Raw genomic sequence first — 56,349 nt, forward strand, 5'->3', positions numbered from 1 at the left:
TCGCCGACTGGATCGCCACCCGCGGCTACAGCACCTCCTGACGATCCACGGCAACAAACCCGCACAACCACGAAGGGCCCGACCCCCACAAGGGGGCCGGGCCCTTCGACGTCTCCGCGCCGGTCAGCGGTCGGCGGTGACCGGCTCGGCCGCCTCGGTCGGTTCCGTCGCCGCCAGTCGGCGGGCGCGTCGGCGCAGCCACCAGGTGCTGGCCAGGCCGGCGAGCACGGCGAGCACCAGGCCGGCCCAGGAGACGTCCTTGAGCCAGTGCTCGGCCGCCCGCCCCACTGTGAAGAGCAGGTACGTCGTGCCGAACGCCCAGACCAGGCCGCCGGCCGCGTTGGCCAGCAGGAACCGGCGGTAGGGCACGTGCAGCGCGCCGGCGAGCGGCCCGGCGAGGATCCGCAGCAGGGCCACGAACCGGCCGAAGAAGACCGCCCAGACACCGTGCCGGGCGAAGCTCTGTTCGGCGCGGGCGAGGTGCGCGGGGCCGAGGTGTCGGGGGAAGCGCCGGCCGAGCCGTTCCAGCAGGGGGCGCCCACCGCGCCGGCCCACCGCGTACCCGACGGAGTCGCCGATGATGGCGCCGGCCGCGGCGGCGGTGGCCACCCACTGGGGCTCGACCACGCCGGTGGCGGCGAGCAGGGCGGAGCTGACCAGCACGATCTCGCCGGGCAGCGGGACGCCCATGCTCTCCACGCCGATCACCCCGGCGACGATCAGGTAGACCACCCCCGGGGGAAGCGCGGAGAGCCAGTGCTGTACGTCGACCACGCCCACCCCTTCCGATCCGACCTCGAACCCTACCCGCGACCGTGCCAACGGGGAGTGGCCGTCAGCCGGCCGGGGCGAGGAACTCCAGCCGGTTGCCGTGCGGGTCGTGGGTGTGGAACCGGCGCATGCCGGGGATCTCCTCATCACCCCAGGTGACCGGGTGCCCGGCGGCGGTCAGCCGCGCGGCGAGCGCGTCCAGGTCGGGGCGGAGCAGCGCCGGGTGCGCCTTGCGGGCCGGCCTGAAGTCGTCCTCGACGCCCAGGTGCAGCTCGGCGTCGTACCCGGTGAACCAGCAACCGCCGCGGGCGGCGAGCGCCGGGGGCTTGGCCTTCTCGGTCATGCCGAGCAGGCCGACGTAGAAGGCCCGGGAGCGATTCTCGGAGCCGCGCGGGCAGGCGAGCAGGACGTGATGGATCATGGTGAGCACCTCCTCGTCCCGAACCCTGGCATGAGGTTGCGCGAATAGCAAGACGGACGTACGGTTTTGTTAGCCGCCGAGCCCAGGTAAGTGTTGCCTAACCACGGCAACACCCCGGCCGGTGCGACAGACTGCTCAGGACTACTCACGGTCGCTGGTGTGAAGGAGTACGACGTGGCGAGCCTCGACACCTTCGGTGCGAAGACCCAGCTACGCGTCGGAGACGCGAGCTACGAGATTTTCAAGATCGGCAAGGTGGAGGGCCACGACCGGCTGCCCTACAGCTTGAAGATCCTGCTGGAGAACCTGCTGCGGACCGAGGACGGCGCGAACATCACCGCCGACCACATCCAGCAGCTCGGCGCGTGGGACCCCACCGCCGACCCGAGCGTGGAGATCCAGTTCACCCCCGCCCGGGTGCTGATGCAGGACTTCACCGGCGTGCCCTGCGTCGTGGACCTGGCCACCATGCGGGAGGCCGTCCGCGACCTCGGTGGCGACGCCACCAAGGTGAACCCGCTCGCCCCCGCCGAGCTGGTCATCGACCACTCCGTCATCGCCGACCTGTTCGGTCGTGAGGACGCCTTCCAGCGCAACGTCGAGCTGGAGTACGAGCGCAACAAGGAGCGCTACCAGTTCCTGCGCTGGGGCCAGACCGCGTTCAACGAGTTCAAGGTCGTCCCGCCGGGCACCGGCATCGTGCACCAGGTCAACATCGAGTACCTGGCCCGCACGATCATGGAGCGCAACGGCCAGGCCTACCCGGACACCGTGGTCGGCACCGACTCGCACACCACGATGGTCAACGGCCTGGGCGTGCTGGGCTGGGGCGTCGGCGGCATCGAGGCCGAGGCCGCGATGCTCGGCCAGCCGGTCAGCATGCTGATCCCGCGGGTCGTCGGCTTCAAGCTCTCCGGCGAGATGCCGGCCGGCACCACCGCCACCGACCTCGTGCTCACCATCACCGAGATGCTGCGCAGGCACGGCGTGGTCGGCAAGTTCGTCGAGTTCTACGGCCCCGGCGTGAGCGCGGTGCCGCTGGCCAACCGGGCCACCATCGGCAACATGTCCCCGGAGTACGGCTCCACCGTCGCGATCTTCCCGATCGACGCCGAGACCGTCCGCTACCTGGAGCTCACCGGCCGCGACCCGCAGCAGGTCGCGCTCGTCGAGGCGTACGCCAAGGAGCAGGGCCTCTGGCACGACCCGGACCGCGAGCCGCAGTACTCCGAGCGGCTGGAGCTGGACCTCAGCACCATCGAGCCGTCCCTGGCCGGCCCGAAGCGCCCGCAGGACCGGGTGCCGCTGGGCAGCGCCAAGACCCTGTTCCGCTCCGCGCTCACCGACTACGTCGCCGCCGGCGACCTGGGCGGCGACAAGGAGATCAAGCCGGGCGTGGCGCGCGAGGAACTGCCCCGCGGCGCGAACGGCCCGGCCGACGAGGCCAGCGCCGAGTCCTTCCCGGCCAGCGACCCGCCGGCCAACGAGTTCAGCGACCCGGCCGACGAGCCGCGCGACCTGGAGACCGCGGCGGCAGGCGCCGGCGGGCGCGCCACCAACCCGGTCCGGGTGACCAGCGAGGACGGCGTCGAGTACGAGCTGGACCACGGCGCCGTGGTGATCGCCGCGATCACCTCCTGCACCAACACCTCGAACCCACAGGTCATGATCGGCGCCGCGCTGCTGGCCCGGAACGCGGTGGAGAAGGGCCTGTCCCGCAAGCCGTGGGTGAAGACCACCCTGGCCCCGGGCTCCAAGGTCGTGATGGACTACTACGACCGCGCCGGCCTGACGCCGTACCTGGAGAAGCTCGGCTTCAACCTGGTCGGCTACGGCTGCACCACCTGCATCGGCAACTCCGGCCCGCTGCCGGAGGAGGTCTCCGCCGCGGTCAACGAGGGCGACCTGGCCGTCGTCTCGGTGCTCTCCGGCAACCGGAACTTCGAGGGCCGGATCAACCCGGACGTCAAGATGAACTACCTGGCGTCGCCGCCGCTGGTGGTCGCGTACGCGCTCACCGGCACCATGGACATCGACCTGGCCAACGAGCCGATCGGCGAGGACAGCCAGGGCAACCCGGTGTTCCTGCGGGACATCTGGCCGAACACCGCCGAGATCCAGGACGTCATCGCCTCGGCGATCGGCGCCACCGGCTTCAGCTCCGCGTACGCCGACGTCTTCGCCGGTGACGAGCGCTGGCAGTCGCTGCCGACCCCGACCGGCGACACCTTCGCCTGGGCCGGCGAGTCCACCTACGTCCGCAAGCCCCCGTACTTCGAGGGCATGGAGCGGGCCCCGAAGCCGGTGCAGGACATCGCCGGTGCCCGAGTGCTGGCCAAGCTGGGCGACTCGGTGACCACCGACCACATCTCGCCGGCCGGCTCGATCAAGGCGGACTCCCCCGCCGGCAAGTACCTCGCCGAGCACGGTGTGGCGCGGCACGAGTTCAACTCGTACGGCTCGCGCCGGGGCAACCACGAGGTCATGATCCGGGGCACCTTCGCCAACATCCGGCTGCGCAACCAGCTGGTCCCGGGCGTGGAGGGTGGCTTCACGGTCAACCACTTGACCGGCGACCAGACCTCGATCTACGACGCCTCGATGGCGTACCAGGAGGCGCGCGTCCCGCTGGTCATCCTGGCCGGCAAGGAGTACGGCTCCGGCTCGTCCCGCGACTGGGCGGCCAAGGGCACCATGCTGCTCGGCGTCAAGGCGGTCGTCGCCGAGTCGTACGAGCGGATCCACCGCTCGAACCTGATCGGCATGGGCGTCCTGCCGCTGCAGTTCCCGGTCGACACCACCGCCGAGTCGCTGGGCCTGACCGGCACGGAGACCTTCTCCATCAGCGGCGTCACCGCGCTCAACGACGGTGAGACCCCGCGTACGGTGAAGGTCACCACCGACACCGGCGTGGAGTTCGACGCCGTGGTCCGGATCGACACCCCCGGTGAGGCGGACTACTACCGGCACGGCGGCATCCTGCAGTACGTGCTGCGTCGCATGATCGCCAGCTGACCTCGTACATCGGAAAGGGCCCCTTCCCGCGATCGCGCGGGGAGGGGCCCTTCAGCGTTGTGGGGGTCAGTCGTCGGCGGCCCGGCGGCGCTCCTCCCGCAGCTTCATGGCGTGCTCCAGCATCGTGATCAGCACCTCCTTGGCCGACTCCCGCTCCCGCGCGTCGCAGAGCACCACCGGTACGCCCGGGTCGAGGTTGAGCGCCGTCTGCACCTCGTCCAGCCGGTACCGCTTGGCGCCCTCGAAACAGTTCACCGCCACCACGAATGGGGTGCCCCGTCCCTCAAAGTAGTCGATCGACGGGAAGCAGTCGGACAGCCGCCGGGTGTCGGCGAGCACCACCGCGCCGAGCGCGCCGAGCGCCAGCTCGTCCCAGACGAACCAGAAGCGGTCCTGGCCAGGGGTGCCGAACAGGTAGAGCACCAGGTCGTCGCTGATGGTGATCCGGCCGAAGTCCATCGCCACCGTGGTGGTGGTCTTCTCCTCCACCCCGGAAAGGTCGTCGATGCCGACGCCGGTCTCGGTCAGCACCTCCTCGGTCCGCAGCGGGCGGGTCTCGCTGACCGCGCCGACCAGGGTGGTCTTGCCGACGCCGAAGCCGCCGGCGACCAGGATCTTGATCGCGGTGGGCAGCGGCGCCGCACCCGCCGGCCGCTCAGAGCGCCCGTAGTCCATTGATTACCGCCTCGAAAACACTGTCATCGGGAAGGCCGGCGGGGGTGGCGCGCGGCTCACGGACCTGCACCAGGCTGCGGGCCACCAGGTCACCCAGGAGGACGCGGACGGTGCCCACCGGCAGATCGAGAAGGGCAGCGATCTCGGCCACGGACTGCAGCCGTTGGCAGAGACCGACGATCGCCACGTGTTCCGGGCCGAGCCCGGACTCCGACCCCACCTCTGCCCGGGTCGCCGTGACCAGGGAGATCAGGTCGAACGTGCCGGTCACCGGGCGGGCCCGGCCACCGGTCACCGCGTACGGGCGGACCACCGGACCCGCGTGGTCGTCCACCCACTCGTGCTCCGCGGGCTCCCCCCGGCCGGTCATCGCGCCGGATTCTCGCCGGCGGACGCGTCACGGGTAGGCGAGGCGACGAACCGCCCGACCCGGGTTACCAGCATCGCCATCTCGTAGGCGATCAGACCGACGTCGGCGTCCTCGGAGGCCAGCACGGCCAGGCAGGCGTTGCGCCCGGCCGCGGTGACGAAGAGGAACGACGACTGCATCTCGATGATGGTCTGCTGCACCTGGCCGCCGCCGAAGCGCTTGCCCGCGCCCCGGGCCAGGCTCTGGATGCCGGCCGCCATCGCCGCCAGGTGCTCGCCGTCGTCCTGGCTCAGGCCCCGTGACGAAGCCATCAGCAGGCCGTCGGTGGAGAGCGCCACAGCGTGTTCCGCCGCCTTGACCCGGCTGACCAGGTCATCCAGCAGCCACGTCAGGTCCGCGCTCGAAGCCGTCTTCTGCGCCACTCGTCGTCCTCTTCTCCCCGGCTGGTGTCGCCGTCGCTCATCTGGGATCCGCCGCTCGGCGTCCCCCTCAGTTCGCCTGCCCGTCTCCGGTGTCCGGCTCGCCGCCGGCCTCGTGCGCCCCGCCGAGCAGCCGCGCGGCGTCGGTCCGGCCGCGTCGGGTGCCACTCTGGTAGGAGCTCATCATCCGGCGCACCTGCTCGGGCGGGCGTACCGGGTCGTCGTCCTCGTCGATGTCCTCAGTGGAGGACTCACTGCGCAGCTCGGGTACGAGGCTCGCCTGGCGCACCCGGACCGGCAGGCCGGAGCCGGTTTGCGCCGCTGCGCCGTCGTCCGCCGCCGCGTCGGCGGAGGCCACCGCGGGCGGAGCGGCCGCCGTCGCGCCGGCCGGGTCCGCCGCGGGCTGGCGCTTGCGGGTACGCGCCGGCAACCCGGACGGGGTGAGGTTCGGCGCCTCGGTCGTGGTGTCCGCCGGGTCGAGCGAAGTGTCGGACTCCTCGGGGGCCTCCGCCGTGGCCACCGTCGCGGTCGCGACCGGCTCGGCCGCCGCCGCGCCGGATCCGGCGTCCTCCGATGCGGCCGGCGCCACCGGCACCTCCAGCGGGGACGGGCTGCCGGTGCCCGCCCGGAAGCCGCCCGACGCGTTGGGGTCCGCCCCGTCCTCGGTGACCAGCTCGACCGGGATCAGCACCACGGCCGTGGTGCCGCCGTACGCAGACTCCTTGAGCTGCACCTTCACGCCGTGCCGCTCGGTCAGCCGGCTGACCACGTACAGGCCGAGCCGGGTGGCGTTGGCCAGGTTCAGCTCGGACCGGTCCACGATACGGTCGTTGGCCGCGACCAGCTCCTCCCCGCTCATGCCGAGACCTCGGTCCTCGATCTCGATGGCGAAGCCGTTCGCAACGAGCTGGCCGCGCACCTCGACGGTGGTGTGCGGGGGTGAGAAGGACAGGCCGTTCTCGATCAGCTCGGCCAGCAGGTGGATGACGTCGCCGACGGCGCGGCCGGTCAGCGACACCGGACCGAGCGGCAGCACGTTCACCCGGGTGTAGTCCTCGACCTCGGCCACCGCGCCGCGGACCACGTCCACCATCGGCACGTTCCGCCGCCAGGCCCGGCCAGGCGTGGAGCCGGAGAGGACGATCAGGTTCTCCGCGTTTCGCCGCATCCGCGTCGCCAGGTGGTCGACGCGGAACAGGTCCTCCAACTCCTCCGCGTCGTGTTCCCGGCGCTCCATCGCGTCGAGCAGGGTGAGCTGACGGTGGACCAGCGCCTGGGTCCGCCGGGCCAGGCTGAGGAAGACCTCGCGGACGCTGCGGCGCAGCTCGGCCTGCTCGACGGCGGTCCGGATGGCGGTCTCCTGCACGGCGTTGAACGCCTTGCCGACCTGCCCGATCTCGTCGTCACCGAACTCCAGCGGGGGCGCCTCCCGGGCGACGTCGACCTCCTCGCCGTGGCCCAGCCGCTCCACCACGCCCGGCAGCCGCTCGTTGGCCAGCCGGAACGCGGCCTCGCGCAGCCGCTCGAGCTGCCGGACCAACGCCCGCGCGGTGGTGATCGAGACCACGATGGACGCGATGACAGCGATGAGGCCGAGGCCCGCGGCGAGCACCATGCGGACGATCACCCAGACGGCCACCGGGGTGGCCCGGCCGACGAGCGCGTCGCCGGCGGCCAGCACCGTGGCCTCCTGCTGGTCCAGCGCCGGCGTGATGGCCGCCTGCCACTCGCCGGCCTCCACCGGCAGCGGACGGTCCGGCCGCCCGTCCTTCACGAGCCGGTCCTCGATCGCTCGGAGGCGGGTGAAGGACGGGTCCTCCGTCATCCGCACGTACCGGTCCCGGTCGGCGGCCGGCAGCTCGGCGATCGCCTCGGAGGCGAGGAACCGTTGCGCCCCGACCAGCCGGGCGAACAGCGCATATTCCTGGTCGGTGATCCGGCCGGCCGCCGCCACGCCGGCGTAGAGGGCGTCCTCCTGGGACATCAGCTCGCGCACCCGCACCAGCTGGGTGAGGGTCGAGGTGTCCTTGGCGATCTCCTCGTCGTCGAGCTTGCCCAGTGAGGCGTACATCCGGAAGAGCGAATCCAGGACGCGGCTGTAGGCGGCCGCGGCAGCTCCCCGATCGATGGAGCGGCCGGCCACCTCGTCGCGAACCGGGCCCAGGGAATCGAGCTGGTTGGCCACCTCGTCGATCCGCTGCATCAGCTCGTCGCTGGCGGCTGCCCGGGCCCGCCAGGAGCGGGCGGACTCCACGAAGGTGGCCGCCAGCTGCTCACTGCGCTGGCGCTGCTCGCGCAACTGCACGGCCTGCTTCGGCGAGGGCTGACCGAGATACGCCACCGACATCCGACGTTCCTGCTGCAGCGCCGTACGCAGCGGCTCGCTCGGCTCGGCGATCTGGGCGTCGAACGTCTGCACGCCGAGGACGTTCAGTCCGTCCTGAAGGGTCACCCAGGCCGCGAACGCCCAGAGCGCAACGAGCGAGACCAGCAGGGCCACAACCTTGGTGCGCAAGCGTGTACTGCGGGAACCCATCACACCGTCCCTGGCTGATCCTGACTGACGTCTCGGGGTTGGCCGAAACGCTCGAAGCCGGCCCTGGCGCACGCTAGCAGTGTCCCGAACCTCACTCAAGAAGTGTCGATCAAGAGATGGCGGGAACTGACGAACCGACCCCGGCCACGCGGTGAAGACGCTCACCCGCCAGCTTCCGCGCGGCGACGACGGCAGCCCGTACGATCAGCGGCGGATGGTAGAGATCCTTGTCGTGCCACAGTGGTGGATGCTGGGTGGCGGCTGCCACCTGCAGGTGACCGACCGCTCGGGCGAGCGCGACATCCGTCTCCGGCCGGGGGCGCCCTGCCATCAGCACCTGCACGGCGTAGGCGGTCTCCTCGGCCGTGCCGCCCCAGCGTCCCCAGGATCCATCGGCGTGCTGGCTCTCGAGCACCCCGTCGACCGCCCGCTCGACCGCCGGCGCCACCTGCCGTTCAGCGTGAGTGCTGAGGGCGGACACCGCCGAGGCGGTGGCGTAGTAGGGGGAGGCGTGCCAGCGGTCCGACCAGGAACCGTCCGGGCGCTGCTGGTCGAGGAGCCAGCGGGCCACCCGGCGGGCCGCCGACACCGCCCGGACGTCGGTCCCACCCGCCGGCCGGCCGAGCGCTTCCAGCACGTGGGCGTTGGTGCTGACCGACGCCCCGTCCTCCCCCTGCCAGGTGCAGAAGTGCGTGCCGAGGTCGTACCGGAACAGGCAGGACGGGTCGACCGGGCAGCCGACCGCCGCCAGGGCGTACAGGCTCGCCGCGGTGGTGTCGGCGTCGGCGGGCAGGCCGGGGCCGGTCGCGGCGCCCTCCGGGCCCAGTGCCTCCCGCAGTCCGGCGGCGAATGGTGTCACCATCGGCACCGGCACGCCGGCGCGGACCAGCGTGCTGAGCACCCAGGACCGTTCAAAGACCGTGATCGGCGTGGCGCAGGGGACCGGGCCTTGACAGTCGGCCACCACCCGATCGAGGAAGTGGACGGCGGGGTGTCGGCGCCCGTCCGGTGCGCCGAGCCACGCGGCGGTCGCGGCCGGAGAGGCGCCGACGGCACCTGGCGGGGTGGGCACCACGGACGGGAGACGCTCGGCGGCGGGGCCGAGGACCTCCAGGGCGTGGAGCAGCTTCTGCGGGACCGGGGAACCGGAGTGGACGAGCCGCCGGACCGCGTCCAGCCGGCGACGTCCCATGCCGGCGGGCATCGGCGGGTGGACCCCCCGCCAGGCGGCCAGTTCCTCGGGTGGGTCGGCCAGACGCTCGCCGATCCGCTCCACCAGCGCCGGGACGATCAGATCGCACGCCGGCAGGTCGGGCGTCGGGAAGGCCGCCGGACCGGCCAGCGGGTCCAGCAGCAGGCGTAGGGACCGGTCGACCGCGTGCAGCACGCCTTCGCGGGACCAGCCGGCCGGCGCGTCCCGGTCCAGCGTCGCCAGCAACCCGTCCACGGCGCTCAGCGTGGGCACCAGGGCGTAGCCCTCGGGCCCGCCCCAGCCGCCGTCGACGCGCTGCCCCGCCAGCAGGAAGCGGATCCGCTCGGCGTGGTAGCTCAGCCAGGGCGCCAACGCGACCAGTCGGGCCGTCTCGTAAGGCGACGCGGACGAACGACCCGAGGGCGCCGCGACCACGTCCGCGATCAGGCGGGAGACCGCACCCGCGGGTTCGGAGGGATCCGGCACGCCCTCGGCCCGGGCGTCGTCCCCCGCCGACAACGTCGGGCTCATACGATGCCCCAGAAGTCGGTGAACCGGTAGAACCCGCTGGCGTACCCGAGTTGGCGGGTGAGGTAGGCCGCCTCCCGCGGGACGTCCGGACGCAGCTCGTCGATGAGCCCGGTGGCTTGCCGCACCTGGTCGGCGAGTTCCTGGTCGACGACCGACCGGTCCTCGACCAGCATCAGGGCGTTCAGGTCCCCCCAGCGCAGGTCCCGCTCGTAGCTGGCCAGGTCGTTGACCAGTCGCAGTGCCCGTTGCACCGCGTCGCTGGCGGCCACCAGCCGATCGAGGAGGGCGTGCGCCTGCGGCCCGCCGACGCCGGCCCAGTGGGTCACGTTGACCATGGTGGAGGCCAGGTTGTCGGCGTTGGCCAGGTACTCGTCCAGCCCGGGGCGGTGGGCATCCGCACGCCAGTGCCACTCCCGGCGCATCGCGACCAGCGTCCGGTCGACCGCGTCCCGCCACACCCCGTGCATCGTGGCGAACGCGGGCCCGGCGGCCAGTTCCACGCGCAACTCGGCGAGGAACCGGCCGAGTGGGTCGTCCGGCTCGGCCGACCCGCCGTCGGCAACCGCCCGCTGACGTCGCACCAGCAGGTCGAGGTCGACAGCGGAGCCCATCTCGTGATCCACCTGCCAGTCCAGCGCGAAGCACCACAACACGGAGCGGTTGGCGAGCCGCAGTTCCGCGGCGTCGCACCAGGGTGCGCTGAAGGCCATCGTCAGGGCGATGCTGCTGGCCAGGGCGGCGTCGAAGGGTTCGGCGCCGAAGAGATCCGCTTGCTCCGTCATGCAGCGCTGCAGGTCACGCTGTCCCTGCGCGGCGAGGGCGCAGACGCGCCCGTGCTCGAACGCCTCCCGCAGCTCCCCGGTTCCGGCGCTGACGGATGCCAGTGGGCTCACGCCGGTACCCGTTCGCGGTGCGGCGTGATCACCATCGACACCCGCTCCCGCGGTCGCAGCGACGCGGCGAGCTGCGGATTCGGCATGCCGGGAGTGCGTAACCGGTACCGGAACCGGCTGAACAGCGTCGCCACGATCAGCGGGGCCTCCAACTGGAACAGGTACTGTCCGATGCACTGGTGGGCGCCACCACCGAACGGGTAGTAGGCGTACCGGTGGGATCGCCGTGGCCGGTCGGGCGCGAACCGCTCCGGGTCGAAGACGTTCGCCCGCTCCCAGAACCGGGCCAGCCGCTGGGTGACGTACGGGCTGAGGATCACGGTGCCGCCGGCGCGGATCCGGGTGTCGCCGATGACGTCGTCGGCGATGGCCGTCCGGGGCACGAGCCAGCCCGACGGGAACGTCCGCAGCAGCTCGTCGAGCACCATCCGGGTGTAGTGGAGCTGCCCGAGCTGCTCGCGGCTGATCACGTCGCCCGGGCCCACCACCCGGTCGATCTCCTCATAGAGCCTGGCGGCGATGTCGGGAAGCTGTTCCAGCAGCGGGAAGAGCCAGGTGAGCACCACGTACGTGGTTTCCGTGGTGGTGGCGAACATGGACACGAGATCGTCGCGGACCCGCTGCTCGGACAGTTCCCGCCCGTCGGCGTCCCGGGCCCGCGCCAGCGCGGCCAGGATGTCGTCCCCGCCGTCCGGGTGTGCCCGCTCGGCGCGCACCAGCGGCAGCAGGATGTCGTCGATGTTGCGTACCGCCTGGCGGAAGGCCCGGTCCCCGGGCATCGGCACGGCCTCCGGCAGGAACGGGGCGAGCAGCCGGAACCGGAGCGCGGTCGCCACGGTGTCCTGCTCGCGGACCACCCGGACGCCGTCGGCGACCCCGATCTTGTCACCGAAGAAGACCCGGATGACCGCCTGGCAGATGATCCGGGAGAGTTCCGTCGCGGCGTCCACCGGGCTGCCCTCGCGGGCCGGCCCGGCCAGCTCGTCGACGGCCTCGCTGATCGCCCGGCTCAGGTCCTCGACCACGACGTCGATCCGTTTGGCGGTGAAATGCGGCTGGAGCCGCCGGCGGCTGTCCTCCCACGCCGGGCCCTCGGAGAGGATGCCGTCTCCGGCCAGCTTGCGGACGGACTTCCACATCATGCTGTTGCCGGCGCGGGTGTAGTTGGCGGCGTTGTCCCGCAGCACGTGCTGGACGTGGGCGGGCTCGGCGACCAGGTAGGGGCGGATCGTGCCGAGGTTGAGCTGGACGACCTGGCCCGGTGCCCCGTCGGCGAGCGCGACCAGGGTGCCCAGCGGGTCCCGCAGCAGCCCGCGGACCGTACGACGTAGGGGTGCGATGCGCGGTCGGCCGGCCGCGCCCCGAGGATTGGCTGCCTCAGCCATGGGTCACCTGCACGGAATCCTCCTTCGGACACTCACTCACGAACCGCAACGGCCCGCTCACTCGTGGTGTGCGGACCTTCGGGAGAGCATGCCATCGAGTGGGCTGATCTTTCCAGAGCGGAAACGAAATCGTTTCGGGATGCCACGCCCTCCACGATGGATGGATGGATGGGCCGGGGCGGAACGATCCGGTGGGCTCGGTCGCCGGGTGCGGTTGGTCCACGTGAGCCCTCCGGGGCAACTCAGTGTTGCGACGCGCCGATGACCCGTGACGTCGCCGCCGAGCATGCCAGGCGGGAGGCATGAGTAGAAGACGGGACGGGAAAATATTTCACTAGTGAACATTCCCACAGTCGATAATGGACCGGCCAGAAATGCTCAGCCGGAAAGGTCCCGCAGGTAACGCCATTCGGCACCGACCGTGCGGTAGCCCAGGCGGCGGTTGATGGCGAGCATCGCGTCGTTGCCGGCGTCGTTGGTCGTGACCGCGTACCGGTGACCGGTCCGTCGCGCCCGGTGCAGCGAGGCGAGTTTGACCAACCCGGCCAGGCCGGCCCGGCGGTGGCTGGGCCGGGTGCCGGTCATCCCGGACTGGTAGCCGTCGCCGCCGTCGGTCAGGGCGACACTGAACGCCACCACCACACCGTCCACCATGGCCATCGACGTCAGCTCCCGGTCCAGATCCGGGCGGTGCCAGTAGGCGGCCAGCCAGTCGGGATAGCTGATGTCGTCCATCGGCGCGTCGCCCGGCTCGTCGGCGGCGGCAGCCAGGTCCGCCTCGTACACCGGGCGCGGGTCGGCCAGGTCGGCCGCCGTGACCAGCTCCACGCCGGGCGCCGCCGGCAGGTCGGGCAGCGTCGCCGTGGCCAGCTCCAGGCGCAGCTGCAGGGCCTGCCGGCTGCGCCGGTAACCCCGCCGCTCGGCGAAGGCCACCGCCACCGGGTCGTCGGCCACCTTCGCGTACGCCGTGACCACACCCAACCCGGCGAGGCGGCGCTCGGCGGCGGCCAGTAGCGCGGCGCCCGCGCCCCGGCCGCGCCGCCCCGGGTGCACGCTGACGTTGGCGAAGCCCAGCCCCGGCTCCGCGCTCTCGTGCAGCAGCCCGGTACGGGCGACACCCAGCGGCTCGCCGGCCGACTCCGACCGGGAGTCGTCCTCGGCGACCAGCAGCGCGTACCGCTCGGCGGCCGGGGCGGAGGCCGCCTGCCACGCGATCAGCTCCGGGGTGACCAGCTGGTACGGCGCGGCGGCGCGGAGCACCCCGGCGACGGCGGGGGCGTCGGCGGGCCGGAAGGGACGGACCGTGAGCGACATGGCGGGGAAGCTATCCGGGGCCGCGGTGCCGGGGCGACCGCATTTCACCCGCCACGACGCGGACGGCGGGCGCGGAGAACCCGGGCACGGCACCGCCCCCTGTGCCAAGCTTCGGGCATGGACGACAAGACCATCCTGAACCGGATCACCGAACTCGTCGACGAGGAGCACCGGCTGCGCGCGGCCGCGCAGGAGAACGAGGCCGGCACCGACGACGAGGCGCGGGAGCGCCTGCGGGCGCTGGAGGAGTCCCTCGACCAGTGCTGGGACCTGCTGCGCCGCCGGCGGGCGGCCCGCCAGGCGCACGGCGACCCGGACGCCCAGGGTGAGCGACCGCTCTCGGAGGTCGAGCGCTACCTCCAGTGACCGACCGCGCCCGCGTCCGGGCGCGGACACCGGACCCACGCGGTCGCGTCCCGGGCGGGAGGACCCCGCCCGGGACGCGCCGCGCTCAGCGGATCCCCGCCTCCCGCAGCAGCAGCCCGGTCAGCTCGGCCGGGTCGGCCGCCGCGTCGGGCAGCCCCCGGGCGGCGAACCAGGTGCCGACCACCCGGACGTCCCGGGTGAGGAACTCCGGCCCCTGCGGGTTGGCCACCACGTCGACCACCTGCGGCAGATCGATCATGACCAGCCGCCCCCCGTGCACCAGCAGGTTGTACGGGGACAGGTCGCCGTGCGCGTACCCGGCCCGGGCCAGCACGACCAGCGCGTCGACCAGTTGCTCCCACAGGTCGCGCAGCTCGGCAGCGTCGGGGCGGAGTTGGGCCAGCCGCGGCGCGGCCTGCCCCTCCTCAGCGTCCCCGACGAACTCCAGCATCAGCTCGGTGCCGAGCAGCTGCACCGGGTACGGCACGGCGATCCGCCCGGAGGCAGCGCCGATCTCCCAGAGCCGGGCCAGGGCACCGAACTCGGCCGCCGCCCACTGCCCGGCGATCATCTGCCGGCCGAACGCGGTCCGCCCGGCCATCGCCCGCATCTCCCGGGACCGGCGGACCCGACGCCCCTCCAGGTAGCCGGCGTCCCGGTGGAAGAGCCGGTGCTGGGCGTCCCGGTAGCGCTTGGCCGCCAGCAGGCAGGAGCGGTCGGTGCCCGGCACGGCTCGACGGACCAGGTGGACGTCTGCCTCCTTGCCGGTCTTCAGCACGCCGAGCTCGGTGTCCTTCGCGGCCAGCTCGGTGACCAGCCACTCGGGATGGGGTTCGGGCCCGTGCACGGCCTCGTCCCAGGAGGACCAGCCGTCCTCGGGAGCCGGCTCGTCGTCGGGTTCGGCGAGGACCGGCTCGGCGTGCCGGCCCCGCTTCAGGAAGTACGGTTCGTCGTCGTCGAAGCGGCTCTTGCCGCGGCCACGGCGCTGCGGCGCCGGGAAGTCGTGTTCACGCACGGGTGGGTTGATCCTTCGATCGAGGCTGGTGGAGGCAGGCGGAAAGACCCTGCAAAGACGGCCATGACCGACCTCCTCTCCTCGACCGGGCGCCGCCCGGCTGCGCCATCGCGCGGCCCCATGCTCACCGGCCGGCCCGGACGGGTCAACCGAATTAACCGGGGCGCGGCGCCTGCGGTCAGCCGGCCAGCACGGTGGCCACCGCCGCGATCAGCCCGTCCACGGTGCGGGTGGGCGCGAACCGGTTGTCCGACCAGCGCCGTCCGCGGTGCAGCCAGACGCTGGGCAGGCCGACCGCACTGGCCCCGCCGATGTCCGCCTCCGGGCTGTCCCCGATCACCCAGGCGCCGCGCAGCGGCATCCGGACCCGCTGGGCGGCGAGCGCGAAGATCCGGGGGTTGGGCTTGCTGACGCCGGCCTCCTCGGAGATCACCCAGTCAGCCACGTACCGGTCCAGGCCGGTGCGCCGGATCTTCGCCTCCTGCTGGCGGACCACGCCGTTGGTGACCACCACCGGCACCCAGCCGGCGTCCTCGGCGATCCGCAGCGCGCAGGCGACCAGTGGGTCCAGCCGGGTGTACGCCACCACCCCGTCGTGCAGCTCCTCGACCAGGTCGATGGACGGGATGGTCAGCCCGTACCGGTCCCGGATGGCGTCCGCGACGTCCCACCGGTCGGTCAGCCCGTCCGCGTCGATGGAGAGCAGCCAGTCGATGTCGGCGGGGGGCGCGCCGATGCTGTCCAGAAAGCGCTCTCCCCAGGCACGGAACGGCCTGGCGCGGTCGAGCAGGGTGTTGTCCAGGTCGAGCAGGAGCAACGGCACGCGGGAACCTTACGGGACCGAGGTGCACGACCGACAGGGGCCGAGAGCCCCCGCGCCGTCCGTCAGCCGAGCAGCGTCGTTCGGGGGAGCCCCTGGTCGGGCAGGCGGTCGCCGAGCATGGTGTGCGCGGCGCGGGTGGCCGCCAGGGCGGCCGGGTCGAGCGTCGCCACCAGCACGTCCGCTCCGGTGTCGGCGCCGCGCGCCAGCGGCCGCCCCTCCGGGTCGTACACGGCGGCGCCGCCGTTGAACCGCCACGGGTCGGCGCCGTCCACCGCGTTGGCGAAGACGACGTACATGGTGTTGTCCAGGGCGCGGGCGGCGTAGTACAGGTCGCGCCGGTGCGCCGAGCCGGCCAGGTAGCCGCTCGGGCAGAGGTAGCCGTGGGCGCCGTCGTCGGCGGCCGCGCGGCCGTGCTCCGGGAAGCAGCCGTCGTAGCAGATGCCGAGGCCGAACCGCCAGTCGTCGACCAGCAGGGTGGCGCCGCGCCGGCCCGCGTCGAACAGCTCGCGCTCCCCGCTCCAGAGCTGCTGCTTGTCGTACGCCGCGTGCACCGCGCCGGTCGGGTCGACCACCAGAGCGGAGATCGTGCGCCGCCGGTCGGGGTGCCGCACGGCCGCCCCGACCACCACGGTCGTCCCGCCGTCCCGTGCGGCCGCCCGCAGCGGGTCCAGCCGGGGGTCGTCGACCCGGCCGTGCGGATCGGCGGCCACGTCGGTGCCGGCGGGGTCGGCGGCCAGGGTCGGCGGGTGGTACGCCGGCAGGTACAGCTCCGGCAGCACCACGACGCGGGCGTCGCCGGCCCGGCCGACGAGCCGCGCGGCCTCGACGGCGTTGCCGGCGACGTCGCCGGGGACCGGCGTGGCCTGCACGGCGGCCACGGTCAGCGGACGGGCGGGAAGGGGTGCGGCCTGGGTCACCGGGCGATCCTAACCGCATCACCCGGCCCGGATGATCATGCGAACCGCATCTCAAGCCGTACGTACGGTTTGCGTCAGCCGGGGGTACCTGGGACGATCGGTGCGTGCCCAGAGTAAGTCAGGACCAGCTCGACGCGCGCCGGCAGGAGATCCTGGCCGCGGCCCGGGCGTGTTTCGCCCGGCACGGCTACGAGGGCGCCACCGTCCGCCGCCTGGAGGAGGCCACCGGGCTGTCCCGCGGCGCCATCTTCCACCATTTCCGGGACAAGGACTCCCTCTTCCTCGCCGTGGCCGAGGACGACGCCGCCGTGATGGTGGAGACCGTCGCCCGCAACGGCCTGGTCCAGGTGATGCGGGACCTGCTCGCCCGGGCGGTCTCCCCGGACACCACCGGCTGGCTGGGCAGCCAGCTGGAGGTCTCCCGGCGGCTGCGCACCGACCCGGCGTTCGCCAAGCGCTGGGCGGAACGCTCGGCAGCGATCGCCGAGGCCACCCGCGAGCGCCTGCTCCGCCAGCGGGAGGCCGGGGTGCTCCGCGACGACGTACCGATCGACGTGCTGGCCCAGTTCCTGGAGCTGGCGTACGACGGGCTGGTGCTGCACCTGGCGATGGGCCGCCCGGCCGGCGACCTGGGCCGGGTGCTCGACCTGGTCGAGGAGGCCGTCCGCCGGCACTGACCGACCGCTCGGCCTACCCGCCACCCCGGCCCACGGGCGGCATCTCAGTCTGGTAACTCGGCCGGCGGGCCGGATCCACCCTGGCGGGGCTGCTCCACACTGAAGCCGCGATTCCCCTCGCGGTACAGGAGCAGGCCATGACGGTGCTGGCGTCGTCGGGTGACACCTGGGGCATCCCAGGCCCCGTCTTCCTCACGATCTATGTCGCGGCGGCGGCCGCGATCCTCCTAACCTGTGCAGTCCACCGGCACCTGGTGCGCCGTGGGCGGACCCCGAAGGATCCGGTCGACGCCGAGTCGGCGGCCTACCTCAGCGGCGGTGAGCAGCTGGCACTCTGGACCGCGCTCGCCGGGCTGCACCGGGCGGGTGTGGTCGGCGTGCGGGCCAGAGGGCGGCTGGAGTCGACGGGCTACGCGAGCACCGGGATGACGCCGCTGGAGCAGGCCCTCCACCGGGCCGCCGCCCGAGGGGCGCGAACCCGCGACCTGCGCATCGACCCGCAGGTCGCGAGAGCACTGACCGGACTACGTCAGAGCCTCGAACAGCGGGGGCTGCTCGTCAGCCAGCGACAGCGCCGGTTCGCCCGGGCCGGGGTGCTGGCCCTGGCGGTGCTGCTGGTGGTCGGTCTGGTTCGGGTCGTGGCGGGGCTGTCGGCCGGTCACCCGACGGGATATCTGATCCTCAGCGTGCTGGCGCTCGGCCTGCTGCTGATCGTGCTGTGGCCACTCCCGAACGGCACCCGGGCCGGGCACCTCGCCCTGACCGGGCTGCGACAGAAGCACACGTACCTCTCCCCCGCCGCCCGTCCCGCGTACACCACCTACGGCAGCGCGGAGGCCGCGATGGGGGTGGCGCTCTTCGGCACCGCGTCACTCTGGGTCCTTGACGCGGAGTTCGCCGAGCAGGCCCAGGTCAAGTACCAGGCTCTGGCGGGCAGCGGCTACTCCTCCGGATACGGCGGCTCGTCCGGTGGAGGGGGCAGCTCCTGCGGCACCGGGGGCAGCTCCTGCGGCGGCGGCGGGGGCGGGGGCTGCGGCGGAGGTGGGTGCGGCGGATGAGTGGGCCGAGCGGGGTCGGCATCGGGTGGCGGCCGGAGATCGCCGGCTTCGTCGCCGACCTGCCCGGGCTGCGCTTCGTCGAGGTGGTCGCGGAGACGGTCGCCTCGGCCGGGCCCCTCCCGGACGGGCTCGCCGAGCTGCGCGGGCGCGGCGTCACGGTCGTACCGCACGGGGTGAAGCTCTCCCTCGGCGGCGCGGAACCGGTCGACCCGGCCCGGGTGGCGCACCTGGCCCGGGTGGCCGCAGCGGTGGACGCGCCGCTGGTCAGCGAGCACATCGCGTTCGTCCGGGCCGGCGGCGTGGAAGCCGGCCACCTGCTGCCGCTGCCACGCAGCCGGGAGGCGGTCGCCGCAGTGGTGGCGAACGTCCGGCGAGCCCAGGCGGAACTGCCGGTGCCGCTCGCGCTGGAACCGATCGCGGCGCTGTTCGACTGGCCGGACGACGAGCTGGACGAGGCCGACTTCCTCACCGAGATCCTCGACGCCACCGGGGCGCTGCTGCTGCTCGACATCGCCAACGTGCACGCCAACGCCCGCAACCGCGGCGGCGACCCCCGCACCCTGCTGGACCGGATCCCGCTGGACCGGATCGCCTACGTCCACGTGGCCGGCGGCGCGGAACAGGGCGGCTTCTACCACGACACGCACACTGATCCGGTCCCCGCCGAGGTGCTCGACCTGGTCCGCGAGCTGTGCACCCGGCACCGGCCCCCGGCGCTGCTGCTGGAACGCGACGGCCACTACCCGCCCGCCGCCGAGCTGCGCGGGGAACTCGACGCGCTGGCGGCCGCGTCCGGCTTCCCGGTGGTCACGTGACCGGCCGCCCCGACCGGCCGACCTCGGCCGGGCCGGGCGGCACCCTCGCCGCCCGGCAGGCGGAGCTGGTCGCCGCGCTGGTCGCCGGTGGTCCGCTGCCACCCGGGTTCGCCCCGGCGCCGGTGGCGGCGGCACGCCGCGCGCTGCTGCGCAAGCGGGCCGGCGACGTGGCGCGGCACTGGCCGTTGCTCGCCGCCGGCCTCGGCGCCGGCTGGCCGAACACCTTCGCCAGCTGGGCCGCGGGACGCCCCACCAACGGGTCGCTGCGCGACGGCTGGGACCTGGCCCGGGAGCTGCGGGACCACGGCACGCTGCCGCCGCTGGGCGCCGAGGAGTTGGCCACCCGCGACGCCACCGCCCGCTACGACGGCCGCACCCCGCCCCGGCCCCGCCGGCTGCCGGCCGTCGCCCGGGCCGGCGGCGCCGTCGCGGTGCAGGTCGCCGGCCGGGTACGCCTGCTCCGCCCGGGCCACCGCTGAGCTTCGCTGGCACGGCGTCCCGGCGTACGGCAGGATCGGCCTCATGGATCTCGGACTCGCCGACCGGGTGTACGTGCTGACCGGCGCCTCCCGTGGCCTCGGCTTCGCCGCCGCCCAACAGCTCGTCGCCGACGGTGCCCGGGTGGTGCTCTCGGCCCGCGTGCCCGAGCAGGTGGCCGCGGCGGTCGAGGCGCTCGGCGGGGCGGAGCGGGCGATCGGGCTGACCGCCGACCTGACCGACCCGGGTACCCCGGAGCGACTGGTGCTCGCGGCCCGCGAACAGTTCGGGCGGCTGGACGGGGCGCTCGTCTCGGTGGGCGGGCCACCCAGGGGCACCGCCGCCCAGATCAGCGACGAGCAGTGGCGGGAGTCCTTCGAGACGGTCTTCCTGGGCAGCGTCCGCATCGTCCGTACGGTGGCCGCCGCGCTCACCGACGGCGGCGCGATCGGGCTGGTCCTGTCCACGTCGGCGCGGGAGCCGCTGCCCGGGCTCGGCATCTCCAACGCCCTGCGCCCCGGTCTGACGGGGGTGGCCAAGGACGTCGCCGACGAGTACGGCCCGCGCGGCGTCCGAGTGTTCGGTCTGCTGCCCGGGCGGATCATGACCGACCGGAACCGGGAGTTGTTCGCCGCCGCCGGTGATCCGGAGCGGGCCCGGGCCGAGGCGGAGGCGTCGATCCCGCTGCGCCGGATCGGCGAGCCGGCCGAGTTCGGCCGGGTGGCCGCCTTCCTGCTCTCCCCCGCCGCCGGCTACGTCACCGGGGTGACCGTGCCGGTCGACGGCGGCGCGCTGCGCGGCCTGTGACCGCGGCCGAGCCGGGCCGGGCGGGCCTGCCGCCGGCCGCGCGGCGGTATCCCCGGCCGACGAAGGAGCAGCTGGCAGCGGCGGCCGACAAGCTCCTGCCGGACGTGATCGCGCCCGGGCTGGACGTGCTCTTCGTCGGGATCAACCCGGGGCTGTGGTCGGCGGCGACCGGCTGGAACTTCGCCCGGCCGGGCAACCGGTTCTGGCCGGCCCTGCACCGGGGCGGCTTCACCCCGCGCCAGCTGCACCCCAGCGAGCAGGACGAACTGCCCGGCCTCGGCCTCGGCATCACCAACCTGGTGGCCCGGGCCACCGCCCGGGCCGACGAGCTGACCGCCGAGGAACTCGTCGAGGGCGCCGAACTGCTGACCGGCAAGGTCGAGCGGTACCGGCCCCGCTGGGTGGCGGTGGTCGGGGTGACCGCCTACCGGATCGGCTTCGCCCGACCCAAGGCCGGCTTCGGCGCGCAGCCGGAGCGGCTCGGACCCGCGCGGCTCTGGGTGCTGCCCAACCCGAGCGGGTTGAACGCCCACTTCACCCCGGAGACGCTCGGTGCCGCCTTCGGCGAGCTGCGCGCCGCCGCGAGCGCCTAGTTGGCAGCCGCGGGCGGCAGCGCCTCCTGCGCCACGTACGTGCCGAGCGGCACGGTGGTGACGACCTGCTCCGGCTGGTCGGCCTCGGCGTACGGGGTGGGCGAGTCGGTGACCGCGAACTGGGTGCGGTAGAGCTCGGCGTAGAGGCCGCCGACGGCGACCAACTCCTCGTGCCGGCCACGCTCGACGATCCGTCCCTCGTCGAGGACGAGGATCTGGTCGGCGTCGCGGACGGTGGAGAGCCGGTGCGCGATCACCAGCGCGGTACGCCCGGTCAGCGCCACGGACAGCGCCCGCTGTACCGCCGCCTCGCTCTCCGAGTCCAGGTGCGCGGTGGCCTCGTCGAGGATGACGATCGACGGGGCCTTGAGCAGCAGCCGGGCGATGGCGATGCGCTGCTTCTCGCCGCCGGAGAAGCGGTAGCCGCGCTCGCCGACCGTGGTGTCCAGGCCGTCGGGCAGGGAGCGGACCAGGTCGGCGACCTGCGCCCCGGCCAGCGCGGCCCAGATCTCGTCGTCGGTGGCGTCCGGCTTGGCGTAGCGCAGGTTCTCCCGGATGGTCTCGTGGAACAGGTGGGAATCCTGGGTGACCACGCCGATCTCGTCGCGCAGTGACGCGAGGGTGGCGTCCCGGACGTCCACGCCGCCGACGAGCACCTGCCCGTCGGAGACGTCGTAGATCCGGGAGATCAGCATGGACAGCGTCGACTTGCCGGCGCCGGAGGGACCGACCAGGGCGACCATCTGCCCCGGCTCGACGCCGAACGAGACGCCCTTGAGCACCGGCTCGTTGACCGTACGGTCCAGCGTGGCGACCTCCTCCAGGGAGGCCAGCGACACCTCGGCGGCGCTCGGGTAGCGGAACCGCACGTCGCGGAACTCGACCCGGCCGCTGCCCCGGGGCACCGGCACGGCGTCGGGCTTCTCCTCGATGCCGGGGCGCAGGTCGAGCACCTCGAAGACCCGGTCGAAGGAGACCAGCGCGCTCATCACGTCGACCCGGACGTTGGAGAGCGCGGTGAGCGGCCCGTAGAGCCGGGTGAGCAGCAGCGCGAGCTTGACCACGGTGCCGGCGCTGACCGCGCCGGTGACGGCGAGCCACCCGCCCAGGCCGTACGTCAGGGCCTGCGCGAGGGAGGCGACCAGCAGCATCGCCACGAAGAACGTCCGCGAGTACATGGCGGACTGGATGCCGATGTCCCGGACCCGCTCCGCGCGGCCGGCGAACCGGGCCGCCTCCATCTCCGGCGAGCCGAAGAGCTTGACCAGCAGCGCGCCGGCCACGCCGAACCGCTCGGTCATCGTCGCGTTCATCTTCGCGTCGAGGTTGTACGACTCGCGGGTGATCTCGGCGAGCCGCCGGCCGACCCGGCGGGCGGGGATGATGAAGATCGGCAGCAGCACCAGCGCCAGCAGGGTGATCTGCCAGGAGAGGATGAGCATCGCACCGGCGGTGAGCACCAACTGGATGACGTTGCTGACCACCCCGGACAGGGTGGAGGTGAACGCCCGCTGGGCCCCGAGCACGTCGTTGTTGAGCCGGCTGACCAGCGCACCGGTCTGGGTACGGGTGAAGAACTGCAGCGGCATCCGCTGGACGTGGTCATAGACCCGGGTCCGCAGGTCGAGGATGATGCCCTCCCCGATCCGGGCCGAATACCACCGCTGGGCCAGGGAGAAGAGCGCGTCGGCGACGGCCAACGCGGCGATGATCAGGGCGAGCCGGACCACCGTCGAGCGCGCGTCGGGGCCACCCTTGGCGATCGCGTCGATGACGTCACCGGCGAGCAGCGGGGTGGCCACCCCGACCACCGCGGCGATCACCACGGTGATCAGGAAGATCACGATGTCGCGCCGGTACGGCTGGGCGAACGCGACGATCCGTTTGGCGGTGCCGCGCTTGAGCTGGTGGGTGGAGACCTGATCGCGATCGCGCATCGACCGGAGCATGCTCCAGCCGGCCATGCCGCCACCGGCCATGTGGTTGGACACTCGTCACCTCCGGGTCGTCGGGCGGCGCTGGGCCGTCGGGTCAATTCTCCCGACGACTACGACAACCTCGCGAGTAACCCGGATCTTCCCGAACGGTCCTTACTATTCTCCCCGCCCGGCCAGATCGCGCAGCCGGCGGGTCTGCGCCTCGCGCTCGACGCGCTGCTGCTCGGCGTGGGTACGCCCGGCCGCCCCGGTGAGCAGCGCCTTGATCTCCACGGTCGCGTCCCGGTTGTTGGCCAGCAGGCCGGCGGTCAGGTCCCGCACCGCGGCGTCCAGCTCGGCGTTCGGCACGACGAGGGTGGCCAGTCCGATCCGGTCCGCCTCGGCGGCATCCATCCGACGACCGGTGGCGCAGATCTCCAGGGCGCGGGAGTAGCCGACCAGCTCGACGAGGCGCTTGGTGCCGGCGAGGTCGGGGACCAGGCCGAGGGTCACCTCGGCCATGGCGAGCTTGGCGTCCTCGGCGAGCACCCGCAGGTCACACGCGAGGGCGAGCTGGAAGCCGGCGCCGATGGCGTGGCCCTGCACGGCGGCGATCGAGATCACGTCCGGTCGGTGCAGCCAGGTGAAGCCGGCCTGGAACTCGGCGATCCGCTCGGCGCACTCCTGCTCGGGCAGGGTGGCGAGCTCGGCGAAGGAGCCCGGGCCGGAGGTGCGGGCCACCGACAGGTCGAGGCCCGCGGAGAAGGACCGCCCCTCGCCGCGCACGACGACGACCCGGACGTCGCCGGGCAGCTCCCGGGAGAACTCGCTCATCGCGCGCCACATCGCCGGGGTCTGGGCGTTGAGCACGTCGGGCCGGCACAACGTGACCGTCGCGACCGGCCCGTCGCAGTCGAGTCGTACCCCGGTCGTCTCGGCGGTCACCGGACCGCCCGGGGCACGGCGCTGTTGAACGACGATGGGGGGCGGGTCACGCCTTCTTGCGGCGCCGGGCGCCGCCACGCTGCCGCAGCTGCACGCCGGACTCGGTGAGCACCCGGTGGATGAACCCGTAGGAACGGCCGGTCGAGGCCGCGAGCGAACGAATGCTCTCACCGGCGGTGTACCGCTTTACCAGGTCCTTGGCGAGCGTCTGACGCTCGGCCCCGACGATCCGGCGACCCTTCTCAGTGCTGGTGGCTGTGCCAGTGGCTGCCATGCTGATTCCTCACGTCCCAGACTGTGCGGTTCGGATACGGTCCCACCTATTAGACCGTCTCGAACGATCATGCGCCAGATATCAACTCTTCGCCAACCGACACGCTATGCAATGTCGACTTCCCGATAGAGTGATCCTTCTGACCGGCCAGTCCGGGCCAGCCGGGTGGATCATGGCGGGCGCACCGGCCGGCCGCCCCGTACGCTGCCTCCGGTGACCGACCTGCTTGCCGCGGCGGCCGGCGCCGCGCTTGTCTTCGCCGCCACCAACCTCGACGACATCGTCGTGCTCACGGTGCTCTTCGTGGCGGCGCGCGGCACCGGCCGACCCCGCCCCCGGGACATCGTCGCCGGCCAGTACCTGGGCATCGGCGCGCTGGTCGCGGCCGCAGTGGTGGCGGCCGCCGGGCTGCTGATCGTGCCCGACCCGTGGACCGGGCTGCTCGGACTGCTGCCCGTCGCGCTGGGCGTCCGCGCGCTGCTGACCCGCTCCGACGACGACCCGCCCGCCGTGGTCGGCAGCCTGCTCGGGGTGGCCGGGGTGACCATCGCCAACGGCGCCGACAACATCGCGGTGTACGTGCCGGTGTTCCGCTCCCTCGGTCCCGCCGCCGGCCTGGTCTGGCTGGTGGTCTTCGCCGCCCTGGTGGCGGTCTGGTGCACGGTCGCCGCCCTGCTCGGCGGTCACCCCCGGGTGGTGGGCCTGGTCGGTCGCGCCGGCCACTGGCTGGTCCCGGCCGTCTTCGTCGCCATCGGCGTGACCATCCTGGTCACCTCCGGCGTCCTCCCGCACCTGGCCCACCTGCTCGCCTGATCCACGGGGCGCCGGGCTCAGGCGAGTTCGACGAGTTCGAGGAGGTCGTCGCTCCAGGCGTCCTCGTCACCGTCGGGGAGCAGGATGGCGCGGTCCGGCTTGAGCGCCAGCACCGCGCCGGGGTCGTGGGTGACCAGCACGATCGCGCCCGGGTACCGGGCGATGGCGTCGAGCACCTGCTCGCGGCTGACCGGGTCGAGGTTGTTCGTCGGCTCGTCCAGCAGCAGCACGTTCGCGCCCGAGCAGACCAGGGTGGCCAGGGCCAGCCGGGTCTTCTCGCCGCCGGAGAGCACCCCGGCCGGCTTGTCCACGTCCTCGCCGGAGAAGAGGAACGCGCCGAGGATCTTGCGCAGGTCGGTGTCGGTCTGCTCCGCCGCCGCGCTGCGCATGTGCTCCAGAATCGTCCGGTCCACGTCCAGGGTCTCGTGCTCCTGGGCGTAGTAGCCGAGCCGCAGGCCATGGCCGGGGCGCACCTCGCCGGTGTCCGGGTCGAGCAGGCCGCCGAGCATCCGCAGCAGGGTGGTCTTGCCGGCGCCGTTGAGGCCGAGGATGGCCACCCGGGAGCCGCGGTCCACCGCGACGTTGACGTCGGTGAAGATCTCCAGCGACCCGTACGACTTGGACAGGCCCGAGGCGGTGAGCGGGGTCTTGCCGCACGGCGCCGGGGTGGGGAAGCGCACCTTAGCCACCTTGTCGGCGACCCGGACGTCCTCCAGGCCGGACAGCAGCTTCTCGGCCCGGCGGGCCATGTTCTGCGCGGCGACGGTCTTGGTGGCCTTGGCCCGCATCTTGTCCGCTTGGGCTTTCAGCGCGCCGGCCTTCTTCTCGGCGTTGGCCCGCTCCCGGCGGCGCCGCCGCTCGTCGGTCTCCCGCGCCTCCAGGTACGCCTTCCAGCCCAGATTGTAGATGTCGACCACGGAACGGGTGGCGTCCAGGAACCAGACCTTGTTGACCACCGCCTCCAGCAGGGATGCGTCGTGGGAGATCACGATCAGGCCGCCCTTGTGGTTGGCGAGGAAGCCGCGCAACCAGGTGATCGAGTCGGCGTCCAGGTGGTTGGTCGGCTCGTCGAGCAGCAGGATGCCGCCGCCGTTCTCGCCGGCGTCGCGGAACAGGATCCGGGCCAGCTCGATGCGGCGGCGCTGGCCGCCGGAGAGGGTGCCGATGGTCTGCGCCAGGGCCCGGTCGGGCAGGCCCAGGTTGGCGCAGATCCGGGCCGCCTCGGCCTCGGCCGCATAGCCGCCGAGGGAGGCGAACTGGTCCTCCAGGGCGCCGTAGCGGCGGACCAGCTTTTCGTCGTCGGCGCCCTCGGCGAGCTTGGCCTCCAGCTCCTTCATCTGCGCCATCAGCACGTCCAGCCCGCGGGCCGAGAGCACCCGGTCCCGCCCGGTGACCTCCAGGTCGCCGGTGCGCGGGTCCTGGGGCAGGTAGCCGATCGCGCTGCGCCGGTCGATCTGCCCGGCGTACGGCTGCCCCTCCCCCGCCAGCACCTTGAGGCTGGTGGTCTTGCCGGCGCCGTTGCGGCCGACCAGGCCGATTCGGTCACCCGGCTGCACCCGGAGGGTGGTGTCGGACAGCAGGATCCGGGAACCGGCGCGCAGTTCCATGCCGGTGGCAGTGATCATGGTGAGGTACTCGCTCTCGGGGTCCGGAAAGGCTGACTCAGGGCACGCGAAAGCGCCGGCGGGTCATGAGTTCCCGTCGGCGCGGGGCCGTTCAGCCTTCGCAGCGCAGCACGGGGGCAAGTGTACCGGGCGGCGCCTGGCGACCCCGCCGGATTACTCGGCAAGATCATCGGGTACCGAACAGGCCGTCCGGACCCGGTCCGGTACCGCAACCACCACAGACGGACAAATCGGTGATCGGGGTCAACATGGAGCTGAACGAGAACGCGCGGATCGACACCAGCCAGGTGGATGACCGGCGAGGGTCCGGCGGAGGCGGCGGGATGGGCATCCCGATCCCGATCGGCGGCGGCCGGGGCGGCATCGTGGGCATCATCATCGCCGTCCTCGTCGCCCTGATCGGCGGCGGCTTCGGGCTGAACGCGATGAACGGGGGCGGCTCCGACCAGGGCGACAACACCTCCCTGGAGCGGAAGTGCTCGGCGCAGGACGCGCTCGAGCAGCTGGACTGCCGCAACACGGCCTACGTCAACTCGATCCAGGCGTACTGGCGCACCGCCCTGCCGGAGGTCTTCGGTGAGCAGTACCGGCCGTCCAAGACCGTCTTCTTCAGCCAGAACGTGAACACCGGCTGCGGCGCGGCCGACTCCGGGGTCGGCCCGTTCTACTGCCCGGCCGACGACCTGGTCTACATCGACCTCACCTTCTACCGGCTGCTCGCCGACCAGCTCGGCGCAGAGGGCGAGTTCGCCCAGCCGTACGTGCTGGCCCACGAGTACGGCCACCACGTGCAGGACCTGCTGGGCACCGAGGCGCAGATGCGCCGCCAGCAGCAGCGCGACCCCAACAACGCCAACGCGCTGTCGGTGAAGCTGGAGCTGCAGGCCGACTGCTACGCCGGCGCCTGGGCCAAGAACGCCACCGGCACCGCCGACGAGCAGGGCCAGAAGATCTTCAAGAGCGTCACCGAGCAGGACATCCAGCAGGCGATCGACACCGCCGAGAAGATCGGCGACGACGCGATCCAGAAGCGCGCCGGCCGGCCGGTGAACCCGGACGAGTTCACCCACGGCACCTCCGAGCAGCGGAAGCAGTGGTTCACCAAGGGATACTCCACCGGCGACCCGAAGGCCTGCGACACCTTCGGCGGCACCCTCTGACGTCGCACCGGATCAGACCAGGACCCCGGCGAAACGGACACCCGGTGCCGGGGTCCTGCCGCGTAACCGAGAGGTTCGGACGGGGCCTCGGTCGGCGGGGCTTCGGGTCATCCGAGCCGCGACACCTGGTAGTGGCTGATGAACCAGGTCTCGCCGATCCGGCGCACGAGCACGCCGAGGTGAACGGCCACGACCGGCCGGTCGGTGAAGGTGAAGTCGACGCTCAGGTAGCCGAGGACGAGGTCGTCGGCGAGGCGCCGGGTCTCACGGATCTCGTACGCGGCGGTCATGCCGATCGGCTGGGAGGCGTAGTAGTCGGCGACGCCGGTGCGGCCGACGGTGTACGGGTGCAGGCCCTGGAAGATCGCGTCGTCGGTGAAGTACGACGCGACGCGATCGGGGTCGTGGGCGTCGACGGCGGACCGCCACCGGTCGAGGACGCTACCCAGAATCTCAGCCTCGGTGCTGGTCATGCTGGCCTCCGGTTATCGGGCCGGCTGACCCGGGTCGTTGGGGTGCGGTGTCAACGGAGTAACCGACTCGCGTCGCCACGCGCGCAGCGGCATCGACGCGAGGACCGTCTCCAGCTCATCCACATCTTCCGCCTGGAAAAGTCCCCAGGTACGCCACTCGCCCGGCGCCAGCGGAGGCCGCCACAGCCGCAGGAGACTACCCTGCGCCGCCAGCTCAGCCGACCGCGCCGCCTCGCGCTTGCGCATGTCGGCGACCTCGTCCTCGGACGTGCCGTCCGGCACCGTGGTGACCATGTCCACGAAAAACTCCACAGCTCATCCTCCGTTCGTCGGGCGCGCGGCATCAGGTGTTTTGCGGGGAAACTGCCCCGTACGGTGTCGCCGCTGCACCGGCAGCACCGCCACGACTGAGGTCAGTTCGCCCGCTCGGGTGCCGGGTCGCGGACCCGGATCCGTACCGCGCGGGCGGCGGCGACCGCGGCAACCAGCACCGCGTGGCGCGGCTCGGGCACGTCGAGCAGCCGGTCCGCGCGCAGCGCGGCGAGCGGAGCCAGCCGCCGGTCGACCAGCACGGTGTCCACCGCCCGCCGGTCACCGCCACAGACCAGGGCGGCCAGCGTCGCCGCCTCCGGCAGCAGCAGGCGTACGGCCAGCTCCACCGCGTCGCCCAGGGCCGCCTTCGCCTGATTGTCCCGCCGCCGGGCGAACCGCTGCTGCGACCAGCCCCCCGCGGCGGTGCGCCCCTGCACGTAGCGGGTGTCCACCTTGGAGACGACCAGGTCGGCCCCGTCGGCGACGCCGACGGCCACCGCGCCCTTGCGGGCCAACAGCAGGCCGAGCCGGCGGGCCGCGCCGGCGGCGGCCACGAACCCGGGTACGTCGGCGCTGGCCGGGGCGCCAGGCGGGGTACGCAGCTCGGCGGTGGCGCCGTCCGGAGCCGCGAGCAGCAGGCCGTACCCCTCGACGGTGGTGGTGGGCGGGCCGTGCCGGTCGGCGAAGCCCTCGACCCAGCGAGCGACGCGGGTCGGGTCGACCTCGACCCACCGACCGCCCCCGGCCGCGGGTCGGCTGCTCATGGCACGACGGTACGACACCGGACAGGGCCGGTTGCACCGGGGCGGCGGGACGCGGGAGGACCCGGACAGGGCCCTCCCGCATCCCGCGCCGGTCAGTGCAGGGTGAAGTTGCCGCTGGTCAGCGTCACCTCAGCGGTGCCGGCAACCCGGGCGCACCCGAACGCTCGCGCCAGCGCCTTCTGCTGACTTGCCGTCGGGTAAACACGGTGGTTGTACCGAAGCTGCACACAGACAGCCTGACATTGACCTATGACACTCCGGAATCCCCACATCGACGGTATCGATCTCCTCCCCACCGACGTGATCTTCTTGCAATAGAGGGTTTCCACCGACCGGCTCCGGCCCGACCGAAAGGCATCCTGTGAGCGGTGTGCGGCGACGCTGACTCCAAGTCCGTCCACCGTGGACGGGTGACGATCAGCGGTGCAGCAGTGTGGCCACGGCGAGCGCCGCGATGATGGCGCTGGACAGCAGGGCGGTGGCCCGGCGGCCGCGCCGGCCGGTGAGGGCCCGACCGATCAGCGTGCCCCCGCCGGCGATCACCAACTGCCAACTGGCCGAGGCGAGGAAGGCCCCGAGGGTGAAGAGCACCGCCGCCCGCGTATCGGACCCGGCGGCGTCACCCCGGCCCAGCACGAGGGCTCCGAAATAGACGACGGTCGCCGGGTTGAGCAGGGTCAGCGCGAGGATTGCGCCGAACGCCCGGGCCGGGCTGTCCAACCCGCCCCGGACCGGCGCGGGGCCGGCCGGCGCGGGTGGGCGCAGGGCCCGCCAAGCCCCGTGCGCGGCGAGGGCGAGCAGCACTCCGGCGGCGACCCAGCGCAACGGTCCGGCGACCGGCGCGAGCCGGCCGGCCACCGCCGCGCCGCCGAGCGCCGCGACGGCCGCGTAGAGGCCGTCGGCGGTGGCGACCCCGAGCGCGGCGGCCGCGCCGACCCGGAACGAGGTACGGGCGCTGAGCCCGAGGATGAGGACCGCGATCGCGCCGACCGGGATGGCGACGCCGTAGCCGGCCACCAGGCCGGCGAGGAACGAGGCGGTCATGCCGGCGGGCCGGAGAGCGCGACGGACCCACGCGCCGCCTGCTGTCGCCGGCCAGGCATGGCCGCCGCGACAGAGGCATGGGTACGGGTCCGTGCGTTCACGGCGGCGATTCTGCCCTTGTCGACCGACCAGGGCGAGCGAATTTGCGAGCAGACGACCGCCGGGCGGTGTGGTGGGGCCGAAGCGCCGCCGCGGCCCCACCTGTCCTATCGTGCGTCAGCCGGCGCAGTGCACGTCGACGAAATAGGTGACGTCTCCGGCCTGGTGGCTCTTCACCGACACCGGCACGGTCACCGACCCGTTCACCGGGAGGTACGTCTGCCCGTCCGCGTGTGCGGAAGCAACCGGGCAACCGGGCTGGTCCCTGACGACGATCTGGTGCTGACCCTGTTCGGCCGCCTCGACGTGGGCCTCGTGGAACGCCAGCATGCCCGGGTTGTACTCCGAGTACTTGACGTTGGAGGCGCCGTTCGTGTCGACCCACGTCGCCGCAAGCCCGTCGACCGGCTCGGCCACGCCCGGCTTCACGAAGCGGGTGTCGATCTCCACGATCCGATCCGTGCGGACCTTGAAGTTGTCGGTCTTGCTATGGCGCGGGACGAAGCAGTGCTTGTTGCCCGGGGCGCCGCAGTCCAGCAGCTCCGTCGGGCTGACCCACACCTTGTACACGCCACCGTTGTTCGGTGTGTTGTCGTACGGGTAGAGCTGGACCGTCACTCCGAGATCCTCGCCGTCGATGCCCGTCGCGTGTGCGCACCCGCCGCCGGGGACGACGTCCCGAATCACGCCCGAGCTGTCGACGGTGAACTGCCGACATGCCACACCGTCAGTGGAGAGCAGTGTCTTGCCGGACGGGTCGGTGACCTGGAACGAGTAGGTGCCGGCGGGCAGTCCCGCCGCGTCGTCGGGCGCGTTGATGCCCGGGCCACCGTTGAGGTAGACGTCCCGCTTGTCAGCGTAGATGTTGAGGTTGACCGGTACCCCGGTGGCGTCGCTGGTGAAGATGGCACCGGAGAGGGGAGTTGCCGGAGGTGCGGCGTTCGCCGGCGAGCCGGGGGCGAGAACAGCGGCGACCGGCACGGCCAGCGCGATGGCCAGAGTCCGTCTGAGCATGGGTCTCCTTCGGGCTGGGAGTCGGCGTGGCCGGACGGTGATCGCCCCGCCTGCCTGCCCGGGGAGATCGTCCCCGTCCGACGGCGAATGGGTGCTCCGCGCGGCTGCGCATCTGCCACGAAGTTACGACGGGCGGAGGTCGCGCCATCCGCAATGTCAACTTTCAGCGCATCGTCGGCCCGTTCCGCTGCCGAGGAGCTCCGATCGAGGGCGGCAGGGGCCACCTACGGCGACGATCGGATGACGAACGGTCAGGATCAGCGCCGCACAGGGACGTCGCAGGGAGTGGCCCACCGCCCAAACACGCAGCGGCCGGCCACGGCTTTCGCCGGGCCGGCCGCAGCCGAGATCGAGCTCAGACGTTGAAGCCGAGGGAGCGGAGCTGGTCGCGGCCCTCGTCGGTGATCTTGTCGGGACCCCACGGCGGCAGCCACACCCAGTTGATCCGGATGTCGTTGACCAGCCCGCCGCCCGGGCCGGTGGTCAGCGCCTGCCGGGCCTGGTCCTCGATCACGTCGGTCAGCGGGCAGGCCGCCGAGGTGAGCGTCATGTCCAGGGTCGCGACGTTCTCGTCATCGACGTGGACGCCGTACACCAGCCCCAGGTCGACCACGTTGATGCCCAGCTCGGGGTCGACGACGTCCTTCATCGCCTCCTCGATGTCGCCGATCGCGGCCTTGCCGGCCGGAGCGACCCCGCCGGTGGCCGGCGTCGCCGCGCCGTCGGTCGCCACGGCGCCGGCCTCCGGCGTGGTGGTGTCCTCGCTGCTCATGCCTTCACCTCCGTCGGGCTCACGCCCACTCCGGCGCGTGCCGCGGCGTCCTTGAACGCCATCCACGACAGCAGCGCGCACTTCACCCGGGCCGGGTAGCGCGCGACACCCGCGAACGCCACCCCGTCTCCGAGCACTTCCTCGTCGGGCGTGACCTGGCCACGCCCGGACATCAACTCCACGAACGCCTCGTGCACCACGGCGGCGTCGTCCGCGGCCCGGCCGCGCAGCAGCTCGTGCAGCACGCTGGCCGAGGCCTGACTGATCGAGCAGCCCATCCCGTCGTACGAGATGTCGGTGAACACCTTGCCGTCGGTGGCCACCCGCACGGTGATCTCGTCGCCGCAGGTCGGGTTGACGTGGTGCGCCTCGCCGACCCGGGTCTCCGCGTCCGCCGCGTCCCGCAGGCCACGGCCGTGCGGGTGCTTGTAGTGGTCCAGGATGATCTCCTGGTAGAGCTGGTCGAGCTGCATCAGTCGAACACCTTCCGCACCTGCTCGAGACCGGCCACCAGCGCGTCGATCTCCTCCGTGGTGGTGTACAGGTAGAACGACGCCCGCGTCATGGCCGGTACGCCGAACCGGGTGCACACCGGCTTCGCGCAGTGGTGCCCTACCCGGACCTGCACGCCGAGCGAGTCGAGCACCTGCCCGACGTCGTGCGGGTGCACGTCGCCCAGCGCGAAGGAGATCGTCCCGCCCCGGCCCACCGGCACGTTCGGGCCGAAGACGCGCAGCCCCGGCACGGTGGCGAGGGCGTCCAGCGCGTACGCCGTCAGCTCCTTCTCGTGCCACTGGATCGCGCGCATCCCGATCCCGCTCAGGTAGTCCACCGCCGCGCCGAGCGCCACGGCCTCGGCGATCGGCGGGGTGCCCGCCTCGAACCGGGCCGGCGGGGCGGCGAACGTCGACCGCGCCATCGTCACCGTCTCGATCATCGAGCCGCCGCCGAACACCGGCGGCATCGCCGCCAGCAGCTCCGACCGGCCCCAGAGCACCCCGATGCCGGTGGGGCCGCACATCTTGTGCCCGGTGAACACGACGAAGTCGGCGTCGTAGTCGACCACGTCCATCGGCATGTGCGGCACCGACTGCGAGCAGTCGAGCAGCAGCAGCGCGCCCACCTCGCGGACCCGCTGGGTGATCCGCGCGGTGGCGTTGACCGTGCCCAGGATGTTGGACATGTGCACCAGCGAGACGATCTTCGTCCGCTCGGTGACCAGGTCCGCCAGCCCGGACTCGTCCAGCCGGCCCTGCTCGGTGACCGGGAACCAGCGCAGGGCCGCACCGGTCCGCTCCGCGAGGAGCTGCCACGGGACGATGTTCGAGTGGTGCTCCATCTCGGAGATCACGATCTCGTCGCCCGGGCCGAGCCGGAACCGCGGGTCCGCGTCGGGTCGCAGCGAGGCGTTGGAGAACGCGTACGCCACGAGGTTGATCGCCTCGGTGGAGTTCTTGGTGAACACCACCTCGTCCACGCTCGGCGCGTTGATGAACGCGGCGACCTTCGCCCGGGCTCCCTCGTACGCCTCGGTCGCCTCGGTGCCCAGGGTGTGCACCGAGCGCGACACGTTGGCGTTGTGCCGCGCGTAGTGCTCGGCGAGCACGTCGAGCACCTGTCGCGGCTTGTGCGAGGTGTTGGCGCTGTCGAGATAGACCAGCCGGTGCCCGTTGATCTCCCGGTCGAGGATCGGGAAGTCGGCGCGCACCGTGGCCACGTCGAAACGCGGCACGTCGTCGTACTGCGGCATCCCCTCAGGGATGGCGATGGTGGTCATCTCCGCGGCCCCTTGTCCTAGGTCAGGCCCGCGCCGAACCGGCCCCGGCGACGTACCGCTCGTAGCCCTCTTCCTCGAGCTTGTCGGCCAGCTCCGGGCCGCCCTGCTCGACGATGCGGCCGGCGACGAAGACGTGCACGAAGTCCGGCTTGATGTAGCGCAGGATCCGGGTGTAGTGGGTGATCAGCAGCAGGCCGGTGTCGCCGGTGTCGCGGACCCGGTTCACGCCCTCGCTGACCACGCGCAGCGCGTCCACGTCGAGGCCGGAGTCGGTCTCGTCGAGGATGGCCATCTTCGGCTTGAGCAGCTCCAGCTGCACGATCTCGTGCCGCTTCTTCTCACCGCCGGAGAAGCCCTCGTTGACGTTGCGCTGGGCGAACGCCGGGTCCATCTGGAGCTTCTCCATGGCGCCGCGCAGCTCGCCGGCCCAGGTGCGCAGCTTCGGCGCCTCGCCGTCGATGGCGGTCTTGGCGGTACGCAGGAAGTTGGCGACGGAGACGCCGGGCACCTCGACCGGGTACTGCATGGCCAGGAAGAGGCCGGCGCGGGCCCGCTCGTCGACGGACATGGCCAACACGTCCTCGCCGTCGAGGGTCACCGAGCCGCTGGTGATCTCGTACTTGGGGTGGCCGGCGATCGAGTACGCCAGGGTGGACTTGCCGGAGCCGTTCGGGCCCATGATCGCGTGGGTCTCGCCCGACTTCACGGTGAGGTCGACACCGTGCAGGATCGGCTTGAGCTCACCCTCGGGCAGCTTGACCGACACCTTCAGGTCGCGGATCTCCAGGGTGCTCATTATCGGGTCACTCCATTGCTCGGCGTCAGGCTGACGTAGATGTCGCCGTCGCGGACTTCGACGGGATAGACGGGAACGGGTTCGGTCGCGGGCAGCCCGGTGGGCTCACCGGTACGCAGGTCGAAACGGGATCCGTGCAGCCAGCATTCCAGCGTGCAACCGTCGACCTCGCCCTCGGAGAGCGCCACGGCGGCGTGCGAGCACTCGTCGTACACGGCGTAGAAGTTGTCGTCCTCGCCGTGCACGATCGCGAGCTGGGTGCCGTCGACGTCGGCGCTGATCGCGGTGCCCTTCGGCACGTCCTCGACGGCGCAGATCCTGATCATCAGGCGCCGGCCTTGGTCAGGCGGGCCTCGATCGCGTCGCCGAGCCGCTCGCGCAGCTCCTCGACCGGGATCTTGTTGATCAGCTCGGCGAAGAAGCCGCGCACCACCAGACGGCGGGCCTCGGCCTCCGGGATGCCCCGGGCCATCAGGTAGAAGAGCTGCTCGTCGTCGAAGCGTCCGGTCGCGCTCGCGTGGCCGGCACCGGCGATCTCGCCCGTCTCGATCTCCAGGTTCGGTACGGAGTCCGCCCGCGCCCCGTCGGTGAGCAGCAGGTTCCGGTTGATCTCGTACGTGTCGGTGCCGGTCGCCTCGGCCCGGATCAGCACGTCACCGACCCAGACGGTGTGCGCGCTGTCGCCCTGCAGGGCGCCGCGGTAGCCGACGTAGCTGCGGCAGTCCGGCACGGTGTGGTCGACCAGCTGGCGGTGCTCCAGGTGCTGGCCCGAGTCGGCGAAGTAGAGGCCGTACAGCTCGGCCTCGCCGCCGCGGTCGCCGTACTCCACCGAGGTGTACTGCCGGACCAGGTCGCCGCCCAGGGTGACCTGGACGTGCACCACCCGAGCGTCCCGACCCAGCCTGATCTTGAGGTGCTGGGCCTGGACCGCGTCGGCGGCCCAGTCGGCGACAGTGACCAGGGTCAGCTTGGCTCCGTCGGCGACCGTCACCTCGACGTTGTCGGCGAGCGTGGCCGAGCCCTCTTGGGAGAACACGACCGTGGCCTCCGCGAACCGACCCACCTGGACCTGGGTCCGGGCGAAGGAGAGCTCCTCGGGGAACGCGCCCAGCAGCCGGACGACCACCGGCTCGGACACGACCGCCTCGGACGCCACCTCGACCACCGCGACCCGCGCCGCCCCGCCGTGGGCCAGCGCGCTGATCCGGTCGAACGGCAGCAGCACCGACGTGGCGCCGGGATCGGTCGGTTCGACGAACCGCAGCGACACCCCGGCGGGCAGGTCACCGTGCTCGACGGTGACGCCCCGGCCGGTGGCGGCGGAGGTGTCCGCCGTGGCCAGGCCGCGGAGCCGCTTGAGCGGGGTGAAACGCCACTCCTCCTCGAGGCCGGTGAGGGCCGGGAAGTCGGCGACGTCGTACGAGCGGAGCGCCTGCGACTTGGTGGCGGGCGGCGCGGAAGCCTGGGTAGTCATCTCTTCCTTGCTGTTCTGCGACGGCGATGTTTCGTGCTGGTCGGGCGGGCCGGGACGACCGGCCCGCCCGGGGATGGCCGGGGTCAGCCGACCGCACCCTCCATCTGGAGCTCGATCAGGCGGTTGAGCTCCAGGGCGTACTCCATCGGGAGCTCCTTGGCGATCGGCTCGATGAAGCCGCGCACGATCATCGCCATCGCCTCGTCCTCGCTCAGACCCCGGCTCATCAGGTAGAAGAGCTGGTCGTCGCTGATCTTGGAGACGGTCGCCTCGTGCCCCATCGACACGTCGTCCTCACGGATGTCGACGTAGGGGTAGGTGTCGGAGCGCGAGATGGTGTCGACCAGCAGCGCGTCGCACTTCACCGTGCTCCGGCTGCTGTGCGAGCCCTCCAGCACCTGCACGAGGCCCCGGTAGGAGGTGCGGCCGCCGCCCCGGGCGATCGACTTCGACACGATGGTCGAGGAGGTGTGCGGCGCGGCGTGCACCATCTTGGCGCCCGCGTCCTGGTGCTGGCCCTCGCCGGCCATGGCCACCGAGAGCACCTCGCCCTTGGCGTGCTCGCCGGTCATGTAGACCGCCGGGTACTTCATGGTGACCTTGGAGCCGATGTTGCCGTCGACCCACTCCATGGTGGCGCCCTCGTGGCAGACGGCGCGCTTGGTGACCAGGTTGTAGACGTTGTTCGACCAGTTCTGGATGGTCGTGTAGCGGCACCGGGCGTTCTTCTTGACGATGATCTCCACGACCGCGCTGTGCAGCGAGTCGGAGGAGTAGAGCGGCGCGGTGCAGCCCTCGACGTAGTGCACGTACGCGCCCTCGTCGACGATGATCAGCGTCCGCTCGAACTGGCCCATGTTCTCCGTGTTGATCCGGAAGTAGGCCTGCAGCGGGATCTCCACGTGCACGCCCTTCGGCACGTAGATGAACGAGCCACCGGACCAGACGGAGGTGTTCAGCGCGGCGAACTTGTTGTCGCCGACCGGGATCACCGTGCCGAAGTACTCCTTGAAGACGTCCTCGTGCTCGCGCAGCGCGGTATCGGTGTCGAGGAAGACGACACCCTGCTCCTCGAGGTCCTCACGGATCTTGTGGTAGACGACCTCGGACTCGTACTGCGCCGCGACACCGGCGACCAACCGCTGCTTCTCCGCCTCGGGGATGCCCAGCCGGTCGTAGGTGTTCTTGATGTCCTCGGGCAGGTCCTCCCAGCTGGTGGCCTGCTTCTCGGTGGACCGCACGAAGTACTTGATGTTGTCGAAGTCGATCCCGGTGAGGTCCGCGCCCCAGGCGGGCATCGGCTTGCGGTCGAACAGCCGCAGGCCCTTCAGGCGCAGGTCGAGCATCCAGGCCGGCTCGTTCTTCTTGGCCGAGATGTCCCGCACCACCGCCTCGTTGAGGCCGCGCTGGGCGGACGCCCCGGCGACGTCGGGGTCAGCCCAGCCGTACTCGTAGCGACCGAGGGCGGCGAGCTGCTCCTCCTGGGTCAGGGGCTGGACGATCTGCTCGGTCATCTATCTGTCCTCACAGTGGTGACGGTGTTACCGGACTGGGCACGCGGCTGGGCCGGGATGTGCGTGGTGCACACCCCGTCGCCGTGCGCGATGGTGGCCAGGCGCTGCACGTGGGTGCCGACCAGACGGGAGATGACCGCCGTCTCGGCCTCGCACAGCTGGGGGAACTCGGCGGCCACGTGTGCCACCGGGCAGTGGTGCTGGCAGAGCTGGCCACCGGTGGCGATCGTGGACGCGTTGGCAGCGTAACCCTCGGCGGTCAGCGCCGCGGCGAGCGCCTCCGCCCGGGCGAGCGGGTCGTCGCCCGCGTCCTCCATCGCCGCCCGGCAGCGCGCCTCCAGGGCGGCGACCTGGTCGGCGGCGAACGCCGCCACGGCCTCGGAGCCGCCGTTGCGCGCGATCCAGCGCAGGGCCGCGGTGGCCATGTTGTCGTAGTGGTGGGTGCCGCAGCGGACCCGGCCCGCCTCGGTCAGCACGAAGACCTTCGCCGGTCGGCCGCGGCCCCGGCTGCCCCGCACGGCCTGCTCCCGGGCGACCACGTCGCCGTCGGCGAGCATCGCGTCGAGATGGCGGCGGATCGCGGCCGGGCTGAGCCCGAGTGCCGAGCCCAGCTGCGCGGCGGTGGTCGCCCCCCGCTCCAGCAGCAGCTGGGTGACCCGGTCCCGGGTGGAAAGATCGGCGGACGCGCCGGCACCAGCGACCGGGAGGGTCGCCTGCTGGTCTCCGGAGAGCGCCGCCGCGTTTTTCACAACGGCAACGTTACGTAATTCGCCGGGGGCCCGCAAACCCGGGGTCCGGTGATCCCGACCACCGGTGCGCCGGAGTCACCCGATCGGGATCCACTACGGTGCGTAGGATTCGCTCCGTGAAGGCTTCCGTCCGGTTCCCGGTCTCCCCCACGCTGCTCCGCCGCCTCGCGTACACCTCGATCATCGCGAACGTGGCGATCGTGGTCACCGGCGGGGCGGTCCGGCTCACCGCGTCCGGCCTCGGCTGCCCCACCTGGCCCCGGTGCACCGACGACTCCTACCACACCACGCCGGAGATGGGCGTGCACGGGATGATCGAGTTCGGCAACCGGCTGCTGACCTTCGCGGTGGGGATCATCGCGCTCGCCGTGGTGCTCGCCGTGCTGGCCCAGCGTCCGCGGCCGCGCGGGCTGCTGCCGCTCGCGCTCGCCGTGCTGTTCGGCATCCCCGCCCAGGCGGTGATCGGCGGGATCACCGTGCTCACCAACCTCAACCCGTGGGTGGTCGGGCTGCACTTCCTCGCCTCGATGGTCGTCATCGCCGCCGCGTACGCCCTCTGGCGGCGCACCGGCGAGCCGGACGGGCCGGTCACGCCCACCGTGCCCACGCCGCTGCGGGCCCTCGCCCTGCTCACCACGCTGGTCGGCGCGGCGGTGCTGGTGGTCGGCACCTGGGTGACCGGCAGCGGCCCGCACGCGGGCGACCAGGGCGCGGCCCGCAACGGCCTGGACCCGCAGGCGATCTCCCAGGTGCACGCCGACGGGGTGTTCCTGCTGATCGGCCTCTCGGTGGCGCTGCTCTTCGCGTTCCGCGCGGTCGGCGCGGCGCGGGCCACCCGGGCCGCCGGGGTGCTGGTCGCGGTCGAGCTGGGCCAGGGCCTGATCGGCTTCGTGCAGTACTTCACCCACCTGCCCGCAGCGCTGGTCGCCGCGCACATGCTGGGCTCCTGCCTGGTGCTGCTGGCCACCCTGGCCGTGCTCTGGTCGACCCGGGAGCGCCGCCCGCACGCGGCACCAGCGCCGTCCGCCCCGGCCGCCGAACCGGTCACCGCGGCCGCCTGACCCGATACCGGGCACCGCGTCCGGCGTTAACCCCGGGACCGGGCGGGAACCCGGCGGCGGAGACATCCGTACGCCGAGGGGAGCGCGCGTGTCCACCAGAGGCCTGTCCACCTCCGTCCCGCAGCGCCTCACTCCCGTGGCCGGCGCGCCGCTCTGGTGCGACGCGCGCGAATTCGGGCTCAAGGGCGACGGGGTGACCAACGACCAGCCGGCGCTGTCCGCGCTGGTGGACCGGCTGGGCGACGGGTACGCCGCGGACGGTCGGGCCCGGGTGATCTGGTGCCCGCCCGGGATCTACTCGATCCGGGACGCCGGCACGGTCTGGCGCAGCGGCGTGTCGCTGATCGGGACCGGCCCGGCGGCGACCCGCTTCCTGTTGAGCAACGAGGGCAATCGGGCCGACCCGGTGCCGCTGGCGTACTGGACCGTGCTGCAGCACGGGGCCAGCCGCGAGCGGTACATCGCGGACTGCACCTTCGCCGATTTCGAGATCGACGGCTCCGGGGTGGCCCAGGTCCAGTACTCCTACCTCGCCAAGGGCCTCGGCCTGCAGTACGTGGTCCGGGGGATCTTCCGCAACCTCTACATCCACCACACCGGGGCGAGCGGGCTGGGCTGCGACTTCCTCCAGGACACCCTGATCGACGGCGTGGTCGCGGTGGGCTGCGGCCGGCTGGACAACGGCGAGGAGATGGGCGGCGCCGGCATCGGCATCGGGGTGGGCGGCTGGGGCGAGGTGGAGCGGCTCACCATCGCCAACTGCACCACCGTCGGAAACGGCACCAACGGCATCTTCCTGGAGCTGCAGAAGGACTGGTGGCCGCCGCCGCGCGGCTACCGCATCGTGGGCTGCCACAGCCAGGCCAACCGGTTCGGCATCTCGGACTGGGGCACCGACGGGCTGATCGTCTCGGCCTGCACCCTCAGCGACAACCTGGAGGCCGGCTTCGACGTCTCGGCCAACGGCACGGCCGGGGTCGCCGGGCGCGGCGGCCTGCTCGCCGACTGCGTGATCGACTGCAACATCGGCGACGGGATCAGCATGGGCAACTCCCCCGGGCCGTACACGATCCGGGGCAACCGGATCAGCCGCAACGGCAGGCACGGGTACCACGAGCACGACCTGGGGCACGGCTTCACCGGGCCGTCCGCCGACGTGGTGCTCGACGGGAACGAGATCTGGGAGAACGGGCTGGACGGCATCCGGATCGACCGGCCGATGACCGACGCCACGGTGGTGAACAACCGGATCCGCAACAACGGCGGCCGCTGCGCGCCGGCGGCCACCGGGGCCGGCGAGTTGGTGCGCTACGGCCACCGGAAGATGATCGACGCCGGGGCGCACTGGCCACCCGACGGGCACCGGGGGAAGACGGTCCGGGTCGGCTCGCACACCGCCGTGGTCGTCGCGAACACCGACACCGAGCTGACCCTGGCCGAGGTGCGGCCGGACGCGGTAACCGGGTGGAACGAGGACACCCCGCCCCCCGGCGCCCGGTACGAGCTGCCCGACGGACCCGCGGTCCGCGCCGGGATCACCGTGAACGCCCCGTTCGACGCCGCCACCGTGCGGGCCAACCGGATCTGGGACCACCGGGACGCGCAGACGCAGACCTACGGGCTGTGGATCACCGAGCGGGGCAGCTGCCTCTCCTGCCGGGTGGAGGACAACGACCTCGTCGGCAACGCGGCCGGCGCGGTCCGGCTGGACACCCCGCCGGTGGGCGGGCGCTGGGGGCACAACCACCAGGAGGAGGACTGACCCGGGACCGGAGACGGTAACGGGTGCGTCCGGCGTCGCCGGACGCACCCGCCGAAGGTCAGGCGCGGGCGCGCAGGTGGGTGGTGATCGCCTCGGCGAGGCGATCGGGGGCGCCATCGGCGTACCCGATGAACAGGCTGGGCTCGGTCAGTTCCAGCTCGACCAGGACCGGCGCGCCGTCCGGGCCGGGGATCAGGTCCACCCGGGCGTAGAGCAGCCGGTCCGTGCCACCGGGGATGACGGCCAGGGTCTTCTCCGCCGTGTCCAGCTGCTCGGGCGTGGCCGTCCGGGCGTCGATCCGCTCCGCCTTGTAGAGCTCGGCCACGCCCAGGTCGGGGCCGGTCAGCATGGGCCCCTTGCGGATGGCGTGGCTGAAGACCAGGCCGTCGGGTCCGGCCAGGAAGAGCAGCGCGGTCTCGCCGGCGGTGTCCACCGCGCTCAGGTACGGCTGGACCATGGTGACCCGGCCGGCGTCGGAGAGCCGCCGCACGTGCGCCACGGCCAGCGCCCGGTGCTCCGGGTCGGCCAGGTCGTACCGGCCGGTGTCCTGGCTGCCGGCGCTGACCGCCGGCTTGATCACGTACTCGCCGGTGTCGGCGGGCGGGGTCCAGTTCTCCCCCGGCTCGACCCACGCCGTCGGCACGGTCGGCACACCCGCCGCCGAGAGCTCGGCCAGGTAGCGCTTGTCGGTGTTCCAGGCGACCACGTCGGCGGGGTTGCCCAGGGCCGGCACGGTCCGTGCCCAGGCCACGAACTCGTCGCGCCGCAGCGCGTAGTCCCAGGGCGAGCGGAGCACGGCCAGGTCGTACCCGGACCAGTCCACGGCCGGGTCGTCCCAGACCACCGCCTCCGCGGCGACGCCACGGGCGGCGAGCGGGGCGAGCACGAGCCGGTCGTCCGGGTCGAGGTCGGGCAGGGCGGTACAGGTGACGATTGCGACCCGTGGCTCCCCACGGGTCGGCTGGTGGTGGGTGGTCAAGTTATGTCAACGGGCCATCGTGCGCCGAGCCATCGACCGCCAGAGGTCGTTGCTCGGACGCATCTGGTCCATCAGTTCACGCTCCCAGGCGTTCTCGACGGTGACCCCCGCCGTGGCGCAGGCCTGCCGCGCGACGTCGGTGCCGTCCGCGAACTGGTCGGCCCACGCCCCGTCCTCACCGACGAGGACGATGCGGGCGCCGCGCTTGCCGACGTACTCGATGACCGCCTTCGCGCCGCCGTGCCCGGCGGCGAACGACTTGATGCCCGCGACCAGGCCGTTGGGGGCCTGCTCAGCAACGGTCTGTTCAGCCGTCAGCGTCGTATCGGAACCATCTGCCATGACGCGAAGCCTAAGCAGACTTCCACCCACATGTGCGAGAACGATGAACTAATTGTGATGCCAATTACCTACAGGTTTAAGGAAGACCACAGGTAATTCGCCCGGACATGGCGGATAAGTCGGGGCGAAGCGGGCTGGGCAATCGCCCCGGTCCGTCCCGGTTGACGGGCACGACTGAACCCGAAAAAAAATTCGGGAAAAATTTCTCGACCTGCGGCGACCGGCATCCCGGTCGCCGCGGACCGGATCAGAGCAGGGCGTCGAGTGCGACGGCCGCGAAGAGGATGGTGAGGTAGGTGGTGGACCAGTGGAACAGCCGCATCGGCTTGACCGCCTCGCCGCGCGCCGCGCGCCGGCAGAGCTTGTGCGCCTCGACGACGAAGACGCCGCCGACGACCAGCGCGGTGACTCCGTAGATCGGGCTCATCCCCAGCGGCCAGACGGCGAGCGAGGAGAGCAGGGTCAGCCAGGAGAAGGCGATGATCTCGGCGTTCACCCGGCGGACCGAGGCCACCACCGGCAGCATCGGGATGCCGGCCCGGGCGTAGTCGGCCTTGTACTTGATCGCCAGTGCGTAGAAGTGCGGCATCTGCCAGAAGAACACCACCGCGAACAGGCCCCACGCGGCGGGGGCCAGCGACCCGGTGACCGCGGCCCAGCCGATCAGCACCGGCGCCGCGCCGCAGGCGCCGCCCCAGAAGGTGTTGGCCGCCGTGGTCCGCTTGAGCCAGAGCGTGTAGACCAGGTCGTAGTAGGCGATCGCGGCCAGGGTCAACCCGGCCGCCAGCCAGTTGGTGAACGCGGCCATCAGCGCCACCGAGATCACCGCGAGCACCAGACCGAAGATCAGCGCGTTCCGCGGCGACACGGTGTGCGCGGGCAGCGGCCGGCGCTTGGTGCGCCGCATCAACTGGTCGATGTCCCGGTCGATGTAGCAGTTGAGCACGCTGGCCGCGCCGGCGGCGAGCGAGCCACCGACCAGCACCACGGCCACCAGCCAGAGCGAGGGCATCCCGCCGTCGGCGAGCATCATCGCCGGCACGGTGGTGACCAGCAGCAGCTCGACGATCCGCGGCTTGGTGAGCGCCACGTACGCGGCCAGTACGGCCCGCACGTCCCGCCGGCCGGTCGCCGGCGCCTCCGCCACTGTGCCCACCGGGGGCTGCCCGGCAGGGTTGACGGGGCGCTCGGTGATCATGCTCACGGATTGCCACCTTCCGGCTTCGGCAGGGGAGGTCGGGGTCGGCCCGGACCCGTCCGGGTCCACACACCGCCCCACACACTACGCGTCGTCGTTTTCGCTGCCCCGGAGACCCGACAACGGTGCGGGCCGTCACAGTCGGAGGTGAACGACCGATCCGGTCGGAGACGTACAGAACAGCATGCAGAGATCCCCGGGCGCATGTTTAGGCCCGCTCGATAGGGTCATCAGTGAGGGTTCCGCCCATCCTGCCGAGGAGCACAACCATCGTGGCTGCAAACCGACCCGAGCATCCCGCTCTCAACTGGTCCGACCTCGACCGCAGGGCCGTCGACACGGTCCGCGTGCTGGCCATGGACGCCGTGGAGAAATCCGGCAACGGCCACCCGGGCACGGCGATGAGCCTGGCCCCGGCGGCGTACCTGCTCTTCAACCGGGTGATGCGGCACAACCCGGCCGACCCGAACTGGCCCGGTCGGGACCGGTTCGTCCTCTCCGCCGGGCACTCCAGCCTGACCCTCTACATCCAGCTCTTCCTCGCCGGCTACCCGCTGAGCCTGGAGGACCTTAAGGCGCTGCGCCAGTGGGGCTCGCTCACCCCCGGCCACCCCGAGCACGGCCACACGCCGGGCGTGGAGACCACCACCGGCCCGCTCGGCCAGGGCCTCGGCAACGCGGTCGGCATGGCGATGGCGGCCCGCCGGGAGCGCGGCCTGTTCGACCCCGAGGCGGACCGGGGTGACTCGCCGTTCCACCACGACATCTGGTGCATCGCCTCGGACGGCGACATCGAGGAGGGCATCAGCCACGAGGCCAGCGCGCTCGCCGGCCACCAGCAGCTCGGCAACCTCTGCGTGATCTACGACGACAACGAGATCTCGATCGAGGACGACACCCGCATCGCCAAGAGCGAGGACGTGGCGGCCCGCTACGAGGCGTACGGCTGGCACGTGCAGACCGTCGACTGGCGGCGCGGCGACGCGGACCAGGGCGACTACCACGAGGACGTCGAGGCCCTCTACCGGGCGCTGGTGGCCGCGAGGGCGGAGACCGGCCGCCCCTCCTTCATCGCGCTGCGCACCATCATCGGCTGGCCCGCGCCCAACAAGAAGAACACCGGCAAGATCCACGGCTCGGCGCTCGGTGCCGACGAGGTGAAGGCCACCAAGGAGATCCTCGGCTTCGACCCGCAGCGGACCTTCGAGGTCGACGACGACGTGCTCAAGCACGCCCGCCAGGTGATGGAGCGGGGCGCCGAGGCGCAGGCGGCGTGGACCACCACGTTCGACGCGTGGGCGCAGGCCAACCCGGAGCGCAAGGCGCTCTGGGACCGGATGGCCGCTCGCAAGCTCCCGGAGGGCTGGGCCGACGCCCTGCCGACCTTCCCGGCCGACGCCAAGGGCGTCGCCACCCGGGCCGCCTCCGGCAAGGTGCTGGAGGCCCTCGCCCCGGTGCTGCCCGAGCTCTGGGGCGGCTCGGCCGACCTGGCGGAGAGCAACAACACCACCATGAAGGGCGAGCCGTCCTTCATCCCGGCGGAGCACGCCACCAAGGACTTCCCGGGCGACGAGTACGGTCGCACGCTGCACTTCGGCATCCGCGAGCACGCCATGGGCGCGATACTCAACGGCATCGCCCTGCACGGCGGCACCCGCCCGTACGGCGGCACGTTCCTGGTGTTCAGCGACTACATGCGCCCGTCCGTCCGGCTCGCCGCGCTGATGAAGCTGCCCGTGGTCTACATCTGGACGCACGACTCGATCGGCCTCGGCGAGGACGGCCCGACCCACCAGCCGGTGGAGCACCTGACCGCGCTGCGCGCCATCCCCGGCCTGGACGTGGTCCGCCCGGCCGACGCCAACGAGACCGCGTGGGCGTGGCGGCAGGCCCTGGAGCACACCGACCGGCCGACCGCGCTGGCGCTCAGCCGCCAGCCGCTGCCGACCGTCGACCGGAGCGCGCTGGCCGGCGCCGAGGGCACCGCCAAGGGCGGCTACGTGCTGACCGAGGCCTCCGGCGGCAAGCCGCAGGTGATCATCGTCGGCACCGGCTCCGAGGTACAGCTCTGCCTCACCGCGCGGGAGCGGCTGGAGGCTGACGGCACCCCGACCCGGGTGGTCTCCATGCCCTGCCAGGAGTGGTTCTTCGCGCAGGACGAGGCCTACCGGGAGTCGGTGCTGCCACGCGGGGTAAAGGCACGGGTGAGCGTGGAGGCGGGTATCGCCATGTCCTGGCGCGGGATCGTCGGCGACTGCGGTGAGACCGTGAGCCTGGAGCACTACGGGGCGAGCGCTCCGCACACCGTGCTGTTCGAGCAGTTCGGGTTCACCCCGGACCGGATCGTGGCCGCCGCGCACGCGGCACTGACCCGGGTGGGCGACATCACCGGCAACCCAACCGGCAACTGAGGGGAGCGTGGACGGCATGACCGACAGGCTTGGTGAGCTGAGCGCCGCGGGTGTGGCGATCTGGCTCGACGATCTTTCCAGGACCCGGCTGAGCTCCGGCGGGCTCGACCAGCTCCGCCGGGAGAAGCACCTGGTCGGGGTGACCTCCAACCCGACCATCTTCGCGAAGGCCCTGAGCGACGCCGACGAGTACGACTGGCAGCTGAAGGACCTCGCCATCCGTGGCGTGGACGTCGAGGAGGCGGTCCGCCTGCTCACCACGTACGACGTACGGTGGGCCTGCGACGTGATGCGCCCGGCGTACGACGCGAGCGCGGGGGTCGACGGCCGGGTCTCCATCGAGGTGGACCCGCGGCTGGCGCACGAGACGGAGAAGACCGTCGCCGAGGCCGGGGCGCTGTGGTGGCTGATCGACCGGCCCAACCTCTTCATCAAGATCCCGGCCACCGAGGCGGGGCTGCCGGCGATCACCGCAACCCTGGCCCAGGGGATCAGCGTCAACGTCACACTGATTTTCGGGCTGGACCGCTACTCGCAGGTGATGGACGCGTTCCTCGCCGGCCTGGAGCAGGCGAAGGCGAACGGGCACGACCTGTCCAAGATCGGCTCGGTCGCGTCGTTCTTCGTCTCCCGGGTCGACACCGAGGTGGACAAGCGGCTGGAGAAGATCGGCACCGACCAGGCCAAGGCGCTGCGCGGCAAGGCCGCCATCGCCAACGCCCGGCTGGCGTACGAGCGGTACTGCGCGGTCTTCGGCTCGGACCGCTGGCAGGCCCTGGCCGACGCCGGCGCCCACCCGCAGCGCCCGCTCTGGGCGTCCACCTCGACCAAGAACCCGGACTACCGGGACGTCATGTACGTCGAGGACCTGATCGCGCCCGGCACGGTGAACACCATGCCGGAGGCGACCATCCACGCCGTCGCCGACCACGGTGAGGTCCGCGCCGACACCGTCACCTCCTGCTACGACGACGCCCGCAAGGCCTTCAACGACCTGCAGAACGTCGGCGTGGACATGGCCGACGTGGTCGCCGTCCTCGAGCGGGAGGGCGTGGAGAAGTTCGAGGCCAGCTGGCTGGAGCTGCTCGACGGGGTGCGGAAGTCGCTCACCGAGGCGGCCAAGGGCGCCGGGCAGCCGGGCCGGGCCGCGAAGAGCAGCGCGCAGGCCGCGGCGAAGGCCGGGGGCAACGCGTGACCGACGGCGCCGGACGCGTCCCGGGGCACCGCCCCGGGACGCCCCACGCCGTCCGCTCCCGCAGGAGCGGGGTGACGAGGTGAGCGCGAGGAATGAGCCGATTTTGCGAGCCCCGCAGTCGCGAACAGAGGTGACGAGGTGAGCGCGAGGAGTGAGCCGATTTTGCGAGCCCCGCAGTCGCGAACAGAGGTGACGAGGTGAGCGACCTGCTGGCCGGTCCGGCGGAGATCGCCGGCGGGCTGGCCGTGCATGGCGCGGACGCGGTCGACCGGTCCGCGTCCGCTTCGGTGCGCGAGCAACTGGTCGCCCGGGACGTCTCCGCCCGACTCGCCGCCAAGGACCCCACCCTGTGGGGCCCGGACGCAGCGGCCGAGGCAAAGGTCCGGCTCGGCTGGCTGGACACCCACCAGCGCAGCCGGGAGCTCCTCCCCCAGCTCGCCGAACTGGTCGAGGAACTGGCCGACCTGGACCACGTGGTGCTCGCCGGGATGGGCGGGTCGTCGCTCGCCCCCGAGGTGATCGCCCGCACCCTCGGCCGGCCGCTGACCGTGCTGGACACCACCGACCCGGGGCAGGTCCGGGCGGCCCTCACGGACCGCCTCGACCGGACCGTGGTGGTGATCTCCAGCAAGTCCGGCTCGACCGTGGAGACCGACAGCCACCGGCGGGCGTACTGGCAGGCGTTCCTGGACGCCGGGATGACCGAGGCGGAGGCGGCCCGGCACTTCGTCGTGGTCACCGACCCCGGCTCCCCGCTGGAGGCGACCGCCGCCGAGATGGGCGTGGTCACCATCGTCGCCGACCCGGAGGTGGGCGGCCGGTACTCGGCGCTCACCGCCTTCGGCCTGGTCCCCTCGGCCCTCGCCGGGGTCGCGGTGACCGACCTGCTGGACGACGCGGACGCCCTCGCCGGGTCGCTCGGGCGGGACCGGGACAACCCGGGCCTGGCGCTGGGCGTGGCGCTGAGCGCGGCGGCCGCCACGGGCCGGGCCACCGTCACCCTGGTGTCCGACGGCACCGGCGTCGACGGGCTGGGCGACTGGGCGGAGCAGCTGCTCGCCGAGTCCACCGGCAAGGCCGGCGCGGGGATCCTGCCGGTGGTGGTGGAGTCGCCGGACGCCCCCGGCGCCACCGGCCCGGACGTGCTCACCGTGAGCTACGGCGGCGCCCTCGGCCCCGGCCAGCTGCCGGGCGTCGGCGCGGACGTGGCGGTCAACGGCCCCCTCGGCGCCCACTTCCTGACCTGGGAGTACGCCACCGCAGTCGCCGGGGCGGCGCTGGGCGTCAACCCGTTCGACCAGCCGAACGTCGCCGAGAGCAAGGAGAACAGCGCCCGCATCCTCGCCGCCGGAGCACCGGCGGAGCCGCCCTCGTTCACCGAGGGCGCGGTCGAGGTGTACGCCCCGGCCGGCGCCCCCGACGACCTGGCCGGCGTGCTGCGGTGGCTGCTCGACGGGTTGGGCGACGACGGATACCTGGCGGTGTCGGCCTACCTCGACCGACGGGCCGACGCGGCGGTGGCCGGGCTGCGGCCGCAGCTGGCGCGGACGGCCGGACGCCCGGTGACGTTCGGGTGGGGGCCGCGGTTACTGCACTCCACCGGGCAGTACCACAAGGGCGGCCCCCCGGTCGGCAGCTACCTTCAGGTGACCGGCGCGGTCACCGATGATCTGCCGGTCCCCGGCCGCCCGTACACCTTCGGGGAGCTTCAGGCGGCCCAGGCCGCCGGCGACCGGCGGGCCCTCGCCGATCGCGGGCGACCGGTGCTGCGCGTGCACCTGACCGAGCGGGCGGCGGGCGCCGCCCAGCTGCTGGATGCGGCCGGACGGACACGGACGTGACGATGAATGACGTGATCTCAGCGGAAGCGAGGAGGCACCGTGAGCGCGAGGAGTGAGCCGGTCTTGCGAGCCCCGCAGTCGCGAACCGAGGTGGCCCGGTGAACCCGCTGCGCGACCCTCAGGACCGGCGGCTGCCACGGATCCCGGAGCCGTGCGCTCTGGTGATCTTCGGGGTGACCGGCGACCTGGCCCGCAAGAAGCTGCTGCCGGCGGTCTACGACCTGGCCAACCGGGGGCTGCTGCCGCCCGGTTTCGTGGTCCTGGGCTTCGCCCGGCGCGACTGGGGCGACGGCGACTTCGAGTCGCTGGCCCACGAGGCGGCGAAGAAGCATGCCCGCACCCCGTGGCGGGAGGAGGTGTGGGCGCAGCTGGCCGGCAACATCAAGTTCGTCGGCGGCTCGTTCGACGACGACGCCGCGTTCGACCACCTCGCCGCCACCCTCGACGAGCTGCGCGACACGCACGGCATCACGGGCAACGCCGCCTTTTACTTCTCCATCCCCCCGGCCGCCTTCCCGGTGGTGCTCAAGCAGCTGGCCCGCACCGGCATGGCGGACAACGCCAAGTCCGGCGGCTGGCGCCGGGTGGTGGTGGAGAAGCCGTTCGGCAACGACCTGCCCTCGGCGAAGGCGCTCAACGACCTGGTCGACGACGTCTTCACCCGCCAGGACGTCTTCCGGATCGACCACTACCTGGGCAAGGAGACGGTCCAGAACATCCTGGCCCTGCGGTTCGCCAACAACCTCTTCGAGCCGCTGTGGAACTCCAAGTACGTCGACTCGGTGCAGATCACCATGGCCGAGGACGTCGGCATCGGCACCCGGGCCGCGTTCTACGACTCGGTGGGCACCACCCGGGACGTGCTGCAGAACCACCTGCTCCAGCTCCTCGCGCTGGTGGCGATGGAGGAGCCGACCAGCTTCGACGCCGACGAGATCCGGACCGAGAAGCTGAAGGTGCTCAAGGCCATCACGGTGCCGAAGGACGTCTCCCGGGACACCGTGCGCGGCCAGTACCTGCCCGGCTGGGTCGGCGGCGAGCGCGCCCCCGGCTACCTGGAGGAGGAGGGCGTCCCGGCAGACTCCACCACCGAGACGTACGTGGCGGTCAAGCTCGGCATCCAGAACCGGCGCTGGGCCGGGGTGCCGTTCTACATCCGGGCCGGCAAGCGGCTGCCCCGGCGGGTCACCGAGGTGGCCATCATGTTCAAGAAGGCGCCGCACCTGCCGTTCGACCCGGCCGACATGGAGTCGCTCGGCCCCAACCAGCTCGTCATCCGGGTTCAGCCGGACGAGGGCGTGGTGCTGAAGTTCGGCTCCAAGGTGCCCGGCACCACCATGGAGGTCCGCGACATCGCGATGGACTTCCAGTACGGCGAGGCGTTCACCGAGTCCAGCCCGGAGGCGTACGAGCGGCTCGTGCTCGACGTGCTGATCGGCGACCGGACCCTGTTCCCCGACGCCGCCGAGGTGGAGCAGAGCTGGCAGGCGGTGGACCCGCTGGAGCACGCCTGGGTGGGCACCAAGCCGGAACCGTACCGGGCCGGCGAGTGGGGGCCGCGCGCGGCGGACGAGATGCTGGCCCGCGAGGGTCGGGCCTGGCGGCGGGCATGACCGAGCAGACCTGGAGGATCCCGTGATCGGGCTGTGGGACACCACCGGCAACGAGGTGGTCAAGGCGCTCGCCGCCGAGCGGCGCAGCGCGGGCGGAGTGGCCAGCGGGATGGCGCTCAGCCTGATCGTCGTGGTGGACGAGAAGCGGGTCCGGGAGGCGGAGGCGGCGGCGACCATAGCGGCCGCCGCCCACCCGTGCCGGCTGCTCGTGGTGGTCCGCACCGACATCGAACGGGAGCGCAACCGGCTGGACGCGGAGATCGTCATCGGCGGCCGGCTCGGGCCCGGCGAGGCGGTGGTCATGCGGATGTACGGCCGGCTCGCGCTGCACGCCGAGTCGGTGGTGCTGCCGCTGCTCGTGCCGGACGTGCCGGTGGTGACCTGGTGGCACGGCGAGCCGCCGGAGGAGATCGCCACCGACTTCCTCGGCGTGGTGGCCGACCGGCGGATCACCGACGCGGCACAGGCAGCCGATCCGATCGCCGCGCTGCGGCAGCGAGCGGCCGACTACGCGCCCGGCGACACCGACCTGGCCTGGACCCGGATCACCCCGTGGCGCACGCTGGTCGCCGGGGCGTTCGACACCGCCCAGGCCAAGGTCACCGAGGCAACCGTGGTGGCGCCGCGCTCGGACCCGACGGCGGCGCTGATGCGCGGCTGGCTGGCCGCCCGGCTCGGCATCGACCCGGTCTGGGAGCCCACCGACCAGTTCCCCCGGATGCGCGAGGTGCAGCTGCGCTGCAGCAACGGTGACCAGTTGGCCCTGTGCCGGGACGACAACATGGCGATCTTCCGGCGTACCGGGCAGGCGGACCGAGCGCTGCCGCTGGTCCGCCGCCCGCTCGGCGACGAGCTGGCCGAGGAGCTGCGCCGCCTCGACGCCGACCAGGTGTACGCGGAGGCGCTCGGCGCCGCCGCCGGCCTCTCCGGACTGGACCAGCGTCCGAGCCAGCGAGTGCACGTGTGGAAGGATCCGGCGACCGCCCAGCGGGCCGAGGCCGGCATCACCGCGCACGCCGGCGCGACGGCGAAGGAGTGAGCGACACGGCAGTGGGGACCGCTCGGCGGTCGGACAGCACAGGTGACCGCCGTGGGGCGGTCGGAGCACGAAGGCGCGATGGATGAGTGAGGCGAGTGTCGCCGTACACGCCGACCCCGACCTGCTGGCGCAGGCGGTGGCGGCCCGGTTGGTGGTGAAGCTGCTCGACGCGCAGGCCGACCGCGGCCAGGCGTCGGTGGTGCTGACCGGCGGGCGGATCGCCGCGGCGGTCTACCGCGCGGTGGCGGCGCTGCCGGCCCGGGACGCGGTCGACTGGTCCCGGGTCGACGTCTGGTGGGGCGACGAGCGGTTCCTGCCGGCCGGTGACCCGGAGCGCAACGAGACGCAGGCCAGGGCGGCGCTGCTGGACGGGGTGCCGCTGAACCCGGCGCGGATCCACCCGATGCCGGCCTCGGACGGGCCGGCGGGCAACGACCCGGAGACGGCTGCCGCCGAGTACGCGCAGGAGCTGGCCCGGGCGGCCCGGCCGGGCCACGCCGCACTCCCCCACTTCGACGTGCTCCTGCTCGGCGTCGGCGAGGACGGGCACGTGGCGTCGGTCTTCCCGGAGCACCCGGTGCACCACGACAACCGGCCCGTCAGCGCGGTACGCGGCAGCCCGAAGCCGCCGCCGGTGCGGACCACGCTGACCCTGCCGGCGATCAACACGGCCGAGGAGGTCTGGCTGGTGGCCGCCGGCAGCGACAAGGCCCGGGCGGTGGGGATGGCCCTCGCCGGGGCCGGGCCGGTGCAGCTGCCCGCGGCCGGGGTGCACGGGGTCGCCCGTACCCTCTGGCTGCTGGACCGGGCCGCGGCGGCCGACGTGCCGCCCCGGCTGCGCAGCCTGCGCTGAGCGGTAAGGAAGGGCCCCTTCTTACGCCTGCGGTAGAGGAGGGTCCCCTTCCTCACCGCCGTCAGGCGCGGCCGCGACGGCGGCGCAGCACTCGACCACCACGGCGACGCGCCAACCCGGGTGCGACGCGCCGACCCGGGTCAGGCGCGGCCGCGACGGCGGCGCAGCGCTCGACCACCACGGCGACGCGCCAACCCGGGTGCGACGCGCCAACCCGGGTCAGGCGCGGCCGCGACGGCGGCGCAGCGCGTCGAGGGCCTCGGCGAGGAGGGCCTCCGCCTCTTCCGGGGTACGCCGCTCCTGCACGTACGCCAGGTGGGTCTTGTAGGGCTCGGCGCGTACCTGGCCCGGCGGGTTCTCCGGGTCGGGGCCGGCCGGTTCGCCGCAGCGCGGGCAGTCCCACGTCGCGGGGGCCTCGGCCTCCGCGGCGATCAGGAATCGGACCCGGTGGGAGTTACGGCACCAGTAGGTGACCGGCCGGCGCGGGGCCGGCTCGGTGCGCTGGTCGAAGCGTTCGGGGGCGGACCCGATCCGGCTGCCCCGGATGATGTTGCCACTCGGCACGGCTGCTCGCTCCTGTCGTCGGAGGGGACCGCCGCTCGGGGTGGGCGGCGGGCGACGCGGTGCAGCGGAGAAACAAAACTGCGCGCGGTCCGTGACGGACCGCGCGCAGATTGTACGACTAGACCCGCTGACTCAGGAGCCGCTGCTCAGCTGGAGCCGGAGCCAGAGCCCAATTCCGACGATGCACGCGAACCAGATGATCCCGACCAGAACAGTGTAACGGTCGAGATTCTTCTCGGCGACGGAGGAGCCGGCCAGGCTGGAGCTGACGCCGCCGCCGAACATGCTCGACAGACCGCCACCCTTGCCGCGGTGCAGGAGGATCAGCAGGGTGAGCAGGATGCTCGTGATGACCAGCAACACGATCATCGTGTAGGCGAACCAGATCGGCATGGCGGGGGTCAGTCCTCTCGTTACGATCACTGCCCGTCGGAGTCGGGCACGGCGGCACCGACCGACGGACGGGCAGCGTCAAGGATAGCGAGCGATCAGCGGGCGATGTGCTCCGGGAACCGGCAGATCTGCGCGAATTCCTCGGCGTCCAGGCTGGCACCCCCGACCAGGGCGCCGTCCACGTCCGGCTGGGCCATGATCGCGGCGGTGTTCGACGCCTTGACCGACCCGCCGTACAGGATCCGGACCTGCTCGGCGGTACCCTGGTCGTACGTCTCGGCGATCCGCTTGCGCACCTCGCCGCAGACCTCCTGGGCGTCCTCCGGGGTCGCCGTCTTGCCCGTGCCGATCGCCCAGACCGGCTCGTACGCGACGACGACCTTGGTGACCTGCTCCGGGGTGAGCCCCTTCAGCGCGCCGTCGAGCTGGTCGCAGCAGTGCGCGACGTGCCGCAGCTGCTCGCGGACCTCCAAGCCCTCGCCGATGCACACGATCGGGGTGAGGCCGTTCGCCAGCGCCGCCACCACCTTCGCGTTGACGACCGCGTCGTCCTCGTAGTGGTACTGCCGCCGCTCGGAGTGGCCGACCGCCACGTAGGTGCAGCCCAGCTTGGCGAGCATCGGCCCGGAGATGTCCCCGGTGTACGCGCCCGACTGGTACGGCGACAGGTCCTGCGCGCCGTAGCCGATCAGCAGCTTGTCGCCGTCCACCGCGGTCTGCACGGTCCGCAGGTCGGTGAAGGGCGGCAGGACCACCGTCTCGACGTCGGTGAGCTGCTTCTCGTTGAGGCTCGCGGCCAGCTTCTGCACCAGCAGGTTGGCCTCGAGGTGGTTCAGGTTCATCTTCCAGTTGCCGGCCATCAGCGGCCGGCGGGTGGTGCTCGCCATTCAGTTCTCCAGGGCCGCGATGCCGGGGAGGGTCTTGCCCTCCAGGTACTCCAGGGAGGCGCCGCCGCCGGTGGAGATGTGGCTGAAGGACGACTCGTCCAAGCCGAGCGTCCGCACCGCGGCCGCGGAGTCACCGCCGCCCACGACGCTGAACGCGCCGGACTTCGCGATCGCCTCGGCGACCCCGCGGGTCCCGTTGGCGAAGGCCGGCATCTCGAACACACCCATCGGGCCGTTCCAGAAGACCGTCCGCGCCTGGCTGAGGGCGGCGGCGAACCCGGCCACCGTCTCCGGACCGATGTCCAGCCCGACCCGCTTGTTCGGGATGCCGTCCGCCCGGACCGTGTGGTGCTCGGCGTCCGGGGCGAAGGCGACCGCGGCCACCACGTCGACCGGGAGCATGATCTTGCCGGGCTCGCGCTCCATCAGGTTGCGGCAGGTCTCGACCATCTCCTCCTCGAGCAGCGAGCTGCCCACCTCCAGGCCCTGGGCCTTGAGGAAGGTGAAGCACATCCCGCCGCCGATGAGCAGCCGGTCGACCTTGGGCAGCAGGGCCTCGATCACCGCCAGCTTGTCGGAGACCTTCGACCCGCCCAGCACCACGACGTACGGCCGCTCCGGGTCGCCGGTCAGCTTGCTGAGCACCTCCACCTCGCGCAGCACCAGCCGGCCGGCCACGTGCGGCAGCCGCGCCGGCACGTCGTAGACGCTGGCGTGCTTGCGGTGCACGGCACCGAAGGCGTCGTCGACGTACGCCTCGCCGAAGGCGGCGAGCTGATCGGCGAAGGCGCCCCGCTCGGCGTCGTCCTTGCTGGTCTCGCCCTTGTTGAAGCGGAGGTTCTCCAGCAGCGCGACCTGGCCGTCGGCCAGCCCCTCCACGGTGGAACGGGCGGAGTCGCCGACCGTGTCCTCGGCGAAGTGGACCGGCGCACCGAGCAGCTCGCCCAGCCGCCCGGCGACCGGGCGGAGGCTGAACTGCGGGTCGGGCGTGCCCTTCGGCCGGCCCAGGTGCGAGCAGACGACCACCTTGGCGCCGCCCTGCAGCAGCGCGCTCAGGGTCGGCAGCACGGCCCGGATCCGGCCGTCGTCGGTGATCCCACCAGTCTGCTTGTCGAGCGGGACGTTCAGGTCGGCGCGCACCAGCACGCGCCGACCCGACACCCCCTCGGCGAGCAGGTCGTCGAGGTTGCGGATGCTCACAGAGCTAGCCCTCCGTTCGTGACTGCGGGGCTCGCAAGCTCACTCCTCGCACTCACAGGGACGAACCCACCAGCTTGACCAGGTCGACCAGGCGGTTCGAGTAGCCCCACTCGTTGTCGTACCAGCCGACGACCTTGACCTGGTTGCCGATCACCTTGGTCAGCGGCGCGTCGAAGATGCAGGACGCCAGGTCGGTGACGATGTCGGCGGAGACGATCGGGTCCTCGTTGTAGACCAGGATGCCCTTGAGCGGGCCGGCCGCGGCGGCCTTCATCGCGGCGTTGACCTCGTCCACGGTGGTCTCCCGGCCGACCGTGACGGTCAGGTCGGTGGTCGAGCCGGTCGGGATCGGCACGCGCAGCGCGTAGCCGTCCAGCTTGCCCTTCAGCTCGGGCAGGACCAGGCCGATCGCCTTGGCGG

General features: G+C 72.4%; 57 protein-coding genes (1 of these 57 only partly in view). 18 read left to right on the top strand and 39 right to left on the bottom strand.

Going from position 1 to position 56,349, the window contains the following annotated elements:
* Positions 1–123 precede the first annotated feature (123 nt).
* Together ACFYOS_RS29700 and ACFYOS_RS29705 are read right to left on the bottom strand one after the other, a co-directional pair.
* Complete coding sequence (locus ACFYOS_RS29700) at positions 124–774, bottom strand: DedA family protein (protein WP_387148603.1); 651 nt, start codon at positions 772–774, stop codon at positions 124–126.
* Between the two features lie 61 nt (positions 775–835).
* Positions 836–1,192 carry a VOC family protein gene (locus tag ACFYOS_RS29705; protein ID WP_387148605.1) on the bottom strand — a complete coding sequence of 119 codons (357 nt, stop codon included), beginning with the start codon at positions 1,190–1,192 and terminating at the stop codon, positions 836–838.
* Positions 1,193–1,351: 159 nt separating this feature from the next.
* Here ACFYOS_RS29705 and ACFYOS_RS29710 point away from each other — a divergent pair, with 159 nt between their 5' ends.
* On the top strand, positions 1,352–4,207 hold the full coding sequence (locus tag ACFYOS_RS29710) for an aconitate hydratase (RefSeq protein WP_387148607.1): 2,856 nt from the start codon (positions 1,352–1,354) through the stop codon (positions 4,205–4,207).
* A gap of 66 nt (positions 4,208–4,273) precedes the next feature.
* Here ACFYOS_RS29710 and ACFYOS_RS29715 read toward each other — a convergent pair whose 3' ends face one another.
* The 8 genes from ACFYOS_RS29715 to ACFYOS_RS29750 all read right to left on the bottom strand — a co-directional run bounded on the left by ACFYOS_RS29715 (position 4,274) and on the right by ACFYOS_RS29750 (position 13,522).
* Entirely contained in the window at positions 4,274–4,882 is a 609-nt protein-coding gene (locus ACFYOS_RS29715) for an ATP/GTP-binding protein (RefSeq protein WP_387148609.1), read from the bottom strand.
* Entirely contained in the window at positions 4,863–5,252 is a 390-nt protein-coding gene (locus ACFYOS_RS29720; protein ID WP_387148611.1) for a DUF742 domain-containing protein, read from the bottom strand. The genes ACFYOS_RS29715 and ACFYOS_RS29720 overlap by 20 nt, the downstream gene beginning before the upstream one ends.
* Positions 5,249–5,674 carry a roadblock/LC7 domain-containing protein gene (locus tag ACFYOS_RS29725; protein ID WP_387148613.1) on the bottom strand — a complete coding sequence of 142 codons (426 nt, stop codon included), beginning with the start codon at positions 5,672–5,674 and terminating at the stop codon, positions 5,249–5,251. Before ACFYOS_RS29725 ends, ACFYOS_RS29720 begins: the two co-directional genes overlap by 4 nt.
* Positions 5,675–5,741: 67 nt before the next feature.
* Positions 5,742–8,207, bottom strand: a complete 2,466-nt coding sequence (locus tag ACFYOS_RS29730) for a nitrate- and nitrite sensing domain-containing protein (RefSeq protein ID WP_387148615.1) — start codon at positions 8,205–8,207, stop codon at positions 5,742–5,744.
* 109 nt (positions 8,208–8,316) lie between these two features.
* Entirely contained in the window at positions 8,317–9,930 is a 1,614-nt protein-coding gene (locus tag ACFYOS_RS29735; RefSeq protein ID WP_387148617.1) for a prenyltransferase/squalene oxidase repeat-containing protein, read from the bottom strand.
* Positions 9,927–10,823, bottom strand: coding sequence for a terpene synthase (locus tag ACFYOS_RS29740; RefSeq protein WP_387148619.1), 897 nt, complete (start codon positions 10,821–10,823; stop codon positions 9,927–9,929). The genes ACFYOS_RS29735 and ACFYOS_RS29740 overlap by 4 nt, the downstream gene beginning before the upstream one ends.
* A complete protein-coding gene (locus ACFYOS_RS29745) occupies positions 10,820–12,208 on the bottom strand; it encodes a cytochrome P450 (RefSeq protein ID WP_387148621.1) in 1,389 nt (462 codons plus the stop codon). The genes ACFYOS_RS29740 and ACFYOS_RS29745 overlap by 4 nt, the downstream gene beginning before the upstream one ends.
* A gap of 378 nt (positions 12,209–12,586) precedes the next feature.
* A complete protein-coding gene (locus ACFYOS_RS29750; RefSeq protein ID WP_387148623.1) occupies positions 12,587–13,522 on the bottom strand; it encodes a GNAT family N-acetyltransferase in 936 nt (311 codons plus the stop codon).
* Between the two features lie 117 nt (positions 13,523–13,639).
* On the opposite strand from ACFYOS_RS29750, the gene ACFYOS_RS29755 reads away from it, so the two are divergent.
* The gene (locus tag ACFYOS_RS29755) at positions 13,640–13,888 is read left to right on the top strand and encodes a DUF2630 family protein (protein ID WP_387148625.1); all 249 of its coding nucleotides are present in this window, start codon (positions 13,640–13,642) and stop codon (positions 13,886–13,888) included.
* 85 nt (positions 13,889–13,973) lie between these two features.
* On the opposite strand, the gene ACFYOS_RS29760 is transcribed toward ACFYOS_RS29755, so the two are convergent.
* The 3 genes from ACFYOS_RS29760 to ACFYOS_RS29770 all read right to left on the bottom strand — a co-directional run bounded on the left by ACFYOS_RS29760 (position 13,974) and on the right by ACFYOS_RS29770 (position 16,643).
* Positions 13,974–14,903 (bottom strand): serine protein kinase RIO, encoded by a 930-nt coding sequence (locus tag ACFYOS_RS29760; RefSeq protein ID WP_387148627.1) that lies wholly within the window; start codon positions 14,901–14,903, stop codon positions 13,974–13,976.
* 178 nt (positions 14,904–15,081) lie between these two features.
* Positions 15,082–15,726: an HAD family hydrolase gene (locus tag ACFYOS_RS29765; protein ID WP_387148629.1), complete on the bottom strand. Its 645-nt coding sequence runs from the start codon at positions 15,724–15,726 to the stop codon at positions 15,082–15,084.
* A 62-nt stretch (positions 15,727–15,788) separates the two neighbouring features.
* Positions 15,789–16,643 (bottom strand): carbon-nitrogen hydrolase family protein, encoded by an 855-nt coding sequence (locus tag ACFYOS_RS29770; protein ID WP_387148631.1) that lies wholly within the window; start codon positions 16,641–16,643, stop codon positions 15,789–15,791.
* Between the two features lie 104 nt (positions 16,644–16,747).
* On the opposite strand from ACFYOS_RS29770, the gene ACFYOS_RS29775 reads away from it, so the two are divergent.
* The 6 genes from ACFYOS_RS29775 to mug all read left to right on the top strand — a co-directional run bounded on the left by ACFYOS_RS29775 (position 16,748) and on the right by mug (position 21,070).
* A complete protein-coding gene (locus ACFYOS_RS29775; RefSeq protein ID WP_073837960.1) occupies positions 16,748–17,320 on the top strand; it encodes a TetR/AcrR family transcriptional regulator in 573 nt (190 codons plus the stop codon).
* Between the two features lie 137 nt (positions 17,321–17,457).
* Entirely contained in the window at positions 17,458–18,378 is a 921-nt protein-coding gene (locus ACFYOS_RS29780) for a TIGR04222 domain-containing membrane protein (protein WP_387148634.1), read from the top strand.
* On the top strand, positions 18,375–19,193 hold the full coding sequence (locus ACFYOS_RS29785) for a DUF692 domain-containing protein (RefSeq protein WP_387148636.1): 819 nt from the start codon (positions 18,375–18,377) through the stop codon (positions 19,191–19,193). The genes ACFYOS_RS29780 and ACFYOS_RS29785 overlap by 4 nt, the downstream gene beginning before the upstream one ends.
* Positions 19,190–19,672: a hypothetical protein gene (locus ACFYOS_RS29790; protein WP_387148638.1), complete on the top strand. Its 483-nt coding sequence runs from the start codon at positions 19,190–19,192 to the stop codon at positions 19,670–19,672. The genes ACFYOS_RS29785 and ACFYOS_RS29790 overlap by 4 nt, the downstream gene beginning before the upstream one ends.
* Positions 19,673–19,715: 43 nt before the next feature.
* The gene (locus ACFYOS_RS29795) at positions 19,716–20,477 is read left to right on the top strand and encodes an SDR family oxidoreductase (protein WP_387148640.1); all 762 of its coding nucleotides are present in this window, start codon (positions 19,716–19,718) and stop codon (positions 20,475–20,477) included.
* The gene (gene mug, locus ACFYOS_RS29800; protein WP_387148642.1) at positions 20,474–21,070 is read left to right on the top strand and encodes a G/U mismatch-specific DNA glycosylase; all 597 of its coding nucleotides are present in this window, start codon (positions 20,474–20,476) and stop codon (positions 21,068–21,070) included. The genes ACFYOS_RS29795 and mug overlap by 4 nt, the downstream gene beginning before the upstream one ends.
* Here the strand turns inward: mug and ACFYOS_RS29805 are convergent.
* From ACFYOS_RS29805 to ACFYOS_RS29815, 3 genes are all read right to left on the bottom strand, one after another.
* Positions 21,067–23,049: an ABC transporter ATP-binding protein gene (locus tag ACFYOS_RS29805; RefSeq protein ID WP_387148718.1), complete on the bottom strand. Its 1,983-nt coding sequence runs from the start codon at positions 23,047–23,049 to the stop codon at positions 21,067–21,069. The two genes, mug and ACFYOS_RS29805, sit on opposite strands and share 4 nt — an antisense overlap.
* 114 nt (positions 23,050–23,163) lie before the next feature.
* Positions 23,164–23,931: an enoyl-CoA hydratase/isomerase family protein gene (locus ACFYOS_RS29810; RefSeq protein ID WP_387148644.1), complete on the bottom strand. Its 768-nt coding sequence runs from the start codon at positions 23,929–23,931 to the stop codon at positions 23,164–23,166.
* A gap of 46 nt (positions 23,932–23,977) precedes the next feature.
* Positions 23,978–24,205 (bottom strand): helix-turn-helix domain-containing protein, encoded by a 228-nt coding sequence (locus tag ACFYOS_RS29815; RefSeq protein ID WP_302763103.1) that lies wholly within the window; start codon positions 24,203–24,205, stop codon positions 23,978–23,980.
* Between the two features lie 213 nt (positions 24,206–24,418).
* Here ACFYOS_RS29815 and ACFYOS_RS29820 point away from each other — a divergent pair, with 213 nt between their 5' ends.
* The gene (locus ACFYOS_RS29820) at positions 24,419–25,018 is read left to right on the top strand and encodes a cadmium resistance transporter (RefSeq protein WP_387148646.1); all 600 of its coding nucleotides are present in this window, start codon (positions 24,419–24,421) and stop codon (positions 25,016–25,018) included.
* 17 nt (positions 25,019–25,035) lie between these two features.
* Here ACFYOS_RS29820 and ACFYOS_RS29825 read toward each other — a convergent pair whose 3' ends face one another.
* Positions 25,036–26,643, bottom strand: a complete 1,608-nt coding sequence (locus ACFYOS_RS29825) for an ABC-F family ATP-binding cassette domain-containing protein (protein ID WP_387148648.1) — start codon at positions 26,641–26,643, stop codon at positions 25,036–25,038.
* Between the two features lie 248 nt (positions 26,644–26,891).
* On the opposite strand from ACFYOS_RS29825, the gene ACFYOS_RS29830 reads away from it, so the two are divergent.
* Positions 26,892–27,803, top strand: a complete 912-nt coding sequence (locus tag ACFYOS_RS29830; RefSeq protein ID WP_387148720.1) for a neutral zinc metallopeptidase — start codon at positions 26,892–26,894, stop codon at positions 27,801–27,803.
* Positions 27,804–27,910: 107 nt separating this feature from the next.
* On the opposite strand, the gene ACFYOS_RS29835 is transcribed toward ACFYOS_RS29830, so the two are convergent.
* From ACFYOS_RS29835 to ACFYOS_RS29900, 14 genes are all read right to left on the bottom strand, one after another.
* A complete protein-coding gene (locus tag ACFYOS_RS29835) occupies positions 27,911–28,276 on the bottom strand; it encodes a YybH family protein (RefSeq protein ID WP_387148650.1) in 366 nt (121 codons plus the stop codon).
* A 12-nt stretch (positions 28,277–28,288) separates the two neighbouring features.
* Positions 28,289–28,588 (bottom strand): muconolactone Delta-isomerase family protein, encoded by a 300-nt coding sequence (locus tag ACFYOS_RS29840; RefSeq protein ID WP_387148652.1) that lies wholly within the window; start codon positions 28,586–28,588, stop codon positions 28,289–28,291.
* A gap of 101 nt (positions 28,589–28,689) precedes the next feature.
* Entirely contained in the window at positions 28,690–29,352 is a 663-nt protein-coding gene (locus tag ACFYOS_RS29845; RefSeq protein ID WP_387148654.1) for an acVLRF1 family peptidyl-tRNA hydrolase, read from the bottom strand.
* Between the two features lie 92 nt (positions 29,353–29,444).
* Positions 29,445–29,579: a helix-turn-helix domain-containing protein gene (locus ACFYOS_RS29850; protein WP_387148656.1), complete on the bottom strand. Its 135-nt coding sequence runs from the start codon at positions 29,577–29,579 to the stop codon at positions 29,445–29,447.
* Positions 29,580–29,769: 190 nt separating this feature from the next.
* Positions 29,770–30,396 (bottom strand): LysE family transporter, encoded by a 627-nt coding sequence (locus tag ACFYOS_RS29855; protein ID WP_387148658.1) that lies wholly within the window; start codon positions 30,394–30,396, stop codon positions 29,770–29,772.
* A 216-nt stretch (positions 30,397–30,612) separates the two neighbouring features.
* A complete protein-coding gene (locus ACFYOS_RS29860) occupies positions 30,613–31,509 on the bottom strand; it encodes a hypothetical protein (RefSeq protein ID WP_387148660.1) in 897 nt (298 codons plus the stop codon).
* A 355-nt stretch (positions 31,510–31,864) separates the two neighbouring features.
* A complete protein-coding gene (locus tag ACFYOS_RS29865; RefSeq protein WP_387148662.1) occupies positions 31,865–32,281 on the bottom strand; it encodes a metal-sulfur cluster assembly factor in 417 nt (138 codons plus the stop codon).
* Complete coding sequence (gene sufU, locus ACFYOS_RS29870) at positions 32,278–32,754, bottom strand: Fe-S cluster assembly sulfur transfer protein SufU (protein WP_387148664.1); 477 nt, start codon at positions 32,752–32,754, stop codon at positions 32,278–32,280. The genes ACFYOS_RS29865 and sufU overlap by 4 nt, the downstream gene beginning before the upstream one ends.
* The gene (locus ACFYOS_RS29875; RefSeq protein WP_387148666.1) at positions 32,754–34,058 is read right to left on the bottom strand and encodes a cysteine desulfurase; all 1,305 of its coding nucleotides are present in this window, start codon (positions 34,056–34,058) and stop codon (positions 32,754–32,756) included. The genes sufU and ACFYOS_RS29875 overlap by 1 nt, the downstream gene beginning before the upstream one ends.
* Before the next feature lie 22 nt (positions 34,059–34,080).
* Positions 34,081–34,854 (bottom strand): Fe-S cluster assembly ATPase SufC, encoded by a 774-nt coding sequence (gene sufC / locus ACFYOS_RS29880; RefSeq protein WP_387148668.1) that lies wholly within the window; start codon positions 34,852–34,854, stop codon positions 34,081–34,083.
* Positions 34,854–35,180, bottom strand: coding sequence for a non-heme iron oxygenase ferredoxin subunit (locus ACFYOS_RS29885; RefSeq protein ID WP_387148670.1), 327 nt, complete (start codon positions 35,178–35,180; stop codon positions 34,854–34,856). The genes sufC and ACFYOS_RS29885 overlap by 1 nt, the downstream gene beginning before the upstream one ends.
* On the bottom strand, positions 35,180–36,328 hold the full coding sequence (gene sufD / locus ACFYOS_RS29890; protein ID WP_387148672.1) for a Fe-S cluster assembly protein SufD: 1,149 nt from the start codon (positions 36,326–36,328) through the stop codon (positions 35,180–35,182). The genes ACFYOS_RS29885 and sufD overlap by 1 nt, the downstream gene beginning before the upstream one ends.
* Positions 36,329–36,411: 83 nt before the next feature.
* Entirely contained in the window at positions 36,412–37,842 is a 1,431-nt protein-coding gene (sufB, locus tag ACFYOS_RS29895; protein ID WP_387148674.1) for a Fe-S cluster assembly protein SufB, read from the bottom strand.
* A complete protein-coding gene (locus ACFYOS_RS29900; RefSeq protein ID WP_387148676.1) occupies positions 37,839–38,591 on the bottom strand; it encodes a helix-turn-helix transcriptional regulator in 753 nt (250 codons plus the stop codon). Before ACFYOS_RS29900 ends, sufB begins: the two co-directional genes overlap by 4 nt.
* Before the next feature lie 98 nt (positions 38,592–38,689).
* On the opposite strand from ACFYOS_RS29900, the gene ACFYOS_RS29905 reads away from it, so the two are divergent.
* Entirely contained in the window at positions 38,690–39,652 is a 963-nt protein-coding gene (locus tag ACFYOS_RS29905; RefSeq protein ID WP_387148678.1) for a heme A synthase, read from the top strand.
* An 88-nt stretch (positions 39,653–39,740) separates the two neighbouring features.
* Positions 39,741–41,414: a right-handed parallel beta-helix repeat-containing protein gene (locus tag ACFYOS_RS29910; protein WP_387148680.1), complete on the top strand. Its 1,674-nt coding sequence runs from the start codon at positions 39,741–39,743 to the stop codon at positions 41,412–41,414.
* 58 nt (positions 41,415–41,472) lie between these two features.
* Here ACFYOS_RS29910 and ACFYOS_RS29915 read toward each other — a convergent pair whose 3' ends face one another.
* From ACFYOS_RS29915 to ACFYOS_RS29925, 3 genes are all read right to left on the bottom strand, one after another.
* On the bottom strand, positions 41,473–42,393 hold the full coding sequence (locus tag ACFYOS_RS29915) for a RimK family alpha-L-glutamate ligase (protein ID WP_387148682.1): 921 nt from the start codon (positions 42,391–42,393) through the stop codon (positions 41,473–41,475).
* 6 nt (positions 42,394–42,399) lie between these two features.
* Entirely contained in the window at positions 42,400–42,735 is a 336-nt protein-coding gene (locus tag ACFYOS_RS29920; protein WP_387148684.1) for a hypothetical protein, read from the bottom strand.
* Between the two features lie 247 nt (positions 42,736–42,982).
* The gene (locus ACFYOS_RS29925) at positions 42,983–43,939 is read right to left on the bottom strand and encodes a heme o synthase (protein WP_387148686.1); all 957 of its coding nucleotides are present in this window, start codon (positions 43,937–43,939) and stop codon (positions 42,983–42,985) included.
* Between the two features lie 266 nt (positions 43,940–44,205).
* Here ACFYOS_RS29925 and tkt point away from each other — a divergent pair, with 266 nt between their 5' ends.
* The 6 genes from tkt to pgl all read left to right on the top strand — a co-directional run bounded on the left by tkt (position 44,206) and on the right by pgl (position 52,885).
* Positions 44,206–46,344, top strand: coding sequence for a transketolase (gene tkt / locus ACFYOS_RS29930; RefSeq protein ID WP_387148688.1), 2,139 nt, complete (start codon positions 44,206–44,208; stop codon positions 46,342–46,344).
* 16 nt (positions 46,345–46,360) lie between these two features.
* Complete coding sequence (tal, locus tag ACFYOS_RS29935) at positions 46,361–47,539, top strand: transaldolase (protein WP_387148690.1); 1,179 nt, start codon at positions 46,361–46,363, stop codon at positions 47,537–47,539.
* 197 nt (positions 47,540–47,736) lie between these two features.
* Complete coding sequence (locus ACFYOS_RS29940; RefSeq protein WP_387148692.1) at positions 47,737–49,380, top strand: glucose-6-phosphate isomerase; 1,644 nt, start codon at positions 47,737–47,739, stop codon at positions 49,378–49,380.
* Between the two features lie 98 nt (positions 49,381–49,478).
* A complete protein-coding gene (gene zwf, locus ACFYOS_RS29945) occupies positions 49,479–50,993 on the top strand; it encodes a glucose-6-phosphate dehydrogenase (RefSeq protein WP_387148694.1) in 1,515 nt (504 codons plus the stop codon).
* Positions 50,994–51,015: 22 nt separating this feature from the next.
* On the top strand, positions 51,016–52,032 hold the full coding sequence (locus ACFYOS_RS29950) for a glucose-6-phosphate dehydrogenase assembly protein OpcA (RefSeq protein WP_387148696.1): 1,017 nt from the start codon (positions 51,016–51,018) through the stop codon (positions 52,030–52,032).
* Positions 52,033–52,114: 82 nt separating this feature from the next.
* Complete coding sequence (gene pgl, locus ACFYOS_RS29955; protein ID WP_387148698.1) at positions 52,115–52,885, top strand: 6-phosphogluconolactonase; 771 nt, start codon at positions 52,115–52,117, stop codon at positions 52,883–52,885.
* A gap of 219 nt (positions 52,886–53,104) precedes the next feature.
* Here the strand turns inward: pgl and ACFYOS_RS29960 are convergent, their stop codons facing one another.
* The 5 genes from ACFYOS_RS29960 to gap form a co-directional block, all read right to left on the bottom strand.
* Positions 53,105–53,449: an RNA polymerase-binding protein RbpA gene (locus ACFYOS_RS29960; protein ID WP_387148700.1), complete on the bottom strand. Its 345-nt coding sequence runs from the start codon at positions 53,447–53,449 to the stop codon at positions 53,105–53,107.
* 132 nt (positions 53,450–53,581) lie between these two features.
* Entirely contained in the window at positions 53,582–53,842 is a 261-nt protein-coding gene (gene secG / locus ACFYOS_RS29965) for a preprotein translocase subunit SecG (RefSeq protein WP_387148702.1), read from the bottom strand.
* Positions 53,843–53,937: 95 nt separating this feature from the next.
* On the bottom strand, positions 53,938–54,729 hold the full coding sequence (gene tpiA / locus ACFYOS_RS29970) for a triose-phosphate isomerase (protein WP_387148704.1): 792 nt from the start codon (positions 54,727–54,729) through the stop codon (positions 53,938–53,940).
* Positions 54,730–55,929 carry a phosphoglycerate kinase gene (locus ACFYOS_RS29975; protein WP_387148706.1) on the bottom strand — a complete coding sequence of 400 codons (1,200 nt, stop codon included), beginning with the start codon at positions 55,927–55,929 and terminating at the stop codon, positions 54,730–54,732.
* A 52-nt stretch (positions 55,930–55,981) separates the two neighbouring features.
* Positions 55,982–56,349 carry the 3' end of a type I glyceraldehyde-3-phosphate dehydrogenase gene (gene gap, locus ACFYOS_RS29980; RefSeq protein ID WP_387148708.1) on the bottom strand. It continues 637 nt past the right edge of the window, so the window shows 368 of its 1,005 coding nt (coding positions 638–1,005); its start codon lies beyond the right edge, outside the window — the gene reads right to left on this strand; it ends in the stop codon at positions 55,982–55,984.

The sequence above is a fragment of the Micromonospora sp. NPDC005806 genome, from assembly GCF_042871425.1.
GTDB lineage: Bacteria > Actinomycetota > Actinomycetes > Mycobacteriales > Micromonosporaceae > Micromonospora.

Bases quoted from the DNA above. Each gene is read 5' to 3' on its own strand.
- ACFYOS_RS29730 (WP_387148615.1), bottom strand. From the start codon at position 8,207: ATGGGTTCCCGCAGTACACGCTTGCGCACCAAGGTTGTGGCCCTGCTG.
- ACFYOS_RS29715 (WP_387148609.1), bottom strand. From the start codon at position 4,882: ATGGACTACGGGCGCTCTGAGCGGCCGGCGGGTGCGGCGCCGCTGCCC.
- ACFYOS_RS29785 (WP_387148636.1), top strand. From the start codon at position 18,375: ATGAGTGGGCCGAGCGGGGTCGGCATCGGGTGGCGGCCGGAGATCGCC.
- tal (WP_387148690.1), top strand. From the start codon at position 46,361: ATGACCGACAGGCTTGGTGAGCTGAGCGCCGCGGGTGTGGCGATCTGG.
- ACFYOS_RS29755 (WP_387148625.1), top strand. From the start codon at position 13,640: ATGGACGACAAGACCATCCTGAACCGGATCACCGAACTCGTCGACGAG.
- pgl (WP_387148698.1), top strand. From the start codon at position 52,115: ATGAGTGAGGCGAGTGTCGCCGTACACGCCGACCCCGACCTGCTGGCG.
- sufD (WP_387148672.1), bottom strand. From the start codon at position 36,328: ATGACTACCCAGGCTTCCGCGCCGCCCGCCACCAAGTCGCAGGCGCTC.
- ACFYOS_RS29865 (WP_387148662.1), bottom strand. From the start codon at position 32,281: ATGAGCAGCGAGGACACCACCACGCCGGAGGCCGGCGCCGTGGCGACC.
- ACFYOS_RS29735 (WP_387148617.1), bottom strand. From the start codon at position 9,930: ATGAGCCCGACGTTGTCGGCGGGGGACGACGCCCGGGCCGAGGGCGTG.
- sufC (WP_387148668.1), bottom strand. From the start codon at position 34,854: ATGAGCACCCTGGAGATCCGCGACCTGAAGGTGTCGGTCAAGCTGCCC.
- sufB (WP_387148674.1), bottom strand. From the start codon at position 37,842: ATGACCGAGCAGATCGTCCAGCCCCTGACCCAGGAGGAGCAGCTCGCC.
- ACFYOS_RS29885 (WP_387148670.1), bottom strand. From the start codon at position 35,180: ATGATCAGGATCTGCGCCGTCGAGGACGTGCCGAAGGGCACCGCGATC.
- ACFYOS_RS29830 (WP_387148720.1), top strand. From the start codon at position 26,892: ATGGAGCTGAACGAGAACGCGCGGATCGACACCAGCCAGGTGGATGAC.
- ACFYOS_RS29860 (WP_387148660.1), bottom strand. From the start codon at position 31,509: ATGCTCAGACGGACTCTGGCCATCGCGCTGGCCGTGCCGGTCGCCGCT.
- ACFYOS_RS29795 (WP_387148640.1), top strand. From the start codon at position 19,716: ATGGATCTCGGACTCGCCGACCGGGTGTACGTGCTGACCGGCGCCTCC.
- sufU (WP_387148664.1), bottom strand. From the start codon at position 32,754: ATGCAGCTCGACCAGCTCTACCAGGAGATCATCCTGGACCACTACAAG.
- ACFYOS_RS29855 (WP_387148658.1), bottom strand. From the start codon at position 30,396: ATGACCGCCTCGTTCCTCGCCGGCCTGGTGGCCGGCTACGGCGTCGCC.
- tpiA (WP_387148704.1), bottom strand. From the start codon at position 54,729: ATGGCGAGCACCACCCGCCGGCCGCTGATGGCCGGCAACTGGAAGATG.
- ACFYOS_RS29745 (WP_387148621.1), bottom strand. From the start codon at position 12,208: ATGGCTGAGGCAGCCAATCCTCGGGGCGCGGCCGGCCGACCGCGCATC.
- ACFYOS_RS29835 (WP_387148650.1), bottom strand. From the start codon at position 28,276: ATGACCAGCACCGAGGCTGAGATTCTGGGTAGCGTCCTCGACCGGTGG.
- ACFYOS_RS29720 (WP_387148611.1), bottom strand. From the start codon at position 5,252: ATGACCGGCCGGGGGGAGCCCGCGGAGCACGAGTGGGTGGACGACCAC.
- ACFYOS_RS29825 (WP_387148648.1), bottom strand. From the start codon at position 26,643: ATGATCACTGCCACCGGCATGGAACTGCGCGCCGGTTCCCGGATCCTG.
- ACFYOS_RS29750 (WP_387148623.1), bottom strand. From the start codon at position 13,522: ATGTCGCTCACGGTCCGTCCCTTCCGGCCCGCCGACGCCCCCGCCGTC.
- ACFYOS_RS29705 (WP_387148605.1), bottom strand. From the start codon at position 1,192: ATGATCCATCACGTCCTGCTCGCCTGCCCGCGCGGCTCCGAGAATCGC.
- ACFYOS_RS29845 (WP_387148654.1), bottom strand. From the start codon at position 29,352: ATGAGCAGCCGACCCGCGGCCGGGGGCGGTCGGTGGGTCGAGGTCGAC.
- ACFYOS_RS29815 (WP_302763103.1), bottom strand. From the start codon at position 24,205: ATGGCAGCCACTGGCACAGCCACCAGCACTGAGAAGGGTCGCCGGATC.
- ACFYOS_RS29875 (WP_387148666.1), bottom strand. From the start codon at position 34,058: ATGACCACCATCGCCATCCCTGAGGGGATGCCGCAGTACGACGACGTG.
- secG (WP_387148702.1), bottom strand. From the start codon at position 53,842: ATGCCGATCTGGTTCGCCTACACGATGATCGTGTTGCTGGTCATCACG.
- ACFYOS_RS29805 (WP_387148718.1), bottom strand. From the start codon at position 23,049: ATGGCCGGTGGCGGCATGGCCGGCTGGAGCATGCTCCGGTCGATGCGC.
- ACFYOS_RS29920 (WP_387148684.1), bottom strand. From the start codon at position 42,735: ATGGCAGATGGTTCCGATACGACGCTGACGGCTGAACAGACCGTTGCT.
- ACFYOS_RS29780 (WP_387148634.1), top strand. From the start codon at position 17,458: ATGACGGTGCTGGCGTCGTCGGGTGACACCTGGGGCATCCCAGGCCCC.